The 54,967-nt window shown below is 63.3% G+C and carries 59 protein-coding genes and 1 pseudogene (1 of these 60 cut by a window edge); 33 read left to right on the top strand and 27 right to left on the bottom strand.

Features of this window, described 5'->3' with window-relative positions:
- Positions 1-388 carry the 5' portion of a transglycosylase SLT domain-containing protein gene (locus DQ230_RS04970; protein ID WP_113911402.1) on the bottom strand. The gene continues 200 nt to the left of window position 1, outside the view, so 388 of the gene's 588 nt are visible here — the first part of the coding sequence; it begins with the start codon at positions 386-388; its stop codon lies off the left edge, out of view.
- Between the two features lie 365 nt (positions 389-753).
- On the opposite strand from DQ230_RS04970, the gene hspQ reads away from it, so the two are divergent.
- Entirely contained in the window at positions 754-1,080 is a 327-nt protein-coding gene (gene hspQ / locus DQ230_RS04965; protein ID WP_113911401.1) for a heat shock protein HspQ, read from the top strand.
- Positions 1,081-1,393: 313 nt separating this feature from the next.
- On the opposite strand, the gene DQ230_RS04960 is transcribed toward hspQ, so the two are convergent.
- A complete protein-coding gene (locus tag DQ230_RS04960; protein WP_113911400.1) occupies positions 1,394-1,903 on the bottom strand; it encodes an ATP-binding protein in 510 nt (169 codons plus the stop codon).
- Positions 1,903-2,241, bottom strand: a complete 339-nt coding sequence (locus tag DQ230_RS04955) for an STAS domain-containing protein (protein WP_113911399.1) — start codon at positions 2,239-2,241, stop codon at positions 1,903-1,905. Before DQ230_RS04955 ends, DQ230_RS04960 begins: the two co-directional genes overlap by 1 nt.
- Positions 2,242-2,430: 189 nt before the next feature.
- Between DQ230_RS04955 and DQ230_RS04950 the strand changes: the two genes are divergently transcribed.
- From DQ230_RS04950 to DQ230_RS04925, 6 genes are all read left to right on the top strand, one after another.
- The gene (locus DQ230_RS04950; protein ID WP_113911398.1) at positions 2,431-2,898 is read left to right on the top strand and encodes a GAF domain-containing protein; all 468 of its coding nucleotides are present in this window, start codon (positions 2,431-2,433) and stop codon (positions 2,896-2,898) included.
- A 94-nt stretch (positions 2,899-2,992) separates the two neighbouring features.
- The gene (locus tag DQ230_RS04945; protein ID WP_113911557.1) at positions 2,993-3,544 is read left to right on the top strand and encodes a helix-turn-helix domain-containing protein; all 552 of its coding nucleotides are present in this window, start codon (positions 2,993-2,995) and stop codon (positions 3,542-3,544) included.
- Between the two features lie 21 nt (positions 3,545-3,565).
- Positions 3,566-6,007 (top strand): GcvT family protein, encoded by a 2,442-nt coding sequence (locus DQ230_RS04940; RefSeq protein WP_113911397.1) that lies wholly within the window; start codon positions 3,566-3,568, stop codon positions 6,005-6,007.
- The gene (locus DQ230_RS04935) at positions 6,007-6,462 is read left to right on the top strand and encodes a pyridoxamine 5'-phosphate oxidase family protein (protein ID WP_113911396.1); all 456 of its coding nucleotides are present in this window, start codon (positions 6,007-6,009) and stop codon (positions 6,460-6,462) included. Before DQ230_RS04940 ends, DQ230_RS04935 begins: the two co-directional genes overlap by 1 nt.
- Positions 6,463-6,489: 27 nt before the next feature.
- On the top strand, positions 6,490-8,937 hold the full coding sequence (locus DQ230_RS04930; protein WP_113911395.1) for a GcvT family protein: 2,448 nt from the start codon (positions 6,490-6,492) through the stop codon (positions 8,935-8,937).
- 104 nt (positions 8,938-9,041) lie between these two features.
- Entirely contained in the window at positions 9,042-9,683 is a 642-nt protein-coding gene (locus tag DQ230_RS04925) for an RluA family pseudouridine synthase (RefSeq protein ID WP_113911394.1), read from the top strand.
- Here DQ230_RS04925 and DQ230_RS04920 read toward each other — a convergent pair.
- The 5 genes from DQ230_RS04920 to DQ230_RS04900 are packed head-to-tail and all read right to left on the bottom strand — an operon-like array spanning position 9,680 to position 14,575.
- Positions 9,680-10,717 carry a serine/threonine protein kinase gene (locus DQ230_RS04920; RefSeq protein WP_113911393.1) on the bottom strand — a complete coding sequence of 346 codons (1,038 nt, stop codon included), beginning with the start codon at positions 10,715-10,717 and terminating at the stop codon, positions 9,680-9,682. The two genes, DQ230_RS04925 and DQ230_RS04920, sit on opposite strands and share 4 nt — an antisense overlap.
- Before the next feature lie 50 nt (positions 10,718-10,767).
- Positions 10,768-11,652, bottom strand: coding sequence for a glycosyltransferase family 2 protein (locus tag DQ230_RS04915; RefSeq protein ID WP_162497366.1), 885 nt, complete (start codon positions 11,650-11,652; stop codon positions 10,768-10,770).
- Complete coding sequence (locus DQ230_RS04910) at positions 11,652-12,374, bottom strand: glycosyltransferase family 32 protein (protein ID WP_162497365.1); 723 nt, start codon at positions 12,372-12,374, stop codon at positions 11,652-11,654. Before DQ230_RS04910 ends, DQ230_RS04915 begins: the two co-directional genes overlap by 1 nt.
- A gap of 31 nt (positions 12,375-12,405) precedes the next feature.
- Entirely contained in the window at positions 12,406-13,113 is a 708-nt protein-coding gene (locus tag DQ230_RS04905; RefSeq protein ID WP_238987435.1) for a glycosyltransferase family 25 protein, read from the bottom strand.
- A gap of 19 nt (positions 13,114-13,132) precedes the next feature.
- Positions 13,133-14,575: an aldehyde dehydrogenase family protein gene (locus DQ230_RS04900; RefSeq protein ID WP_113911390.1), complete on the bottom strand. Its 1,443-nt coding sequence runs from the start codon at positions 14,573-14,575 to the stop codon at positions 13,133-13,135.
- A gap of 215 nt (positions 14,576-14,790) precedes the next feature.
- Between DQ230_RS04900 and DQ230_RS04895 the strand changes: the two genes are divergently transcribed.
- Both DQ230_RS04895 and DQ230_RS04890 read left to right on the top strand, forming a co-directional pair.
- Positions 14,791-15,444: a peroxiredoxin gene (locus DQ230_RS04895; protein ID WP_113911389.1), complete on the top strand. Its 654-nt coding sequence runs from the start codon at positions 14,791-14,793 to the stop codon at positions 15,442-15,444.
- 255 nt (positions 15,445-15,699) lie between these two features.
- The gene (locus tag DQ230_RS04890; protein WP_203227997.1) at positions 15,700-16,197 is read left to right on the top strand and encodes a lytic transglycosylase domain-containing protein; all 498 of its coding nucleotides are present in this window, start codon (positions 15,700-15,702) and stop codon (positions 16,195-16,197) included.
- A gap of 289 nt (positions 16,198-16,486) precedes the next feature.
- Here DQ230_RS04890 and DQ230_RS04885 read toward each other — a convergent pair whose 3' ends face one another.
- The 4 genes from DQ230_RS04885 to tsaD all read right to left on the bottom strand — a co-directional run bounded on the left by DQ230_RS04885 (position 16,487) and on the right by tsaD (position 18,991).
- Positions 16,487-17,014: a hypothetical protein gene (locus DQ230_RS04885; protein ID WP_113911388.1), complete on the bottom strand. Its 528-nt coding sequence runs from the start codon at positions 17,012-17,014 to the stop codon at positions 16,487-16,489.
- A gap of 121 nt (positions 17,015-17,135) precedes the next feature.
- Complete coding sequence (locus DQ230_RS04880; protein WP_113911387.1) at positions 17,136-17,558, bottom strand: EVE domain-containing protein; 423 nt, start codon at positions 17,556-17,558, stop codon at positions 17,136-17,138.
- 5 nt (positions 17,559-17,563) lie between these two features.
- Positions 17,564-17,833 carry a YciI family protein gene (locus DQ230_RS04875; protein ID WP_113911386.1) on the bottom strand — a complete coding sequence of 90 codons (270 nt, stop codon included), beginning with the start codon at positions 17,831-17,833 and terminating at the stop codon, positions 17,564-17,566.
- Positions 17,834-17,908: 75 nt separating this feature from the next.
- A complete protein-coding gene (gene tsaD, locus DQ230_RS04870) occupies positions 17,909-18,991 on the bottom strand; it encodes a tRNA (adenosine(37)-N6)-threonylcarbamoyltransferase complex transferase subunit TsaD (RefSeq protein WP_113911385.1) in 1,083 nt (360 codons plus the stop codon).
- Between the two features lie 91 nt (positions 18,992-19,082).
- Here tsaD and DQ230_RS04865 point away from each other — a divergent pair, with 91 nt between their 5' ends.
- On the top strand, positions 19,083-19,814 hold the full coding sequence (locus DQ230_RS04865; RefSeq protein ID WP_162497364.1) for a uroporphyrinogen-III synthase: 732 nt from the start codon (positions 19,083-19,085) through the stop codon (positions 19,812-19,814).
- Positions 19,815-20,205: 391 nt separating this feature from the next.
- Here the strand turns inward: DQ230_RS04865 and DQ230_RS17040 are convergent, their stop codons facing one another.
- Entirely contained in the window at positions 20,206-20,526 is a 321-nt protein-coding gene (locus tag DQ230_RS17040; protein ID WP_162497363.1) for a hypothetical protein, read from the bottom strand.
- Between DQ230_RS17040 and DQ230_RS17035 the strand changes: the two genes are divergently transcribed.
- Positions 20,513-21,490 (top strand): COG4223 family protein, encoded by a 978-nt coding sequence (locus DQ230_RS17035; RefSeq protein ID WP_162497362.1) that lies wholly within the window; start codon positions 20,513-20,515, stop codon positions 21,488-21,490. The genes DQ230_RS17040 and DQ230_RS17035 overlap by 14 nt on opposite strands.
- Positions 21,491-21,510: 20 nt before the next feature.
- Positions 21,511-22,992, top strand: a complete 1,482-nt coding sequence (locus DQ230_RS04855) for a heme biosynthesis protein HemY (RefSeq protein ID WP_113911383.1) — start codon at positions 21,511-21,513, stop codon at positions 22,990-22,992.
- Between the two features lie 44 nt (positions 22,993-23,036).
- Here DQ230_RS04855 and DQ230_RS04850 read toward each other — a convergent pair whose 3' ends face one another.
- On the bottom strand, positions 23,037-24,050 hold the full coding sequence (locus tag DQ230_RS04850; RefSeq protein ID WP_203227996.1) for a phosphotransferase enzyme family protein: 1,014 nt from the start codon (positions 24,048-24,050) through the stop codon (positions 23,037-23,039).
- Between the two features lie 367 nt (positions 24,051-24,417).
- Here DQ230_RS04850 and DQ230_RS04845 point away from each other — a divergent pair, with 367 nt between their 5' ends.
- On the top strand, positions 24,418-25,683 hold the full coding sequence (locus DQ230_RS04845) for a D-amino acid dehydrogenase (protein ID WP_113911382.1): 1,266 nt from the start codon (positions 24,418-24,420) through the stop codon (positions 25,681-25,683).
- 176 nt (positions 25,684-25,859) lie between these two features.
- On the top strand, positions 25,860-26,960 hold the full coding sequence (locus DQ230_RS04840; protein WP_113911381.1) for an AI-2E family transporter: 1,101 nt from the start codon (positions 25,860-25,862) through the stop codon (positions 26,958-26,960).
- Here the strand turns inward: DQ230_RS04840 and DQ230_RS04835 are convergent.
- From DQ230_RS04835 to DQ230_RS04820, 4 genes are all read right to left on the bottom strand, one after another.
- Positions 26,934-27,413, bottom strand: coding sequence for a CIA30 family protein (locus tag DQ230_RS04835; protein WP_238987428.1), 480 nt, complete (start codon positions 27,411-27,413; stop codon positions 26,934-26,936). The genes DQ230_RS04840 and DQ230_RS04835 overlap by 27 nt on opposite strands.
- A gap of 96 nt (positions 27,414-27,509) precedes the next feature.
- Positions 27,510-27,890, bottom strand: a complete 381-nt coding sequence (locus tag DQ230_RS04830; RefSeq protein WP_113911380.1) for a thiol-disulfide oxidoreductase DCC family protein — start codon at positions 27,888-27,890, stop codon at positions 27,510-27,512.
- A complete protein-coding gene (locus tag DQ230_RS04825; protein WP_113911379.1) occupies positions 27,887-28,408 on the bottom strand; it encodes a glutathione peroxidase in 522 nt (173 codons plus the stop codon). The genes DQ230_RS04830 and DQ230_RS04825 overlap by 4 nt, the downstream gene beginning before the upstream one ends.
- 69 nt (positions 28,409-28,477) lie before the next feature.
- On the bottom strand, positions 28,478-28,906 hold the full coding sequence (locus DQ230_RS04820; protein ID WP_113911378.1) for an RrF2 family transcriptional regulator: 429 nt from the start codon (positions 28,904-28,906) through the stop codon (positions 28,478-28,480).
- 81 nt (positions 28,907-28,987) lie between these two features.
- On the opposite strand from DQ230_RS04820, the gene DQ230_RS17225 reads away from it, so the two are divergent.
- From DQ230_RS17225 to DQ230_RS04805, 4 genes are read left to right on the top strand one after another with little or no spacing between them, the layout of a single operon-like run.
- Entirely contained in the window at positions 28,988-29,143 is a 156-nt protein-coding gene (locus tag DQ230_RS17225; RefSeq protein ID WP_203227995.1) for a hypothetical protein, read from the top strand.
- Entirely contained in the window at positions 29,140-29,580 is a 441-nt protein-coding gene (locus DQ230_RS04815; protein ID WP_238987427.1) for a group III truncated hemoglobin, read from the top strand. Before DQ230_RS17225 ends, DQ230_RS04815 begins: the two co-directional genes overlap by 4 nt.
- Before the next feature lie 5 nt (positions 29,581-29,585).
- Positions 29,586-30,794, top strand: a complete 1,209-nt coding sequence (locus DQ230_RS04810) for an NnrS family protein (protein ID WP_113911377.1) — start codon at positions 29,586-29,588, stop codon at positions 30,792-30,794.
- Positions 30,794-31,456: an NnrU family protein gene (locus DQ230_RS04805; protein WP_203228006.1), complete on the top strand. Its 663-nt coding sequence runs from the start codon at positions 30,794-30,796 to the stop codon at positions 31,454-31,456. Before DQ230_RS04810 ends, DQ230_RS04805 begins: the two co-directional genes overlap by 1 nt.
- Positions 31,457-31,473: 17 nt before the next feature.
- Here the strand turns inward: DQ230_RS04805 and DQ230_RS04800 are convergent, their stop codons facing one another.
- The 3 genes from DQ230_RS04800 to DQ230_RS04790 form a co-directional block, all read right to left on the bottom strand.
- Positions 31,474-32,232, bottom strand: coding sequence for an SUMF1/EgtB/PvdO family nonheme iron enzyme (locus DQ230_RS04800; RefSeq protein ID WP_238987426.1), 759 nt, complete (start codon positions 32,230-32,232; stop codon positions 31,474-31,476).
- A gap of 32 nt (positions 32,233-32,264) precedes the next feature.
- Positions 32,265-33,485, bottom strand: a complete 1,221-nt coding sequence (gene nirK, locus DQ230_RS04795) for a copper-containing nitrite reductase (RefSeq protein ID WP_113911375.1) — start codon at positions 33,483-33,485, stop codon at positions 32,265-32,267.
- A gap of 72 nt (positions 33,486-33,557) precedes the next feature.
- Positions 33,558-33,992: a pseudoazurin gene (locus DQ230_RS04790; RefSeq protein ID WP_238987425.1), complete on the bottom strand. Its 435-nt coding sequence runs from the start codon at positions 33,990-33,992 to the stop codon at positions 33,558-33,560.
- A 180-nt stretch (positions 33,993-34,172) separates the two neighbouring features.
- On the opposite strand from DQ230_RS04790, the gene DQ230_RS04785 reads away from it, so the two are divergent.
- Positions 34,173-34,874 (top strand): Crp/Fnr family transcriptional regulator, encoded by a 702-nt coding sequence (locus DQ230_RS04785; RefSeq protein WP_113911374.1) that lies wholly within the window; start codon positions 34,173-34,175, stop codon positions 34,872-34,874.
- On the opposite strand, the gene DQ230_RS04780 is transcribed toward DQ230_RS04785, so the two are convergent.
- Positions 34,843-35,049, bottom strand: coding sequence for a DUF1858 domain-containing protein (locus DQ230_RS04780; protein WP_113911373.1), 207 nt, complete (start codon positions 35,047-35,049; stop codon positions 34,843-34,845). The two genes, DQ230_RS04785 and DQ230_RS04780, sit on opposite strands and share 32 nt — an antisense overlap.
- Positions 35,050-35,221: 172 nt before the next feature.
- Here DQ230_RS04780 and DQ230_RS04775 point away from each other — a divergent pair, with 172 nt between their 5' ends.
- From DQ230_RS04775 to DQ230_RS04755, 6 genes are read left to right on the top strand one after another with little or no spacing between them, the layout of a single operon-like run.
- Complete coding sequence (locus tag DQ230_RS04775; protein WP_113911372.1) at positions 35,222-35,674, top strand: c-type cytochrome; 453 nt, start codon at positions 35,222-35,224, stop codon at positions 35,672-35,674.
- 13 nt (positions 35,675-35,687) lie between these two features.
- On the top strand, positions 35,688-37,058 hold the full coding sequence (locus tag DQ230_RS04770) for a cbb3-type cytochrome c oxidase subunit I (RefSeq protein ID WP_113911371.1): 1,371 nt from the start codon (positions 35,688-35,690) through the stop codon (positions 37,056-37,058).
- Positions 37,059-37,060: 2 nt separating this feature from the next.
- Positions 37,061-37,861, top strand: coding sequence for a CbbQ/NirQ/NorQ/GpvN family protein (locus tag DQ230_RS04765; protein WP_113911370.1), 801 nt, complete (start codon positions 37,061-37,063; stop codon positions 37,859-37,861).
- 5 nt (positions 37,862-37,866) lie between these two features.
- On the top strand, positions 37,867-39,765 hold the full coding sequence (locus DQ230_RS04760; RefSeq protein ID WP_113911369.1) for a nitric oxide reductase activation protein NorD: 1,899 nt from the start codon (positions 37,867-37,869) through the stop codon (positions 39,763-39,765).
- A 1-nt stretch (position 39,766) separates the two neighbouring features.
- Positions 39,767-39,943 (top strand): hypothetical protein, encoded by a 177-nt coding sequence (locus tag DQ230_RS17220; RefSeq protein ID WP_203227994.1) that lies wholly within the window; start codon positions 39,767-39,769, stop codon positions 39,941-39,943.
- Positions 39,940-40,194, top strand: a complete 255-nt coding sequence (locus DQ230_RS04755; protein WP_162497361.1) for an NnrT protein — start codon at positions 39,940-39,942, stop codon at positions 40,192-40,194. Before DQ230_RS17220 ends, DQ230_RS04755 begins: the two co-directional genes overlap by 4 nt.
- Before the next feature lie 4 nt (positions 40,195-40,198).
- On the opposite strand, the gene DQ230_RS04750 is transcribed toward DQ230_RS04755, so the two are convergent.
- Positions 40,199-41,743 carry a phospholipase D family protein gene (locus tag DQ230_RS04750; protein WP_238987424.1) on the bottom strand — a complete coding sequence of 515 codons (1,545 nt, stop codon included), beginning with the start codon at positions 41,741-41,743 and terminating at the stop codon, positions 40,199-40,201.
- An 82-nt stretch (positions 41,744-41,825) separates the two neighbouring features.
- Entirely contained in the window at positions 41,826-42,977 is a 1,152-nt protein-coding gene (locus DQ230_RS04745) for an MFS transporter (RefSeq protein ID WP_113911368.1), read from the bottom strand.
- Positions 42,978-43,152: 175 nt separating this feature from the next.
- Here DQ230_RS04745 and DQ230_RS04740 point away from each other — a divergent pair, with 175 nt between their 5' ends.
- Positions 43,153-44,790, top strand: a complete 1,638-nt coding sequence (locus tag DQ230_RS04740) for a serine hydrolase (RefSeq protein WP_113911367.1) — start codon at positions 43,153-43,155, stop codon at positions 44,788-44,790.
- A gap of 87 nt (positions 44,791-44,877) precedes the next feature.
- A complete protein-coding gene (locus DQ230_RS04735) occupies positions 44,878-45,372 on the top strand; it encodes a flavin reductase family protein (protein WP_113911366.1) in 495 nt (164 codons plus the stop codon).
- A 21-nt stretch (positions 45,373-45,393) separates the two neighbouring features.
- Here the strand turns inward: DQ230_RS04735 and DQ230_RS04730 are convergent, their stop codons facing one another.
- The 3 genes from DQ230_RS04730 to DQ230_RS04720 all read right to left on the bottom strand — a co-directional run bounded on the left by DQ230_RS04730 (position 45,394) and on the right by DQ230_RS04720 (position 48,097).
- Positions 45,394-46,764: a glutamate--cysteine ligase gene (locus DQ230_RS04730; RefSeq protein WP_113911365.1), complete on the bottom strand. Its 1,371-nt coding sequence runs from the start codon at positions 46,762-46,764 to the stop codon at positions 45,394-45,396.
- A gap of 71 nt (positions 46,765-46,835) precedes the next feature.
- Positions 46,836-47,354: a hypothetical protein gene (locus tag DQ230_RS04725; protein WP_338050497.1), complete on the bottom strand. Its 519-nt coding sequence runs from the start codon at positions 47,352-47,354 to the stop codon at positions 46,836-46,838.
- Positions 47,355-47,359: 5 nt separating this feature from the next.
- Complete coding sequence (locus DQ230_RS04720) at positions 47,360-48,097, bottom strand: 16S rRNA (uracil(1498)-N(3))-methyltransferase (RefSeq protein ID WP_113911363.1); 738 nt, start codon at positions 48,095-48,097, stop codon at positions 47,360-47,362.
- Between the two features lie 11 nt (positions 48,098-48,108).
- Here DQ230_RS04720 and ubiA point away from each other — a divergent pair, with 11 nt between their 5' ends.
- The 6 genes and pseudogenes from ubiA to DQ230_RS04690 form a co-directional block, all read left to right on the top strand.
- A complete protein-coding gene (ubiA, locus tag DQ230_RS04715; RefSeq protein ID WP_113911362.1) occupies positions 48,109-49,071 on the top strand; it encodes a 4-hydroxybenzoate octaprenyltransferase in 963 nt (320 codons plus the stop codon).
- 60 nt (positions 49,072-49,131) lie between these two features.
- A complete protein-coding gene (locus DQ230_RS04710) occupies positions 49,132-51,051 on the top strand; it encodes an OmpA family protein (protein ID WP_113911361.1) in 1,920 nt (639 codons plus the stop codon).
- Positions 51,038-51,364 (top strand): hypothetical protein, encoded by a 327-nt coding sequence (locus tag DQ230_RS04705; protein WP_113911360.1) that lies wholly within the window; start codon positions 51,038-51,040, stop codon positions 51,362-51,364. The genes DQ230_RS04710 and DQ230_RS04705 overlap by 14 nt, the downstream gene beginning before the upstream one ends.
- A 181-nt stretch (positions 51,365-51,545) precedes the next feature.
- Positions 51,546-53,192 (top strand): peptidoglycan-binding domain-containing protein, encoded by a 1,647-nt coding sequence (locus tag DQ230_RS04700; protein ID WP_162497360.1) that lies wholly within the window; start codon positions 51,546-51,548, stop codon positions 53,190-53,192.
- 108 nt (positions 53,193-53,300) lie between these two features.
- A complete protein-coding gene (locus tag DQ230_RS04695; RefSeq protein ID WP_113911539.1) occupies positions 53,301-54,140 on the top strand; it encodes a flagellar motor protein MotB in 840 nt (279 codons plus the stop codon).
- A gap of 121 nt (positions 54,141-54,261) precedes the next feature.
- Positions 54,262-54,843, top strand: a pseudogene (locus tag DQ230_RS04690) (flagellar hook-basal body complex protein); the annotation flags it as partial.
- Between the last annotated feature and the right edge of the window lie 124 nt (positions 54,844-54,967).

Genomic DNA, 54,967 nt, shown 5'->3' with positions numbered 1-54,967 from the left:
CCATGAAATCGGTCGCATCGTGGATATTGTCGCGCCGCGCCCGGCGCGATCCGGTCTGGGCTACATATTCGTCCCAGGTACCGTCCAGCGCCTGACTGTATCCGAAGGCCGAGCTTTGGCGGCCCATCGGAATAATCCCCAGAGTGTAACGGTAGGGGGTGCGCGCGTCGCTGTCGAACTTGCTTTCCTGATAGATGGTGGCCATCTGCACATGGGTGGGAACGCCCCAGCGCCGCTCGGCGGCGCGGAAGGCACGGGAATATTGCGGTCGTTCCTTGAGAATGGCGCAGGCATCGTCCATCTGTCTTGGGGATTCGCCATAGCCGCCACCGCGCCCGCAGGCTGCGACCAATACCATCAAAAGGACCGCGCGAAGCTGTCTGCTCATTACTGCCTCTGCTCTTGTTATCGGGGCAGTCTGCGCTGCCTCCGTTTTTCGTTTAAGGCCAAGTGTATCCAATTTCGGCCCAATGGGAAATCACGATTTCACCGCAACGGCCCGATGTGGCGGGATAGCACTGATGCAGATGCGGCAAGAGTGCCCGCGGCGCCAGCCACAGACTGTTTCCACATCAGGCGCGATCAGCGTTGGACAAAGCCCACTTGAAACATTTATCCTTATACCCTAAAGCGTTTCGACGTTTGGCAACCACTGCGAAAGGTCAGGACGCCCGCAACGATCGACCGTTGCACGCGTTTTGAATTCAAGTTGCGGCGCAACTTTAACTCGAAACGCTATAGGGGCTGCATCATATGCTGAAATCGCGTGCGAAATATCATCTGGGCCAGATCGTCCGCCACAAGAAACATCCGTTTCGCGGTGTGGTTTTCGACGTGGACCCGGAATTTGCCAATACCGAGGAATGGTACGCATCGATCCCCGAAGACAGCCGCCCGGTAAAGGATCAGCCATTCTATCACCTTTTGGCTGAAAATGATCAAAGCTACTACGTTGCCTATGTCAGCGAGCAGAACCTGATCGCCGACTATTCTGGCGAACCGGTGGAGCATCCCGACATTGAGGATTTGTTCGGACCGTTCGAGGACGGACAGTATCCGCTGCACTTCCAACTGAATTGAAGCCAGGTCGAAATGGACCACGATCTGCCTTTGATCGCTAACCCTGCGGGGGAGGCGTATGGCGACGCGCGTCCTGCGCCACGTTCCAACTACCGGCTTTAAAATCCTCGGCGCCGCGCACTGGGTGGGGGCTGTTAAACGCGGCGCCGAGGGAAGCTGTTGAAGCTACAGAAAAAAGCGTAGCGCGCCAGTCTGGCGTCAATGAGAAAAGACAACGGCAAGTTTGCGGCAAGGAGTCTTCCGCTATCCCTGAACAGGCGCGCATGCTCTCGTGATCGTCTGAGGCTGGTCCCCGGCCATGCCGGATCACACTTCACTCTACTGGGGTTGCGACCGCGGCCGTCCTGGCAAAGGAAATGCGCAGGCACAGATGATTCTCTCCAGCGTGGCGGGTGTAGCTCAAACAGTCGGTCAGCTTGCGAATCAGATACCAGCCAAAGCCCCCTTCGGGCAGTGAGTGCGCGCTTCCGCCCAAGGGCGGCAACTGGCCAACCGGCGGCGACAGACCCGGAAGGGCGGTGCCCGTGTCGACGATTTCGGCCGTCAAGCCGCCTTGCCGTGTGGTCAGGGTGACGCGAATCGTAGCGCCCAGCGCGGCGACAAGGGCATGTTCGGCGATGTTGTTCAGTGCTTCCGCTAGCACGATTTCCGCCGTCCCGCAAAAATCCGCGTCCAGCCCCCTTGCGCTTAGAAACCCTCTCATTTCCGCCAGCCCGGCCCGGACGCCTTTTTCAGTTGCCTGAATGGCAAACACCCTTCGGCGCGCTGAGACTGCGTCGCGCGCGGTTTTGGCGGGGGCACCCTGATCTGCGGCCCAGTCCATTATCCGGCCTGCCGGGTCGCCAGATCCTCCAGCGATGGATGGATGGCAAAGATGGTGTCCATGCGTGTCAATCGGAATACCTTGGCCACGTCCGGCGTCAGGCAGGCCAGATCCATCCGGCGGCCCGGACCCAGCAGCTTGAACGCCGCAACAATCGCGCCCAGCCCGCTGGAATCGATGAATTGCACCTGCCCCAGATCCAGCACAACGGGATCCGTCGCATCCGCCGTGGCGGCGCGCATGGCGTCCTTGAATGCGATGGCCTGCGCGGCATCGATTCGGGGGGCATTCACCGTAATCAGGTGGTGCTGGCCGATGTGACTGGTTTCAAGGTTCATATATACTCCGCTGTTTTATGACGCCTGCATGCAGGTTAGGGGCTAAACCTTACCAATCGGTGTGCGCCGCCAGAAAAAGCGTTTGCGCGGCCCTTGCCCTGCTGCGTGGGCTGTGTTTCTGCGGTGCGAAAACCGGCGCCGCGCGGTATGAGCGCGCGTGGCCGCATAGTGCAAAAGGACAGATCAAAGATGCGAATCGACTATGAGGACAAGGCGAAAACGCTCGCCGCGCTGACCGCGGGAGAACGCGATCAAATCGCGCTGATGGCGACGATGGTCTGCGAGCTGCACCATGCCGATGACAGGTTCGACTGGACGGGATTTTACCGCGTGACCCAGCCTGAAATATTGCGAATCGGGCCATATCAGGGCGGGCATGGCTGCCTTGTCATCCCGTTTTCGCGCGGTGTCTGCGGTGCGGCGGCGCGCACCGGGCAGGTGCAGCTGGTTGATGACGTGAATGCGTTTGAGGGGCATATCGCCTGCGCCAGTTCGACCCGCTCCGAGATCGTGTTGCCGGTCTACGGTGCGGATGGTGCGCTGATCGGGGTTCTGGACATCGACAGCGATCAGCCTTCAGCCTTTGATCAGCGCGATGTGGACGGATTGACCCGGCTCTTGCAACAGGTGTTCGGCGGGTCAAGCGACAAGGCGTGAAATTTTCGTTGCTTTTTTCATCAAGGCGCGGCAGCGTGAAAATGTAACGTCCGTTTTCACCAGGCGAGCTGCCGTGACCGCACTTCTGAGCACGATGCACCACAAAGTTGGCGCCGATCTGCGCGCCCTGCGCAAGGCGCGGGGCGTCACGCTGGCCGCATTGGCACAGCAGCTGGGCCGGTCCGTCGGCTGGCTGAGCCAGGTCGAGCGGGATCTGTCTTCGCCATCGGTTGCCGACATGCGCAGCATTTCAGCGGCGCTGAATGTGCCGCTGTCGCTGCTGCTCGACCATTCGGGCGCGGCCGAGGATGAGGCGGGCTATATCGTGCGCAGTGATGCCCGGCGCGCCATAGGCAAGCACATTCCCGGCCTGACCGAAGAATTGCTTTCGCCCGATCTGACCGATGATTTCGAGGTGGTGCATTCCACCTTTGCCCCCGCCGCCCGCGCTGCGGCGCCTCAGACGCGCGCCACGCAAGAGGTGGGTTACATGCTGTCTGGCCGGCTGGATCTGACGATCGCGGGCCGCCGCTTTACCGTGGGTGTCGGTGACAGTTTCCGCATCCGGAACGACCCGTTTGAATGGCACAACCCGTATGATGTTCCCGCCGTCGCGATCTGGGTGATCGCACCGCCTGTTTATTAACCCGATAAGGAGACGCAGCAGATGAGCAATTTTCCCAGCACGGCCCGCGTGGTCATCATCGGCGGCGGCGCCGTGGGCGCGTCCGGCCTTTACCATCTGGCACGCGCGGGCTGGACCGATTGCGTTCTGCTGGAAAAGAACGAGCTGACGGCGGGCAGCACATGGCACGCGGCGGGCAACTGCCCGACGTTTTCCACCTCATGGGCCGTGATGAACATGCAGCGCTATTCGACCGAGCTCTATCGCGGGCTGGCCGAGGCGGTGGATTACCCGATGAACTACCACGTCACCGGGTCCATCCGTTTGGGCCATTCGGACGAGCGCGTGCAGGAATTCCAGCGTGCCTGCGGCATGGGCCGCTATCAGGGCATGGACATGGAGATGCTGACGCCCGAGGAGGCGAAGGCGCGCTATCCTTTCATGGAAACGCATGATCTGAAGGGTGTGCTCTATGATCCCAATGACGGCGATATCGACCCCAGCCAGCTGACGCAGGCATTGGCAAAGGGCGCGCGCGATCTGGGCGCGCGGATTGAACGGTTTTGCCCCGCGACCGGGATCAGCCGTGAGAATGGCGAATGGGTGGTGCATACCCACAAGGGCGATATCCGCTGCGAATTCGTCGTGAACGCGGCCGGCTATTACGCGCAAAAGGTCGGCGAATGGTTCAAGCCCTATGGCGGGCGCACCGTGCCGATGATGGTGATGAGCCACCAGTATCTGCTGACCGATGAAATCCCGGAGATTGCCGAATATACCGCAAACCATGGCAAGCTGCCGCTGATGCGCGACGTCGACAGCTCTTACTACCTGCGGCAGGAAAAGACCGGCCTGAACCTTGGCCCGTATGAGCGGAACTGCAAGGCGCACTGGATCACGCCGGATGATCCTTTCCCCGAGGATTTCAGCTTCCAACTTTACCCCGACGATCTGGAGCGGCTGGAATGGTATATCGAGGATGCGATGGCCCGCGTCCCCCTGCTGGGCAAGGTCGGCATCAACAAGGTGATCAACGGACCCATCCCCTATGCACCTGACGGCCTGCCGCTGCTTGGCCCGATGCCGGGCGTGCCGAACGCGTTCGAGGCGTGCGTTTTCACCTTCGGCATCTCTCAGGCCGGCGGCGCGGGCAAGGTTCTGGCCGAGTGGATCACCGAGGGCGCGACGGAATGGGACATGTGGGCCACCGATCCGCGCCGCTACACCGATTACACCGACAACGATTACTGCATCCAGAAGGGGATGGAGGTTTACGGCCATGAATATGCCATGCATTTCCCTTGGCATGAATGGCCAGCGGGCCGCGACAAGAAGCTGGGACCGAACGACGATATCGTGCGCGAGCAGGGCGGCGTCATGGGCGCCTATAACGGGTGGGAGCGCGCCAACTGGTTCGCGCAGCCCGGCGATGACACCAGCGAAGAGGCCACGCAGACGTGGAACCGGGGCGGCCCGTGGGCCAATCGCATCGCCGAGGAATGCGCCGCCGTGCACAACCATTGCGGCGTGCTGGACCTGCCCGGATTTTCCCGCTTCTGGGTGCGGGGGCAGGGCGCGGATGACTGGCTGCGCGGGTTTGTCACCGGTAGCTTGCCACGCGTCGGGCGGATGAACCTTGTCTATGTGGCCGACAAGCGGGGCCGGATCCTGACGGAATGGTCCTGCATCCGGCAGGCCGAGGACAGCTTCATCCTGATCACCGCCGCCACGGCGCAATGGCATGATGGCGAGCTGATCCGCGCGGGCGTGCCGGAGGGTGTGACGGTCAATGAGACCACGACCGAGCGCTCCGCCCTGATCGTCACGGGGCCGCAAAGCCGCGCGATCCTTGGCCCGCTGACCGATGGCGATCTGACGCTGCCATGGCTTAGCCACCAGCATTGCACGGTGGCGGGTAAAATGGCGCATCTGATCCGCGTGTCCTTTGCCGGGGAACTGGGCTGGGAAGTGCATGCCGCGAACGAGGATATGCCCGATATCTACCGCGCCATTCTGGACGCGGGCGCCAAGCCATTTGGCATGTATGCGCTGAACAGCTTGCGGATTGAGAAGGGCTATCGCGCGTGGAAGGGCGACCTCAGCACCGATTATTCGATGTTCGAGGGCGGGCTGGACCGGTTCGTCAAGCTGGACAAACCGCAGGATTTCCCCGGCAAGGCGGCGCTGATGGCCGAGAAACAGCAGGGCAGCGCCAAGCGGTTCGTCACGCTGATCGTCGACGCCGGGGATGCCGATGCACCCTATATGTCAACGATCTGGCATGACGGCAAAGTAGTGGGCGAGACGACCAGCGGCGCATGGGGCTACCGCGTGGGCGCGTCAATCGCCTTGGGCATGGTGCGCGCCGATCTGGCGGTGCCGGGCACCGAGCTGGAGGTGGAAATCTACGGCGAACGGTTCCGCGCGGTGGTGCAGCCTGACGCGCCGCTCTGGGATCCGGAAAACGAAAGGATACGCGCCTGATGCTGACCCAATCTGACGAAGATCTGATCGCCAACTTTCCGCTGGGGTTTGTCGCCACCATCACGCCGGGCGGCCTGCCGGCCGTCAGCCCAAAGGGCACGTTTCTGGTGCTGGATCACCTGACCGTCGGCTTTGGCAATATCCGCTCGCCCGGCACGCTGGCCAACCTGCGGCACAATCCCTACGCCGAGGTGAATTTCATCGACCAATGGACGCGCAAGGGCCTGCGCCTGCGCGGCCCCGCCCGCATCGCCGAAGAAGGGACATCGGAATTCATCGCGCTGATCGGCCTGTGGCAGGAAGTCTGGGGCGATCTGGCGGATCGCATCACCGATCTGGTCCTGATCGACGTGGAAGCGACCGGCGAGCTGACAACGCCGCCCTATGACGACGGCGTTACCGAGGACGAGATGATCGCCGCCTACAAACTCAAATTTGCCAAGATTTATCCCTGACATCAGGGGCGCTTAGGAGTGCAATACATGGATCTGCCCACAAAGGCCCGCGTGGTCATCATCGGCGGCGGCGTCGTCGGCTGTTCGGTCGCCTATCATCTGGCGAAACTCGGCTGGTCCGACGTGGTGCTGCTGGAGCGCAAGGCGCTGACATCGGGCACCACTTGGCACGCGGCCGGCCTGATCGGCCAGCTGCGCGCGTCCAGCAACATGACCAAGCTGGCGCGCTATTCGGCGGAATTATACGCCGGGCTTGAGGCCGAAACCGGGGTCGCCACGGGCTTTCGTCAGGTCGGATCGGTCTCGGCGGCGCTGACGGGCGAGCGGCTGGAGGAACTGCACCGCTCTGCCGCCATGGCGCGCGCCTTTGGCGTCCCGGTCGAGGAGCTGTCGCCGGCGCAGGTGAAAGAGCGCTATCCGCATCTGAACATGGACAGCGTCACCGGCGGTGTCTGGCTGCCGACCGACGGGCAGGCCGACCCGGCGAATATCGCGCTGGCGCTGGCCAAGGGCGCGCGGCAGCGCGGCGCGAAGGTGCAGGAGCGGGTGCGCGTGACCGGCATCGCGAAACAGGGCCGCCGCGTGACCGGCGTCGACTGGATCAGCGATGATGGCAAGGAGAGCGGCCATATCGAGGCCGAGATGATCGTCAACTGCGCGGGCATGTGGGGGCACGAAGTGGGCCGCATGGCGGGCATCAACGTGCCGCTGCACGCTTGCGAGCATTTCTACATCGTGACCGAGCCGATTTCGGGCCTGTCCCAGATGCCGGTGCTGCGCGTGCCGGACGAATGCACCTATTACAAGGAGGACGCGGGCAAGATGCTGGTCGGCGCGTTCGAGTCTGTGTCCAAACCCTGGGGCATGGACGGCATCCCCGCCAGTTTCGAGTTCGACCAGCTGCCCGAGGATTTCGATCATTTCGAGCCGATCCTCGAGGCCGCCTGCAACCGCCTGCCGATGCTGGCGGAGGCGGGGATACATACCTTCTTCAACGGGCCGGAATCCTTCACGCCCGATGACGCCTATCATCTGGGCCTCAGCCCCCAGATGGATAACGTCTGGGTCGCCGCCGGTTTCAACTCCATCGGTATCCAGTCGGCGGGCGGGGCGGGCCATGCGCTGAGCCTGTGGATGGACAGCGGCGAGAAGCCGTTTGATCTGGGCGATGTGGATATCGCGCGGATGCAGCCCTTTCAGGGCAACAAGACCTATCTGTTCGAGCGTTCGAAGGAGACGCTTGGCCTGCTTTATGCCGACCATTTCCCCTATCGCCAGAAGGCGACGGCGCGCGGCATCAGGCGCACGCCGTTTCATGCGCAACTTCTGGAACAAGGCGCGGTGATGGGTGAGGCCGCGGGCTGGGAGCGGGCCAACTGGTTTGCCGCGCCGGGGCAGGAGCCGGAATATCGCTATAGCTGGAAGCGGCAGAACTGGTTTGACAATGCCGCCGCCGAGCATCGCGCGATCCGCGAGGGTGTGGGCATGTATGACATGTCGTCCTTCGGCAAGATCCGCGTCGAAGGGCCGGATGCCGAAGGCTTTCTGAACCATATCGGTGGCGGTGATTTTTCGGTGCCGGTGGGGCGCATCGTCTATACGCAATTCCTGAACGCGCGCGCCGGGATCGAGGCGGATGTCACCGTCACCCGCCTGTCCGAGACGGCCTATCTGGTCGTCACCCCCGCCGCCACCCGGCTGGCCGACCAGACGCGGATGGAGCGTTTGCGCGGTGATTACAGGGTCGTGATCACCGACGTGACAGCGGGCGAGGGCGTGCTGGCCGTCATGGGGCCGAAGGCGCGCGAGGTGATGCAGGCAGTGTCGCCGGGGGATTTCTCGAACGAGGTAAATCCCTTCGGCACGGCGCAGGAGATCGAGCTGGGCATGGGATTGGCACGCGCGCACCGCGTCAGCTATGTGGGCGAGCTGGGCTGGGAGGTCTATGTCAGCGCCGACATGGCCGGCCATGCGTTCGAGGTGTTGACGGAGGCGGGCCGCGCGCACGGCATGAAGCTGTGCGGGATGCATGCGATGGACAGTTGCCGGATCGAAAAGGGATTTCGCCATTTCGGGCATGACATCACCTGCGAGGATCACGTGCTGGAGGCTGGGCTGGGATTCGCCGTCAAGACGGACAAGCCCGATTTCATCGGGCGCGATGCGGTTCTGCGCAAGCGCGACGCGGGCCTTGAGGCGCGCATGGTGCAGTTCCGCCTGATGGACCCCGAACCGTTGCTTTATCATAACGAGCCGGTGCTGCGCGACGGGCAGATCGTCGGCTATCTCAGCTCTGGCGCCTACGGGCATCATCTGGGCGGGGCGATTGGCATGGGCTATGTTCCGTGCCCCGGTGAAAGCGCGGCGGATGTATTGGCGTCCAGCTATGAGATTGACGTCGCCGGAAGACGTGTGCGTGCCGACGCCAGCCTGAAGCCGATGTATGACCCCGCGGGTGCGCGCGCCAAGGCATAGGACGGTTGCTTCGCGGTGGCGGCGCGTGCAAATGAGTATTTGGGCCAAGATGAAGAGCGGGCAGCGTTCTGGACGCTGACGTTGCGGCGCTGTATGGCGGGGGCATGCAATCTGAATACATGCCCCCCGATACGCCGCTGGCCGTTCTGCACGAAGATCACGAGGTGCTGGCCGTGGACAAGCCCGATGGGCTGTTGTCGGTTCCCGGCAAGGGCGCGCATTTGGCGGATTGTTTGTTGAGCCGTGTGCAGGCGGCCTTTCCCACCGCGCTGTTGGTTCACCGGCTGGATCGGGACACGTCGGGCGTGATGGTCTTTGCGCTGACGCCGCATGCGCAGCGGTTCTTGTCCAGGGAATTCGAGGAGCGGCGCGCACGCAAGACCTATGTGGCGCGTGTGGCGGGACAGCTGGAGCCGAAGGCGGGCGAGGTGGATCTGCCGCTGATCGTGGATTGGCCGAACCGGCCGCGCCAGATGGTCTGCCACGGGACGGGCAAGCCATCGCTGACGGAGTATAGGGTTCTGAAGGCCGGGGCGTCGGAAAGCCGCGTCCGCCTGTGGCCGCGCACGGGGCGCACGCATCAGCTGCGCGTGCATATGCTGGCGCTGGGGCATCCGATCCTGGGCGATCCGCTGTATGCGCCGGACCCGGCGTTCGGGCGGATGATGCTGCATGCCGAGGAGTTGCGCGTTAACCATCCTGAGAGTGGGCGGGGGTTGTCGTTTCGCGCCAAGTCACCGTTTTAGGGTTTCAGCACACGGTCGGTCAGGTTCAGGCGGGTGGCGATGATGGGTTTGAGTGTCTCGGCCAGCTTTGGGTCATTCTGTTGCAGCAGGGCCAGCTCGTCCAGCCGGTTTGCCGCGATAAGGTGCAGCGCGTCCATGCGCGCTGTGCCGTCGGCGTGGCGCGGGAGATGCGCGACGGGTTGGATCATCTCGGGGCGCGGCGCTGGCGCGAGCCTCTCCAGTGTCTGGGCATCCAGCGATGTTTCGACAAAGGCGTAGAGGCCGACGCCCTTGGCCGGTAGGGCATAGGTGCTGAGCGCGACATCCGTTACCTGCGGATGGGCCAGCAATGCGGCCGTCAGGGCGGGGCCGTCGCGGTCAATGCGGTCTTCGGTGCCTTCGCCGTCGGACCAGTTCATCAGGCGGCGGGTGATGAAATTGTAGGCGCGCTTGCCGGTGGCCATCCAGATGCGTGACGGCAGCGCCTTTTGCGCCAGCATGTTGCGCTCGGACGGGGTCAGCAGGTGGGGCGCATAGGCGCGTTTTTGTTTCAGCAGGTGGCGCAGATCCTCGCGCGCCATCACGCGATAGAGGCGGCCGCGGCGGCGGTGGACCGAGGCCAGCTGAAAGTCGATCACGGCGGCGCGGCCACCCGGTGTCATCAGCCAGTTCTGCGGCTTGGCGATGTCGTTATGCGTGACCCCGGCGCGACGCATCTGGCGCAAGAGGCGCTTGGCGTCGCGATACCATTCCGCGCTGGCCGGTTTGGCCAGTTGCAGCGGCGTGCCGCTGGTCCAGCTGCGCAGCAGGCCGGTTCGGTCGACACGCACCAGCGCGGGGCAACCTTCGATCCCCTGCACGGCGCGCAGGCCGCGAATTTCCTTGCGCGCCAGTGCCCAGGCGAGCGGGCGGGCGTAGAACGGGACCGTGTCCAGCTTGCGCAGCACGACCGGGTAATCGGCCACGCCTTCGAGGTGGCCGGAAATCGTTTCGGAAAAGATGTCGCGCTTGTGGACCGTTTCCGGCACAAATCGGGCGTTTGTGTCAATGCTCATACTAGCAGTCATATTGCAAATCTTCAAATGGCGCGAGCATGATATCGCGGCTAATGTGGCGCGCGAGGCTTGGTGAAGGAGGCGTGAAGCACGCCTTTTAAAAATGCCACACTATGGCTGCGACGCAGTCCGGAATACAAAAGCTTGACCGAGAGAACCTTTTTCAGCGCGTGTGCGACTGTTCGGGTTCGGGCGAATGGTCTTGCGTGCTTTCCCATCGTGTATATTTTCGAGCGCCCCTTGTGCCAGGCTTTGAATGCTTCGCTTTTTTCGCTGCTTTTGCCGGATGACGCGCCTTCGATATGTTTGACCAGGGCCGCGCGGCAGAACATCAACGGCCCGCACTGGCGTTTGAGGCGAAGCGATAGGTCATCGTCTTCGTAATACAGGAATATGTTTTCATCGAAGCCGTTAACTTTCACAAAATCGGAGCGCCTTATAAAAAGTGCGGCGCCGGATAAGATGACTGTCTCGCAGTCCTGGGAGGGCCAGCCGCGATTCATCCGCCTTGACCGTGGGAGCAGGTCGCTTTTGTAGTTAAATGCTTCCAAGCCGTCCTGGCGCTGAATTCTGGGATTGAAGGCGCTGGCTTCTGCGTATTTGTCTGCTGCGGTGACCAGATGCTGTATTGTATCGGGCATGAGTTGCGCATCCGGGTTCAGAAATAATATGAACTCTGCGCTTGAGGCCGACGCGCCCTGATTGCATGCAGCGCCAAAGCCTTTGTTTGCTTTGTTCAGGATAAGCCCAGTGTTGTATTTTTTCGCAAGATTTGCAATTTCGCCCGTGTCTGCTGACGCGTTATCAACCAGAATGATTTCCGCATCGCGTGGGCATGTCTCCAGCATTGACGCGAGGACGGGCGCGCTATTGTGGCAGACACTTACGATTGCGACTCTTTTTTCGCTGGCGGCGCGCGCTTCACAGCTTTCCATTACTTGAGGTCTTTTCTCTTGAACAGGCGCCGCATGACTGCGCCACGAATTTTTCCTGTCATCAGTCTGGCTTTGGTGCCGGCGGAGACGCTGCCATATGCATCGGTCGTGCTGCCAAATAATTGTTTGGCGAAAACCTGATCGGGGCCAGTGTATTTTTCGCCGCTGAAATGCTCGGGTATGAAATAGTGAGATGGGAAGATGGTGATCTGTGGATCGTATTTCTGAATCATGCTTGCAACAAAGCGGTTTCCGGTCGTCTTCCATGGTTGTCCCAACTCGCGCGGGCGAAGCGTGGACAGCTCATCAATCAACTGACCGACGAATTTATTTCCCGGCGGGCAGGCAAGAATGGGGGACACCATTCCGGGGCGCGCTTTTTCGTTTTCATAGACTGTATAGGCGCAATCGTGTTCAAACAGATGGTCGGTATTGGCAAGACAGACGGAGTCTGCCTCGGGCAGGAAGCCGCCAAAATCATATAGGATTTCGTAGCGCATCAAATCGGCAGCGCCGGCGAACTGCGATCTTTTCAAATATTCTGTGATCAGTGATTTATTGCGGAACGGGTATGTTGCGGCGAATGAATTGTCATAAAGCGTATAAGACCAATCAGGATGATAGTCCTGCCATGTTTGCATCCAGTCAACCGGGGGGCGATATGGCCCTATCCAGATATGCCCGAGATTTTTGGGAATTCCCAGTTTGGAAAGTTTGGTCACCAGTTGTCCAATCAGCCGTTATTGATTTGCTCTACCGCGATGACAGTTTCTTGACAGCGTAGCGATATCTGGCGCGGCGCAGTTCACGCGACATCAATTCCAGGATGCCTTCATCCTTGCCTTGAATGGTGCTGCCTGCCAATTCAACATCTATATGCTCTACACCGGACGGGTAAACGGTAGATGGCGCAAGGCCGGTGAACCAGTGGCTTTGTATAAATGTATCGACGGGGCGATCAAATGTCTTGCTGTGCTTCAGCAACTGTAAGGCGCCGTTGCGGCTGACGCATTGCGCCGTTGCGCCAAGTCCCGGATTGTCGCCGGTCACCAGCGTGGCGCCGTCACGCTGCTGAACAATGCGCACCCGGCCTTTGGGAGGGGTGGCGCGCATTTTTATGTATCCGAGCGTGCCGACATGTTGCAAAGCCAGATCTCGGGCGCTGGCGAATGTCGGCTGCGAGAGCGCCACATCATCTTCCAGAATCAAGGCAGCATCCAGATTGCGGCGGACGATTTCGGACCATATCTGTCTATGGCTGAGAAAGCAGCCAATTTCACCGGGCCGTAGCTTGAATGGATATGAAGGGCGGAACAGGCCCGGCTGATAAACGGCGGTCACATCCGCCGCGGACAACGCCGTGCCGTCGACTGCGGGCCAGATTTCTCCTTCCAGCCCGCAGGTATCCAGCAGCGCCTCTGCATTCTCGCGCCGCGCCGTGGCGCGGGCGAGGTGCAGCACGAAAGCGCCGATTTTCACGTCAGGCCGCCGGATCGTAGCCCGAGATCGACTTGACCTCGATGAAGTCCTCGATACCCCAGGTGCCGCCCTCGCGGCCATTGCCCGATTGCTTCATCCCGCCAAAGGGCGCGCCCTTGCCGCGGCTCTGGCCGTTGATCTCGACCATGCCGGCGCGCAGGGCGCGGGCGACGCGGGCGGCGCGGGCCGGGTCCTGCGTCTGGACGTAATCGGTCAGGCCGTAGGGCGTGTTATTGGCGATAAAGATGCCTTCTTCCTCTTCGTCGAAGGGGATGATCGACAGGACCGGGCCAAAGATTTCCTCGCGCGCGACGATCATGGCGTTGTTCACATCCGCAAAGACCGTCGGCTTGACGTAAAAGCCACGGTTCAGCCCGTCCGGGCGGCCCACACCGCCGGCGACAAGGCGCGCGCCCTCGTCAATGCCCTTCTGGATCAGGTCCTGAATCTTGTTGAATTGCGTTTCGTTCACCACGGGGCCGATGTGATCGCCGTCCTCGCTGGCCGGGCCGACCCGGATGGAATTGGCGACCTTGACGGCGGTTTCAACGGCTTGATCATAGACCTCGCGCTGCACGATCATGCGTGTCGGTGCGTTGCAGGACTGGCCGGAGTTGTTCATGCAGTGGCGCACACCGCGTTCGACCGCGTCTGCATCGGCATCGGCGAACACAAGGTTCGCGCCCTTGCCGCCCAGTTCAAGGCTGACGCGTTTCAGCGTATCGGCGGCGGCCTTGGATATCAGGATGCCCGCGCGGGAAGAGCCGGTAAAGCTGATCATGTCCACATCGGCATGTTCGGTCAGCAGGGTGCCGACACCGGCGCCATCGCCATTGATCAGGTTGAACACGCCGGGGGGGAATCCGGCCTCGTCCATCATTTCGGCAAAGACCATGGCCGACAGCGGCGATTCCTCGGATGGCTTCAGCACCATGGTGCAGCCGGCAACAGCAGCGGCCACAACCTTGAGCGTGACCTGATTCATCGGCCAGTTCCACGGCGTGATCAGCGCGGCAACGCCGATCGGCTCGTTGCGGATATAGCTGCCGGGGGTGTCGGGGTCGTGGGGATGCTCGAACTTGAAATCCCTGGCGGCGTCAAGAAAGGCCGCGATGTGTCCGGCGCCTGCGGCGGTCTGCTGTTCGCGGGCCAGCTCGATGGGGGCGCCCATCTCGAGGCTGATGGCCTGCGCCATATTCTCGGCGCGGGATTCGTAGACTTCGGCCAGTTTTTCAACCAGCGCGATCCGCTCCTCCACCGGGGTATTCATCCAGTCGGGAAACGCATTTTTTGCAGCGGCGACAGCGGCATCGACATCGCCATCACAGCCCAGCGTGATGATCGCGCACTGTTCTTCCGTCGAGGGGTTGATGACCGGGTGATCGCGCTCCTGCGCAGGGTCTGACCAGTTGCCGTTGATATAGAACTGACGTTTCTCGATCATGTCGGATCTCCCTTTGAGTTGTTGTAAGCAGCCGGGTCCGGGATCATTGGCATGTCCTGTCCGCAGCTTTGACGTCAGACATAGTACCCGCGCCGGCGCGCTGCAAGGCAAGTGGCGCGCGGCCCTGCCAATGATGAAGCTGGGGGGGTGCAAATCCCGGCGCGGGTGCCTATCTTGCGGCCAAAGACAAACCGCAACATTGAAAGGACCGCTAAATGTCATTGCGCATCAACGATACTGTTCCCAATTTCACCGCCGATACGGATCACGGCCAGATCCAGTTTCACGATTTCATCGGTGACAACTGGACGATCATGTTCTCGCACCCCAAGGATTTCACCCCGGTCTGCACCACGGAATTCGGCGCAGTCGCCCGTCTGGCGGATGAGTGGGAAAAGCGCGACACAAAGGTGATCGGCGTGTCCGTCGACGACGTGGAAGAGCACAAGCAATGGAAAGGCGACATTGAAAAGGTCGCCGGCACCAAGGCCGGTTTCCCCATCATCGCCGATGAGGATCTGGAAGTGTCCAAGGCGTTCGATATGCTGCTCGCCGAAGCCTACATGCCCGATGGCCGCACCCCCAATGACAGCGCCACCGTGCGCGCCGTGTTCATCATTGGTCCCGACAAGAAACTGAAGCTGTCGATGACCTACCCGATGAACGTGGGCCGCAACTTTGCCGAGGTGCTGCGGGCGCTCGATGCGCTTCAGACAGCTGCGAAAAACAGCATTGCCACCCCTGCCGATTGGCAGGTGGGCGAGGATGTGGTGATTCCCACATCCGTCAGCGATGAGGACGCACGCGCGAAATACGGCGACTTCAACACCGTGCTGCCCTATCTGCGCATGACGCAGCTGAAAGACTGAATCCAAGCGCCCGATATATCGCGCAGGCCCCGGCAGACCGCCGGGGCCTTTTTTATAAGCGTTTGAATTGCCGTTTTAATGCGACGTTCTTCTCGCGAAAGCTGCCAATTTTGCGACCCTGCCGATGCGCGGCGCATTGCCCACGCGCGGGTATTGGCGGCGAAATCCTGCCTGCTGCGTGCGCGGGAAACTTGCCAATCTGCCCCAACCTCTGGCTTTAAGGCGGTACAGATTCCCTAAGAAAGCCATCGGACCATGATCCTACGCGCCCTGATCGCCGCCTCGCTGCTGTTCACCGCTGCCTGTGCAGGCACGATGCCGAAGACATCGCCGACCGTCTCAACCAGCTCTGCCATGCAGCTTCACCCCGGTGAAACGCCGCAAATTCGCAAGCTGGTGAACAAATACGCCGATCATTATCAAGTGCCGCGCCCGCTGGTGCACAAGGTCATCCAGCGCGAAAGCGATTACCGCCCCGGCGCCCGTAACGGCCCCTACATGGGGATGATGCAGATCCTGCCCGCCACCGCCCGCGGCATGGGTTTTTCCGGGCGCGACACCGATCTGCTGGATGCGGAAACCAACCTGCATTTCGCCGTGAAATACCTGCGCGGTGCATGGCTGGTATCGGACGGCGATCTGGACGAGGCGGTGATGTGGTACGCCCGCGGCTATTACTACGAGGCAAAAAACCGCTGCCTGCTCGTGGAAACCGAGCTGAAGCAGCGCGAACTGGCCAAGCATTGCCGCTAAGCGCGGTTTAAGGCAAATGCGAGATACTTGATGTTTGATCGGATTGCGCAGGTGCGGTAGCGTAGTCTTGTCGGGTCAGAATGGCCGGAACTTTATGCAGATACACGTGTGGTGCAATGGGAGCACGTGGGGTGGCGAAGGGTTTCGGTTATTTGGATCGGAACCCTTCGTTTAATTTCGCCGCCGAATCCAGTCGTCAGGCCCTTGCCGTGACGATTGGCATCCTGGCACAGAAAAAGCCCCGCGAAGGGGGCTTTTCCGTTGGTTTGACGTCGTAGCAAAGTGCGGCTTACTTCGATTTCAGCTCGGTTGTGCATTTGCGGACTTCGTAGACGGCATTCTTTGCGCCGGTCATGTCGACCACATAGGAATGGGGCATGTCAGGAAATGCGACCAGTTCCTGACCGATTTCGATGTCCTTCACGAATTCGGGGTTGTTGACCAGAATATATCCGCCCTCATACCCGTCCTCGATGCTGGGGCCCATTCCGGTCGCCTCGCCGACGTAAAGGTTGCCATTCGCCAGAACAGCGATTTCCTGAGTGGCTTCCACTTCGGGTGCGCGCTGCGAAAAGAGGCCCAGATAGCCTGCGCTTTCGTCTTCGACGAAGCCGAACTGCACGATTGCGCCCGATTTGCTCTTGTACGAGGCAAAGCAGGTTTCACGCGTCTCGTTCTTGCGAACGTGCCAGGCACCGGCGCTGCGGAATTCCGAGATCTTGTCGCCGCGCGTGGGCAAAACGTCCTGCGCGGCAGCGGCCATAGGGGCGGCGCAAGCAAGAGCGATGGCGGTCAGTGCAGGGGTCAGCTTCATCATGTCAAATACTCCAGTTTAATCTTGAAACGTGTGCGTTTCCGCACACTCAGCCCGCGCAGTGCAGCGCCGACCTTCGATAAGACAACCGCAGGTTTGACGATAAGTTCCCCGGAGTAAGGAATTATGTGTTGGTCATGCCGCCCATGATGCAGATGATTTGCCACGCATCGGCGGTGACAGGCTGAACCGACAGACGCGGCTGGCGCACCAGCGCCATGTCTGCCAGCGCCGGATTTGCCTTGATCGCGTATAGCGTGACAGGCTTGGACAGCGGGGCCGCTGCGCGGACGGTGACGCATTCCCAGCGTGGATCATCGGTGCCGGGATCGGGGCGGGCCTCGGCGCAGATTTGAACGATGCCGACGACGGCCTTTTGATCTTCGGTATGATAGAAAAAGCCGCGATCCCCCACCGCCATTTCCCGCATGAAATTGCGCGCCTGATAATTGCGCACGCCATCCCATGGCTCGCCCGCGTCGCCGCGGCGAACCTGATCGTGCCAGCCCCAGACGGACGGCTCGGATTTGAACAGCCAGTAGCGCAAGCGCGTCAGATCACCTTGTTCCAGTGGATCAACTCGACGCTGCCGAACAGCCCGGCCTTGCCATATGGATCTTGCGCGGCCCATGCTTCGGCTTCGGCCATGTCCGTCACGTCCAGCACCACCAGCGAGCCGGACATCTGCCCGGCATCGTCCAGCAGCGGCCCGGCCTGCGTTACCGCGCCCGAAGATTTCAGATAGGCGACATGCGCGTCGCGGTTGTCCAGCCGGGTCTGTAGCGCGCCGGGTTTGTCCCGGCCGATGAGGGCGATCAGCATAAAGTCTCCTGCGTGTGAATGAATGCGTCGGCGGCCAATCTAGTGTGCCCGCCTGCCATGCGCAATTTGCATTGCTCAGGCCTTGGCGCCCTTGCGCCCCGATCCCAACATCGCCGGACTGCTGGAATCCAGCGGCCAGCGGGGGCGCGCGGCCAGCGTCATATCGTCGCGCTGGCCAAGGCGGAACAGCTCGGCGCCCGCATAGGCGATCATCGCGGCATTGTCGGTACACAGCGCCAGCGGCGGCGCAAGGAACCGCGCGCCCGCATCATGCGCTACCTGCATCAACCCGTCCCGTATCGCCTGATTGGCCGCAACCCCGCCAGCCACGGCCAGCAGTCGCAGATCGGGATGGGCCGCCAGCGCGCGGCGGGTTTTTTCGGCCAGCACGTCGCGCACCGCCGCCTGAAACCCGGCGCACAGATCGGCGCGGTCCTGCACCGTCAGCCCGCCGCGGTCCTGCATTGCCGCATCGCGCGTGCGCAGCAGCGCCGTCTTCAACCCGGAGAAGGACATATCGCAACCGGGCCGGTCCAGCAGCGGGCGCGGGAAGGCATAGCGCGCCGGATCGCCCAGCTTTGCCTCGGCCTCTACCGCCGGGCCGCCGGGCTGGGGCAGGCCCAGCAGGCGGGCGGTCTTGTCGAATGCCTCGCCGGGGGCATCGTCGATGGTGCCGCCCAGCCGGGTGAACTGCTGCGCGCCATCAACGCGCAGGAACTGGCAATGCCCGCCCGACACCAGCAGCATCAGATAGAGGTAGTCCGCCCCGTCTGTCAGGCGCGGGGTCAGCGCATGCCCCGCCAGATGGTTCACCCCGATCAGCGGCAGGCCCGCGCCCGCCGCCAGCCCCTTGGCGCACATCACGCCGGATATGACGCCGCCAATCAGCCCCGGACCGGCGGTGACGGCGATCGCGTCCATATCGCGCAAGCCAAGGCCACTGGCGCGCAGAACCTCGGCCACGCACAGATCCAGCTTTTCGGCGTGGGCGCGTGCGGCAATTTCAGGCACCACGCCGCCGAATGCCGCGTGAAGCTGGCCCTGACCCTGCACCGTCTGCGCCAGGATCCGCGCCGGGCCGTCGCCCACGCGCACGATTGCGGCAGCGGTGTCGTCGCAGCTGCTTTCCAGTCCGAGGATGGTCAGGGTATCGGTCATGGTGTCGCTTTCGGTCCCGCCCGTTGCGCGCTTGTGCCGGGGCAGCTATCACTTGGCATGCGATCCCACAAGCATCGGAGCGGCCCTGACCTTGCCCCCTATCATTCTGATCACCCGGCCCGAACCCGGCGCCACACGCTTTGTCGCCGCGCTGAAGGATCTGCCGGGCGATGATCTGTCTGTCGTGCTGTCGCCGGTTCTGGCCATCGCGCCGCAGGGCAGCCTGCCGGATCTGACCGGGGTGCGCTGGCTGATCTTTACATCGCAGCACGGCGTTTTTCGCTTTGCCGAGCTGAGCGCACGGCGCGACATCCCCGCCTATTGCGTCGGTGACACCACCGCCGAGGCGGCGGAGCAGGCCGGCATTACGGCCATATCCGCCGGCGGTGATGCGCGCGATCTGCTGGCGCGTATCGCGGCGGACGGCGCGGCAGGCCCGATGCTGCATCTGCGCGGCGCCCATGCGGCGGCCGATGTGGCCGGCGCGCTGACAACCGCCGGCGTTCCGGCCGGCGATGCGGTGCTGTATGCGCAGCACAAGGTGCCGCTGAACGATGCGGCGCGCGCCTGCCTGTCCGGCACGGCGCCGGTGATCGCGCCGGTATTTTCACCGCGCAGCGCCGCCGCTTTGTTCGAGGGCGTAGATGTCACCGCGCCGCTGGTTGTGCTTGCAATCAGCCGCGCCGCAGCAGACCGTGTGCCAGAGGGCGCGGCGCAGGCGTGCCTTGTCGCGGATCGTCCCGATGGTGCCGGAATGCTGCGGGCGTGGCCCGAAGCGCTGGCACGGGCCTATCGCCTTGAGGGAACAAACCGTGCGCAGTAAGGTTACCCGGTTCAGGGTATTGAACAGATTCGGAAGGAATGGCTGACGTGGCGGATAAAAAGGCACCTTCAGGACGCAAGAGCGCTGGCGCATCTGGCGGCAAAACGGCCAAGGCTGACGGTTCTGCGTCCGGGAAGGATAAAACCGACACATCCGGGGCGGTCGCTCCTGAAAGCAAGGATGCCGGCAAGGCCGCTGAAAAAACGCCAGCCGCTGCAAAGGATGACAAACAGGCCAAGCCTGAGACGTCAAAGACAGTCGGCAGCGGGGCAACCTCTTCGGCGGTTGGTGCGAAGCCTGATGATGCCACGCCTGCTGACAAAACCGATCCCGACGTGACGGCGCGCAGTTCGATACCGCCCAGCGGAAGCAAATCGGCAGCTGCCAAGGGTCAGACTGACAAGCCCCAGACCAGCAGCACGGCGGCGACCTCATCCACCGGCGCCGCTGCTTCGGATACCGGCACGGATAAGGCAAAGCTGGTCGATACCGGCAAAACGGCGTCCGCGCCTGCGGGCGCTGCCGCTGTTCCGGCAGCCTCTGGCACAGATTCGGCGGCCGAGACTTCAACCAAACCGTCAACAGACAAGCCGTCCGAGCCGAAATCGACTTCCTCAACCCCCTTCGGGTCGAGCGGAACCCCACCCGCTGACAAACCTTCGGCGGCGACCGCCACATCGCAGGACACATCGCCAAAGATGCAGCAGTCCAAGCCAGCGCCAGCCGGCCAGCCCCAGCCGCGCAAGGGCGGCTTCGTTGGTCTGCTTCTGGGCGGTGTCTGCGCTGCGGCCATCGGCTTTGGCGCGGCCTATTACATATTCCCCCAGTTGGGCATCATGGCGCCAGTTGATACGGCGGCAACCGATGTGCAGGCGGATCTGGCGCAGCAGTCTGAGCGGATCAGCGCGCTGGATGCACGCATCGACGCGATCCCCGGCGCGCCGGACACCAGCGGCATCGAGGCGGGACAGGCCGATCTGGAGGCAAAGCTGGCCGAGATGTCCGACCGGATCAACAGCCTGTCGGGGCGCATTGATGAGCTTGAAGCGCAGCCAACCGGGCCGGGTGACGATGGGGTGACAATCGGCCAGCTGAACGATCTGCGCCGCACGATCAAGGCGCAGGGCGAGCAGGTGCAAGCCCTCGTCGCGCAAGCGGACGAGCGCGCGGAGGCCGCGCAGGCCGCAGCCCAACAGGATCTGCGCCGCGATGCCCTGTCGCGCATTCGTGCCGCACTGGACAGCGGCGCACCCTTCGCCGCCGCGCTGGGCGATCTGGAGCGTGCGGGCATGTCGGCGCCAGATCCGCTTCAGGATGTGGCCGAGGCTGGTGTGCCGACGCGTTCGGCCTTGCAGCAATCCTTTGCGCCCGCCGCGCGGGAGGCGCTGGCAAGGGCGCGCAGGTCCGGTGACGAGGGGACGGGCGGCGATTTCTGGTCCTTTGTTTCGGGCCAGCTGGGTGCCCGGTCGCTGGAGCGGCGCGAGGGCAGCAGCACAGACGCCATTTTGTCCCGCGCCGAAGACGATCTGCGCCAGGGCAACCTGGCCGCAGCCCTGACCGAGGTGGACACGCTGACCGGCCCCGCCGCCGCCGAGCTGGCCGATTGGGCGGCCAGCGCGCGCACCCGGATGCAGGCCACAGACGCCTACGACGCGCTTGCCGCGAAATTGAACTGAACCGAAAGGGCACGCCTCACATGCTGTGGTCAATTATCAAGATCGTCGTTTTTCTGGCCCTCGTGGTGGTGGTCACGTTCGGCGTGTCCCACTTGCTGGAGCTGGACGGCGGTGTGCGCATCGTCATGGCCGGGGTCGAGCTGAACCTGACACCGCTCAAGGCGGTGATGGCGCTGGCGCTGATCATTGCGGCGCTGTGGCTGCTGATGAAGCTGGCCGCGCTGCTGATCGCGGTGCTGCGGTTCATCAATGGCGACGAAACCGCGATTTCCCGCTATTTTGACCGGAACCGTCAGGAAAAAGGGTATCGCGCCCTGTCCGAAGGGATGCTTGCCCTTGCCTCGGGCGAGGGGGACGTGGCCATGGCCCGCGCCGCCCGCGCCGATCGGTATTTGAAAAAACCCGCCCTGACCAATCTGGTGATTGCGCAGGCTGCCGAAATGCAGGGCAACCGCGCCAAGGCGGAGGAGGTGTACAAGCGCCTGCTGAAGGATGATCGCACCCGCTTTGTCGGCGTGCGCGGTATCCTGCGCCAGAAGATTGCCGATGGCGATACCGACACGGCGCTGAAACTGGCGCAGACGGCCTTTGGGTTGAAACCGGGCCATGGCGAAATTCAGGATACCCTGCTCAAACTGCAAACCGGGCAGGAGGATTGGGCCGGCGCACGCTCGACCCTGAATGCAAAGCTGAAATTCGGCAATATCCCGCGTGATGTTCACAAACGCCGCGATGCGGTTCTGGCGCTGTCTGCGGCGCGCGACATTGCCGTCGAGGGCAAAACCGTCGAGGCGCGTGAGGCCGCGATTGAGGCGAACAAGTTGTCTCCGCATCTGATCCCTGCTGCCGTTATGGCCGCGCGCAGCTACATCGCCCAAGGCGCGCCGCGCTATGCCGCCCGCGTCATTCGCAAGGCATGGGACCAGCAGCCGCACCCCGATCTGGCCGCCGCCTTTGCCGCCATCGCGCCGGACGAGACGCCACAGCAACGCCTGAAACGCTTTGCCAAGCTGTTCACCGCGCGCCCCGATCACCGCGAGTCAAAGCTGGTCGAGGCCGAGCTGAACCTTGCCGCCGAAGATTTCCCCGCCGCGCGCCGCGCCCTGGGCGGTCTGGTCGAAACCGATCCTGACGCCCGCGTTCTGACAATCATGGCCGCAATCGAGCGGGGCGAGGGTGCGCCTGATCGGGTGGTCAAGGGCTGGCTGGCCCGTGCCATGTCGGCGCCGCGCGGCCCGCAGTGGATTTGCAACAACTGCCAGCACATTCACGGCGAATGGGTGCCCGCCTGCGAAAACTGCGGCGCGTTCGATACGCTTGCGTGGAAAACACCGCCGCAGGGCGACGTTACGTCCCCCACCGGAATCGAAATGCTGCCGCTGATCATGGGCGATATGGACGACCAGAAAGCGACAGATATCGCCAGCGTGGTCGATGCCGAAATCGTCGATACAGGCCCCGAACCAAGCGAGCCGGTAGAAGAGCCCAAGACCGAAAAGTAACCCTGGCAGTCTGGCGGCGGCATCAATCATGCCGCCGCCACGTGTCAGCCGCGGTTTGCCGTTTGCGCCAGCCATTCCGCGCCCAGCCGTGCCGTCACGCGGGCGAAATCGGGGGCCATTGCCTGCGGTTCGGGCGCCTCGATATGGCTGCCGATCCACGCCAGCAGGGCCATCCGGCGCAGCAAGATGAAGGTGTCCATCTCGGCCAGCTCATCGCCGCTTAGTGCGCGCACCTTGTTGTAGCCGCGCACCCATGCCGCCTTGAGCGCGGGAACGCGCGGATCATCCTCCATAAAGCTGATCCCGGCGGCAAAATCGTACAGAAACCAGCCAAAGCCGCAATCGTCGAAATCTATCAAACGCGTGCCTTGCGGGCCGGTCAGCAGGTTGGCCAGCCGCATATCCGCATGGATCAGCCCATAGCGATCCGGGACATTGCCAAACGCCTTGAGCCGCGCGCAGACGCGCGCCTCGACCGCATCCAGCACGGCGGCAATGTCTTGCGTGACATTCGGCGCGTCGCGCCAGTTGCCCCAGGTGGGGGCGGGGCCAAACACGGTGTCTGTATTCCAGACGAGCCGCTGGAAATCGGCGGGGCGTTGCCATGATTTTGAATGTTCGTGCGTCAGCGCGGCAATTTCGCCCAATTCTTCGAACGGGCGTTCCAGATCACCTGCCTCATCGGGGTGGGTGCCTTCGATATATTGAAACAGCACCATGAAACGGGGCGCATCCAACCCGTCAATACGGCCTTCCTGAATGACCTGGCCGTTTTTCCCAACATAGCTGTCGGGGGTGACAACGGCGCGCGCCTGTTTCAGCGCGGCAATCCATGCCAGTTCGCATTCGATCGCGCGGCGGGTGTGATACTGTTCGCGGTGGATGCGCAGAATGGCCCTGTAGCCGCTGCCATCCTCGACCAGATAGGTCGCGTTTTCCGCCACATTGATCAGATGCGCCCGCGCGCCCGGCGGAATATCCCACAGCCGCAGCGAGTGCTGCGCAAGCCGGTCCAGATGCGTCAGAAGCTCTGCCAGTGGCATATCGGGCTGCGCCATACCGCGTCCTTCGTTCGAGTTTCCTGACTGTGCCGTTCTGCGAAGTGACCAAGCGGCCTGCCTGCCCCCCGGCCTGTTTCGCCGTCAGGGTCGGGACTTGCACGGTTTATCACGCGCTACATGCTTCGCCACCTGAAAACGATATTGCAACGCGACAGTCGCGCACAAATGCGTCGAAAGGGGCGATTTTGATGGGCGTCTGTCCGGCTGCCAAGGTCTATTGCGTAATAATCCACCGCCAATTCGCCTATGATGCGTAGAATATTCGATACAGCCTGTCCTGCACTCTGAAATCCAATGGAAAATTCACCGCATCTTGGTGTTTTTGTGGCCATCAGGCGATAGCGCGTTGGCAAGGGAGTGAGCTATGAAAATCGTTGTTCTTGGGGGCGGTGTTATCGGCGTCACGTCCGCGTGGTATCTGGCCAAAGACGGGCATGAGGTGACGGTCATCGACCGCAACGCCGCCGTCGGCGAGGATACGACATTTGCCAATGCGGGCCAGATTTCGCCCGGATATTCAGCGCCCTGGGCGGCGCCGGGGATTCCGCTGAAAGCACTGAAATGGCTTTTTCAGCGCCACGCACCGCTGATCGTGCAGCCGCAGATGGACTGGCGCAAGCTGAGCTGGATGGCGCGGATGCTGCGCAACTGTACCGAGGCGCGCTATGAGGTGAACAAGGGTCGCATGGTCCGGCTGGCCGAATACAGCCGCGATTGTTTGACCGAGATCCGCGACGAGACGGGAATTGACTTTGACAACCGCCAGCAGGGCACGCTGCAACTGTTCCGCACGCAAAAGCAGGTGGATGGCGCGGCCAAGGATATCAAGGTTCTGGAAAAGGGCGGCGTGCGCTACGAGGTGCTGGATGCGGCCGGTTGCGTCCGGGCCGAGCCGGGGCTGGCGGGCGCGCGCGATCTGATTGCAGGCGGTCTGCGCCTGCCGGGGGACGAAACCGGCGATTGCCATATGTTCACGACCAAACTGGCCCAGATGATGGCCAGCGATCTGGGCGTCAGCTTTCGGGCCGGTGTGGAAATCCGCGCGCTGATCCAGGGGCCAAGCGGCATCGAGGCGGTCGAGACGTCCGAGGGGCGTGTCACGGCGGATGCGTTCGTGGTGGCGATGGGCAACCATTCGCCCGATCTGGTGCGCCCGTTGGGGCTGAAGCTGCCGATTTACCCGGTCAAGGGCTACTCGATCACCGCGCCGATCGTTGCGCCCGATCTGGCGCCGCAATCGACCGTGATGGACGAGACATACAAGATTGCAATCACCCGTCTGGGCGACCGTATCCGCGTGGGCGGCATGGCGGAACTGGCCGGAATGGACCGCAGCCTGAGCACCAAGCGGCAGGAAACGCTGACCATGTCCGTCGAGTCGCTGTTCAAGGGGGCCGCCGATCAAAGCCGCGCCGTGCTGTGGACCGGCCTGCGCCCGATGACGCCGGATGGAACACCGATCATCGGCCAATCCGGCGCGCCGAACCTGTATCTGAACACCGGCCACGGCACGCTGGGCTGGACCATGGCCGCAGGCTCGGCGCGGGTTCTCAGCGATCTTGTGGCAGGCCGCGCGTCCGATATCGAAACGGCGGATCTGAACTATGACCGGTATGTCGCCGCGCGTTAAGACGCGTTTACCTGCGGCAACAGGGCCCGCGATGGCAATCAGGCGGTGGCATTTGGCAAAAACTACGGCATAACGGTGGGGACGCCTGCCGTTGCGGGCCTGACCCGCCCACCCCGTAGGAGCCGCGCCCATATGCCATCTGTTGCCACCCGTGATCCGCAAAGGCAGCAGCGCCTGTGATCGTTCCCCCGTCACAACTGGCGCTGCCGGTCAACGCGGCCTTGCTGGCCGTGCTGGCGGGTTTTCTGATCTTTATCGGCAAGCCTGTGCTGCTGCCCATTCTGGCAGCGGTGATCGCGGTTTACGTGCTGATCAGCGTGTCAGAGGCGATGCGCGCTGTGCCGCTTGTCGGGCTGCTTTCGGCTCCCATGCGGCGGCTGCTGGTGCTGGTGGCCTTCACGCTGGTCGTGCTGTTGCTGCTGGGGGTGGTTGTCGATACGATCAGCCGCATCCTGCGCGAGGCGCCCACCTATCAGGCCAATATCGAGCGGCTGGTCGCGCAGGGCGCCGACATGCTGGGCGTGGACGAACGGCCCGATTGGAAAACCATACGCGATGCCACATTTGGCCGCCTGTCCGTGCAGACACTGATCAACACGGCGCTGTATAATATCACCGGCATCGGCACCTCTGTGTTTCTGGTGATCGTCTATTCCGCCTTCTTGCTGTCCGAGCGTGCCGGTTTCGCGGTCAAACTGTCTGCCGCCATGCGCGACGCCGAAGGCGCCGCCAAGACCGAGGCGATGATCCGCGACATCAACGACCGGATCGGCGACTATCTGGCAATCAAGACGCTGATCAACGCGATGCTGGGCACTGTGTCCTTTGTCGTGTTGTGGGCGCTGGACGTGGATTTTGCCATATTCTGGGCGCTTGTGATCGCCTTGCTGAACTATATCCCCTATTTCGGCTCGCTGGTTGGGGTGGCGTTTCCGGTCAGCCTGTCCATCGTGCAATTCGGTGATTTGTGGTGGACGATGCTGTTGGCCATCCTGCTGACGGCGGCGCAGATGATCGTTGGCAATATCGTGGAGCCGCGGCTGATCGGGCGGCGCGTCAATCTCAGCCCGTTTGTGGTGCTGGTATCGCTCGCTGTGTGGAGCGCGCTTTGGGGGTTGGCCGGCGCCCTGCTGGCGGTGCCGCTGACGTCGATCCTGTCGATCGTGTTCTCCTCGTTCGAGCCGACGCGCCCGCTGGCGATTCTGATGGCCGACCGGATCGATCTTACGGTGCCATCCGTCGCGGGGCCGTCAATAAAACGCGATGTCGGCTACTGAAATATCCGCCGTGTGATCCCGCCCATAGGCGACGATTGCCAGGCTTTTGATGCTATCGGCGGCCAAGGTATCGCGTAGCAACATGCCTTGCGCCTCGAACCGCGCGAACGGGATGCGCAGCACTTGCCAGTCGCCGGAGGTGTCAAATGGCGCCTGATAGAAATTCCACGGCAGCACCGTGCCGCCGGTGCGCGCGTGGATATAATAGGTCTGCCCGTTGCCTTTGACCTTTATTTCCAGCCCTTTGGCGCCTTCGGGCAATCGGGTGGGCAGTTTCAGCCGGGCCTGAATGAAGCCGCCGTTTTTGGCGGTGCTGACAGATCCGGACAGATGCAAAACAGTTTGCCCCTGCTCCTGCCGCAAGGCGACTTGCCCGGTGGATCTGCCGCCCATCACCCGGTCGCTGATAAATTCCCACCTTGTTTCAGGCGCGCCGCTGAAATCCTCAATCATCTGCCTGCCCTCCTGCGCAATGACTGCGGTGGCGAAAGCTGGGCAAAAGACCGCGCCCAACGCAAGCGATCTGGCACAATGGCGCAAAGCGGGCATTTATTGCGCCTTCCTGCGGCGCAGCGCCACGAACAGCCGGACGATACCTGGCCGAAGCCGCAAAAACCCGCGATATGCCAGCTCCAGCATGGGCATCACGCCGGGGAAATGCGCGACCCGCGCGGCCACACCCCAGCCCGGCACCTGCCGCCATACCTCTGCAAAGGCGGCGGCGCCCGACAGCAGGCTGCCACCCGCCGATTGCACATGAAACCGCGCCTTGGCATCGTTTGCGTCCAACCCGTCCGGCAGGTCCGCGCCGGGCTGCGATACATCGACCAGATCCAGCCGGCCGTCGCGGTCCCGCTTGGCGTAATACCCGATCTCGCTGCGGCAAAGCGGGCAGGCGCCATCGTAATAGACGGTTGTGCAGCCCGTCATCGCAGCATCGCCTCAATCGGGCCGGTGATCTTGGCCGACAGGGGATCAACCGGCGATCCGAATGTGCCTGCCACCTGTCCATCAGGGGCAATCAGCACCTTGTTGAAATTCCAGCCGGGTGCGAACCCCGTCTTATCCCGCAGGGTGCGGAAAAAAGGGTGCGCATTGCTGCCCGTGACGTGGGTGATGCCGGTCATCGGCATGTCGATGCCGTATTGCAATTCGCAAAATTCCTTGACCTCGGCATTGGTTGCCAGTTCCTGCCGGAAATCATCCGACGGGACGGCCAGCACGATCAGGCCGCGATCGCGATATGTGTCATAAAGATCCTGAAGCCCGCGATATTGCCGGGTGAAGGCGCATTGCGACGCGGTATTCACCACCAGAACCGGCTGCCCGGCCCAGTCGCTCAGTGCCAAGGTTCCGCCGTCGATTGACGCAAAGGGCGCTTTCAGGTCCACCGCGGCGGCAGGGGCGGCGATGAAAATGGATATGATCAGGGCAAGTGTGCGAAACATGGCGATCCTCCGGCTGCTGTATGATCTACGGCCCGGCGGCCCGATTGGATCACCCCAGCGCCGCGCCCGTCATGTGGCCAGCAAATCGCCCAGTGCGCGCCGCGCCTGCGCCGCATGGGCCAGCGTATAGCCGTCCAGCGTGGCAAAGAATGCCTCCTGCGCCTCGGCCAGTGGGCCGCGCAGGCCGCAGGCGGGCAGGATCAGGCACGATTTGTCGGGACCGAAACATTCGACCACCGGCTGGCCGCGCTTCATCGCGCGCACGACAGCGCCGAGCGTGATCTCGGCAGCCGGGCGCGCCAGTGTCAGACCGCCATTGCGGCCCCGCTCGGCAATCACGAACCCCTCGCGCACCAGCTGAGTCGCAACCTTGGACAGGTGATTCTCGGACAGGCCGAAGATGCCCGCAATTTCAGAGGTCGGCACCCGCGCGGGCGCCTTGACCGCCAAGGTTATCAAAACGCGCAAGGCGTAATCGGTGAACTTGTCCAACTGCATGGGGTGATATTTAGCATTTACAATGCGCAATAAGAAGGGCTATATATTAGGCACTGGAAATACCTATTAAAGGGACGCGCCATGAAAATCGCCGATGCTATTCTATGGCCGGGAACCAAGGTTTGCGAGCGGATGGGGGTCGACCCCGAATCCGATGGCGGATTGCTGCGCTGGATGATCAACACGTTGTTTTATCTGGCTGTTTGCCTCATCATTGTCTGGATCATCGTGGTATGACACTGCCGCCGCGTATTCCCGTCACCGAAGAGCAGATCGACCGCGTTGTGGCACATTTCTACACCCGCGTCCGCGCCCATCCGGCGCTGGGTCCGGTGTTTGCCGCGCATGTCACGGACTGGCCCGCCCATGAGGAAAAGATCGGCCGGTTCTGGCGTAACGCGCTGCTGTTCCAGCGCGAATATGACGGCAACCCGATGCAGATTCACAAGGCGGCGGGCAATGTTCGCGCCGCCCATTTTCCGGTCTGGCTGTCGCTGTTCGAGGATGTATTATCCAAGGAACTGCCCGGACCGCTGGCGCATGGATGGGCGGCGCTGGCGCACAGGATCGGGCGCGGGCTAAGCTACGGGTTGCCCCCCGAAGGCGGCGCGGACGTGCCGATACTCACGCCCCACGGTATAGGCCCCGATGCGGGCAGGACCTCCAAAGGATAACGGATATGACGACCAGTACAGCGGGCCGGATGCGCGAATGGCAGGGGCCGACCCTTTTGACATACGGGTTTCGCCCGTTTTTTCTGGGCGGGGCGGCTTGGGCGGCCATTGCCATGATGATCTGGATCCTGACCCTGACCGGCGCGCTGGGCATGGATCTGGCGTTCGATCCGGTCTCGTGGCACGCGCATGAATTCCTGTTTGGAACGCTGGGCGCGATCATCGGCGGATTTCTATTGACGGCGGTCCCGAACTGGACCGGACGCCTGCCGGTAACGGGCTGGTCGCTGGGGGCGCTGGCGCTGATATGGCTGGCGGGTCGGCTGGCGGTGACGCTGCCGCTGGGCGCGCATTGGGCGGCTGTTGCGGTGATCGACCTCAGCTTTACCGTTGCGCTGGGCGCGATGATCCTGCGCGAGATTGTGGCGGGCAAGAATTGGCGCAACCTGCCGATCCTGGCTCTGCTGGTGGTGTTTGCGCTGGCAAACGGGCTGTTTCACCTCGATGCGGCCCAGGGCGGATTTGCGGCGCAGGGGATCGGTCTGCGGCTGGGGCTGGGGGCGGTCATTCTGATGATCGCGTTGATTGGCGGGCGCGTGGTGCCCAGCTTCACCCGCAACTGGCTGGTCAAGCGCGGCGATCCGGCGCGCCCTGCCGCGCCCATGCAGCGGTTTGACAAGGCGGTTTTGATCGTCACCGTTCTGACGCTGGCCTTGTGGGTGGCCCGCCCGGCGGATGCGGCGACAGGCGCGGCGCTGATCGTGATTGGCGCGCTGCATGCCGTGCGGCTGTCGCGCTGGTGCGGTTTGCGCACCGGGGCCGATCCGCTGGTTGCGGTGCTGCATGTCGGATACGCGTTCGTGCCGCTGGGTGCGCTGGCGCTGGGAGCGGCGGCGCTGTGGCCGGGTGCGCTACCGCTGGCGGCGGCGCAGCATTTGTGGATGGCCGGAGCAATCGGGATGATGACGCTGGCTGTCATGACGCGCGCCACTTTGGGCCATACCGGCCGCGCGCTGCACGCGGGCCGGGGCACGGTGGCGCTGTACATTTTGATGGCGATGTCGGTTCTGGCGCGGCTGCTGGCGGATCTGCTGCCGGGATTGCCCCTGGCCGAGCTGGCGGCGCTGGCGTGGATCGGGACATATGGCGGCTTTGCGCTGCTCTATGGGCCGATGCTACTGACCGACAAGCCGGGCAAGGCGGCGCGGGCGTGATGGGCTGGGCCAATTTCGCCGCTGCCTTTGCCGCCTTTTTCCTAAGCCACAGCATCCCGCTGCGCCCGCCGGTCAAGGCGCGGCTGGTTGAGGTGCTGGGGCGGGGCGGTTTTACGCTGGCCTATTCGGTACTGTCGCTGGGCGTGTTGACATGGCTGATCGTGGCGGCGGGCAATGCACCTTATGTCGGGCTTTGGCCGCGCGCGGCATGGCAGAACTGGGTGCCGCTGATCGCAATGGGCGCGGCCTGCGCCCTGCTGTGTCTTGGCGTGGCGCGGCCCAATCCGCTGTCGTTTGGGGGCGCGCGGAATGACCGCTTTGATCCAGAGCGTCCCGGCATTGTTGCCTGGGTGCGGCACCCGCTGCTGGTGGCGGCGGCGCTGTGGGCCGGGGCGCATCTGGTGCCGAATGGCGATCTGGCGCATGTGATCCTGTTCGGGGTGTTTGCATTCTTTGCGCTGATGGGCATGCGGCTGGTGGACCGGCGCAAACGGCGCGAGCTGGGGGCCGCCAAGTGGCAGGCCCTGACGACGCAGATTGCGCCGGTGCCGCGCCCGGTATCATGGACCGGGGCGGCGCTGCGTCTGGGGATTGCGGTGCTGCTTTATGCGGCGCTTCTGGGGCTGCATCCCGTGGTGCTGGGCGTGTCGCCCCTGCCGTGAGGGACGCGGGCAGCGCGTTACGAGAGTGGCGCGCTGTCCGTGACCAGCCGCATGCCCAGATGGGCGGGCGGGGTGCCAACGGCGCAGCCGCCGCGCGCCGGGTCACGCTCCAGATAGGACATTGCGGCCATGTGGATGCCAGCCACCCAGAACGCCGGGCAGCGATCCGGCCGGGGCGGGGCGCCGCTGCCGGCATAGCAATCGTCGGTCCATTCCCAGACGGACCCATCCAGATCGGCAATGCCATCCTCGGTGGTGGAGAAGCTGCCAGAGGGGCGCAGGGCGCGCGGCAGCTCCGCCTCCAGCATATAGGCCGAGGCCCAGCTGAGCGCGGGATCGGTGAACAGCGGGTCAGGTTCGTCCGGCATGACGGATTCGGCCATGGCGGTCCATTCCACGACGCGCGGCAGACGGAAATCATGGCCTGTGGCGTCATTCAGCCAGGCGACATATTGCTGCGTATCGGGATAGCTGAGGCCGGTGGCGGGGGTTGTCGCGGGGTCCTGATCGGGACGCGCGACCAGCCACAAGGCGCATCCGCCCGCATTATGGCAGGCGTTGAATTCGGCAATCGTTACCTCGTGGCGCTGCACCCAGATCGGGGCGTCGTCGCCGACGGGGCCAACCATGTCGGGGATAAGCTGCGGGTTTGAGGCCGCCGACAGTTGCGGGCCGGGGCCGCGTGTCATCCACGCGGCCCCCCCGATGATCGCGCCGGCCGCCACGGCCAAGGCTGCTGTTGATATCAAGATCGTTGCAAGGCTTGGGCGTTTCATGGCGGTCCGGCTCCTTTATTTTCGTTGGCGGGTCATGTTTCCATCTGGCGCGGTGCTGCCACCTGCTCCATCAGGGCGTTGTCCCATTCGCCGTCCACCACGAAGTGGGCGGTTGCGCCCAGAAGGGCGGCTTCGATCAGGTTGTGGTTCACGTAGGCGTAAACGCCCGGCTGCTCGAATTTGTACATTGCTGCCACCGCGCTGCCGCCGCGGACAAACCATGTTTCCATGTTGGTCAGTGGTGGATCGCTGAACGAGCTTTCCCAGACGTAGTCGCCATGTCCGCCAATCAGGTGGGGGCGGCTGTCGCGGTTGGACTGGTTATGCACCATCAGGATATTCTCGCCCACCTTGGCCCGCAATGCGCGGGATCCGGTCAACGCCCCGACCGCACCGTTGAAGACCGAGTGTGTCGGCACAAGAGTGCGCATGGCCTCCAGCGCGTCGGCATAGTCGTCGCCGGCGTTGGCATAGGTCTTGTAGGTGCCGTCCGCGTTCTTGGGCAGGTAGTAGTCCTGCTCGCCCAGGTAGGCGATGTCGTCATAGGTCAGCTGGTTGCCTTCGGCATCCTTCAGCCCGTCGCGGGGCAGGACCATGACGGCGCCGTTCATGCCGTGGCAGACGTGGTAGGGGATCATCGCACCGCCGGGGGCGCAGTGATAGGTAAAGCAGCCCGGCTTGGTCGCCTTCCAGCGCAGCACGCATTCCTCGCCCGGATAGATGTGGGTCAGGCCACCGCCGCCAAGGGCGCCGGTCGATGCGTGGAAGTCGATGTTATGCTCCAGCTGGTTCTTGCCAAGGCTTTTCAGCGTCACTTCGACGTAATCGCCCTCGTGGCAGATGATCAGCGGACCGGGAACCGACCCGTTATAGGTCATCGCCCAGATCGACGCGCCGGTGTCTTCGTCGACCACCATCAGGCGTTCGTCAACGACCAGCTCGACCTCGATGATCTTGGGGCCGCCGGTTGCGACCTGCTCGTGCTTGGGGGCGAAGGGCGGGCGGACCATTTTTTGCTGCACACGCTCGTAGCCCGATACGTCATGCGGCTCGGCGGCCTGCATTTCGCGCAACTGCGCCTCGATTGCCTCGCCGCCGGGCATGGTGATGCGCGGGGGCGCCATGGGGCGGCGCACGGTGGCGGCGGCCATTGCCATACCGCCGGTCAGCGCCGCGGCGCCGGCCAGTGCGGTGCCGCGCAGAACGTTGCGGCGGCCCGGTGATTGCGGTGTGTCTTGGTCAAACTGTTTCATGTCTTACTCCATCCTGGATTGTGTCGGCGCTGGCGGGCCGGCCCGTTCGGGCCGGTCCCTGGCTGGCCGAAATCAGAGATTTTCGAGCTGCTCTTCAAAGCGTTTCTTGGCGTTGCGCGGCAGGCGGCCTTCGAGATAATCGGCCGGTACTTCGACGTTTTCACCGACGGCGATTGTCATGACCATGCCCATCGCAAAGTGGGGCAGGCACTTGACGCCATACAGACCCTCGACATCGAACGTCACGTCGATTTCCTCGTTGATCTTGCCTTTGAAGGGCTCGGCGCCTTCGGGCATCATTTCTTCCATGCTCTCGGCGTTGTGGCTTTTGTCGGTGGGGACGAATTTTACGGTATCGCCGGGGGCGATCTGAACGAATGCGGGCTCGAATACCATTGTGCCGGCTTCGCCGCGGTTCAACATCTTCACTTCGACTGTTTCGGCCCATGCGGCGCCTGACAGAAGCATTGCGGCGGCTGCGAGTGTCGCTGTGGTTTTGTAGAACATCTTGTTTCCTTTTGTTTGCAGGTTGGCTTGACCCCTACCTATGTGCGGTGCGGCGCCGTGACCTTGAGCCAGCGCAAACTTCCGCACGGTTTTCCGATTGGCGCGATCAGAGCGAAAATCACCTCTCGGAATTCGTGCAAGGACAGGCTATTGGGGGGCAGATCAAAGGAATGACGTGTTGTGCCCAAACTAAATGAAAGCCTGCTGAGCCAACTTGACCCCTTCAAAGGGTTGGAGCGTGCGCAGATTCGCAGCATTCTGGACATGGCGACGACACATCGCTTCGATACCGGTGAGGCCGTGTTTCACGAAGGGGCTGACGCAAACCGGTTCTATTGCCTGCTGGACGGCTATATCCGCGTTGTGCGTGTCACGGCCGAAGGCGAACATGTGACGGTCACCCATATCCCGGCCGGTCAGTTGTTCGGAATCGCGCAGGCGCTGGGGCATACACATTTCCCCGCCACTGCCTTTGCCGCGTCCGAGGCGATCGTTCTGTCATGGCCGCAGCGGCAATGGCCGAGTTTTTCCAGCAATTACCCCGGATTTTCGGTTGCCGCCTATCGAACGATCGGCGAACGGATGAGGGAAATGCATGATCAGGTGGTCGAAATGGCGACCCAGCAGGTCGAACAGCGCGTGGCCAACGCCCTGCTGCGGCTGATCACGCAGATGGGGCGCCGCAACGAAAACGGCATCGAGGTGGATTTTCCCATCACCCGGCAGGATCTGTCAGAAATGACCGGCACCACGTTGCACACGGTCAGCCGCCTGCTGAGCGCGTGGGAAAAGCGCGGCATTGTCGAAAGCCGGCGCAAGCATATTCTGGTGCGCAATCCGCACCAGCTGGTTATTCTGGCCGAGCCTTCGGCGAAGCATTGATCGCGCATTCCAGTTCGCGGCGAAATTCCGCCTCGTCCAGATCGTATTCCATGCAGGCGTCCTCGATCGTGTGAAAGGGGCCGACGCGGCAACCGACGCAATGCATGCCATGGCGCAGGAAGACCTGCACCGTCTGCGGCCACTTGCTCATTATTTCTGATAAAGTTTGTTCCATTTTCCGACCTGTTGGTGAAGCTTTCTTTCGCCGTCTGCGTAATGCCGTGACGCGGCGTCGATTTTCTCAAAATGCCACGCCGGATCGCCTCAAACTTTGTGTTTGCGCAAACTGGTGAAGTGCGAGACAGGTTAAGGACCGATTGACTGCAACCAGAAAGGGAGGCCCGCGCATGGCCGAATTCCTGACAAAGTCGCGGGCACGCAATATCTTTTACGGCGGATCAATATTCTTCGTCGTAATTTTTCTTGTGCTGGTCGTGCAAAGCCACCACTACGTGGTAACCAAATCCACCGCCGGAATGGAACTCAGCCCCGCTGTGGCCCATGGCAAGGAAGTGTGGGAAAAAAACAGCTGCATCAACTGTCATACGCTGCACGGCGAGGGCGCGTATTTCGCCCCCGAAGTGGGCAACGTGATGGCCCGCTGGGGCGTCGCCGATGACCCCGAGGGCGCGTTCGAGATCCTGGACGCCTGGATCGAGGCGCAGCCCAGCGGCATCGAAGGCCGCCGCCAGATGCCCTATTTCGAGATGACCGAAGAGGACAAGCGCGGGCTGGCTGAATTCCTGCGCTGGGCCAATCAGACCGATCTGCAGGGCTGGCCGCCCAACGATGCGGGCTAAGGAGTAGAAACAGATGAAATATCAATCACAACAGATCGCCTACGCCTATTTTGCCTGCGCAATGGCCCTTTTTGCCGTGCAGGTTCTGGGCGGGCTGACGATTGGCTGGGTCTATGTCCAGCCCAATTTTCTGGCTGAAACCTTTCCATTCCATATCCTGCGGATGATTCACACCAACGCACTGGTTGTCTGGCTGCTGCTGGGCTTCTTCGGGGCGGCCTATTTCATGATCCCCGAAGAAGCGGAGCGTGAAATCTGGTCTACCAAGCTGGCCTATATTCAGCTGGCGCTGATGATGATCGGCACGCTGGGCGCTGTCATCGGCTACCTGTTCGGCATCCACGAGGGCCGCGAATTTCTGGAGCAACCGCTCTGGGTCAAGTTCGGGATTCTGGTGGCGGCTGTCATATTCCTGATCAACATCTCGATGACGGTGCTTGCCGGTCGCAAGACGGCCATCACCGGGGTGCTGCTGATGGGGCTGTGGCTGCTGTCGCTTCTGTGGATCTTTGCCTTCATCAACCCCGTCAACCTGAGCCTGGACAAGATGTACTGGTGGTTCGTCATCCACCTGTGGGTCGAAGGCACATGGGAACTGGTGATGGCGTCGATCCTGGCCTTCCTGCTGCTCAAGCTGACAGGCGTGGACCGCGAAGTGATCGAAAAATGGCTTTATGTCATTGTCGCCACCGCGCTGTTCACGGGTATCCTGGGCACCGGACACCACTATTTCTGGATCGGCCTGCCGGGGTATTGGCAGTGGATCGGCAGCATCTTTGGCGCGCTTGAGATCATTCCGTTCTTCCTGATGATGTCCTTTGCCTTTGTCATGGTCTGGAAGGGTCGTCGCAACCACCCCAACAAGGCCGCCTTGCTGTGGTCGCTGGGCTCGGCCACTGTCGCGTTCTTTGGCGCGGGTGTCTGGGGCGTCCTGCACAACATGCACGGCGTGAACTTCTACAGCCACGGCACACAGATCACCGCCGCGCACGGGCACCTTGCCTTTTACGGCGCCTATGTGGCGATCAACCTGGCGATCATCAGCTATGCCATGCCCCTGCTGAAAGGGCGCGAGCCTTACAATCAGGTGCTGAACATGGCGTCCTTCTGGCTGATGACCGGCGGCATGGCGTTCATGACCTTCACGCTGACTTTTGCGGGCGTCATCCAGACGCATATGCAGCGGGTGCTGGGCAACTACTTCATGGAAGTACAGGACGAACTGGCGCTGTTCTTCGTGATGCGCTTCATCTCGGGCACGGCGGTGGTGCTGGGTGCGCTGCTGTTCATCTACTCGATCCTCGTGGTGCGCCGCCGCGAAGTGCTCAAGCCCGGTTCGGCGAACCCGGCCCACGCCAAATCTGATCCAGTACCGGGAGAGTGACCATGAACGCCCATGCAGGCGCGCCGAAAGGCGCGCCATACTATGCCGAGACAGGCAATGAATGTGCCCTGTTCGAGGCTGCTCACAAAAACGGTTTGCCCCTTCTTCTGAAGGGGCCGACCGGCTGCGGCAAGACCCGCTTTGTCGAACACATGGCCGCGCGGACAGGCCGGCGGCTCTACACCGTGGCCTGCCACGATGACCTGACCGCCGCGGACCTGATCGGGCGCTATCTGCTGCGCGGCGGCGATACCGAATGGGTCGATGGCCCGCTGACCCGCGCGGTGCGCGAGGGCGCGATCTGCTACCTCGATGAGGTGGTCGAGGCGCGCAAGGACGTGGCCGTGGTGCTGCACCCGCTCACCGACAACCGCCGCACCCTGATGATCGACCGCACCGGCGAAGAGCTGGTGGCGCCCCCCGGTTTCATGCTGGTGGCCAGCTACAACCCCGGCTACCAGAACGTGCTGAAACGGATGAAGCCGTCAACACGCCAGCGGTTTTTGTCGATCACCTTCGATTTCCCCGATCCCGAGACGGAAACAGCCGTTATCGCCGAGGAAAGCGGGCTGGACACAGCGCGCGTCGCGCCGCTGGTGCGTCTGGGCGGACATATCCGCAACCTGTCCGGCATGGATCTGGAAGAGGGCGTATCAACCCGCCTGCTGATCTATGCGGCCACCCTGATGGCGGGCGGCATGGGCGTGGAAAAAGCGCTGGAGGCGGCGGTGATCGAACCGCTGACCGACGACGATGACATCCAGGGCGCACTGCGCGATCTGGTCTCTAACGTGTACGGGTAAATAGCATGGCACTGCATCCCCTTGATCTGATGGACCCCGAAGAGGCGGTCGGAAATCTGTGGCACGATTACGCCGTGGGGATCGGTGCGGCGCGAACCTATCCCGACGAGGCCGCAACGCTGGATGCGGTCCGTCCCAGCCTGACCATGATGTTCCGCGCGCTTGGCGGCCCGGCGGGGGTGGAGCTGTCCGAGGTGGCGGCCACCGTCGCCGCCCATCGCCGCCCGGCGGTACGCAAGCTGGCGACCGAGCGGGACAAGATCCACGCCGCCGCCTTTGACGGCGAGCGTTTGCGCCTGCCGCCGCAGATTGAGGTCTTTCCCGACCATGCGCTGAACCGCGCCGCCTATTTCTGGCTGACCGCCATGGCGGCGCTGGCCGGCCCCGACGCGCTGGAGGCGGGCGATCTGACCGGCGCGGCGCGCGACCGGGCGCAGATCGCCGCAAATATCGCTGCTGGCGCGCAGGTGTTGGCTGCCTGTCCCGGCCTGCGCGGCAAACATGCCGCGATGGTCGCACATATTCTGGCCACAAGGCCGACGACAAATCTGCCCGGCGCAGAAAAGGCTGTGGAAGACGCTGTTCGCACCGCGCTGGCGGGCGGCGCGCTGCCGGGTGATGGCGGGTTCGAGATGCCGCGCACCTATATGACATTCGCGCATGTGCCGATCTGGCTGACCTTCACCCCCGCTGGCCAGGGCGCGGCGGCGGATGACCACGCCGATACACCCGGCGAGGCGCCCGACGCCGCCCAGATGACCAAGCGCAAGCTGGGCATTCGCAAGGATCAGGAACAGGCCAACCGCAAGGACAGTTTCATCCTGCACCGGTTCGAGGCGATCCTGTCCTGGGTCGAATCAATGAACCTGAATCGCTCGATCCACGATGATGACGACGAAAACGCGCAAAAGGCCGCCGAGGATCAGGACAACATCACCCTGTCCAAGAACGACAAGCGCGCAGCGACGCGCCTGCGCCTGCATCTGGATCTGTCGCCGTCGGACGCCGATCACGAAAGACTGGCCGAGCCGGTCACATACCCCGAATGGAATCACCGCTCGCGCAGCTACATGCCCGATCATTGCTGCGTGCTGGAGGCGGATGCGGTGCCGGACCCCACCGATGCCTTCGTGCCCAATACCAAGCGGATGGAGGAAGTGCGCCGCCAGTTTGAAATGCTCCGCCCGCGCCGCATCCTGCAACCGCGCCAGATCGACGGGTCCGAGCTGGATCTGGACGCCGCCATTGCCGCGCAGATCGACCTGCGCGCCACCGGGCGCTGCGATGACCGGGTGTTCATGGCCTCGCGCCAGACCTCGCGCGATCTGGTGGTGGCGTTCTTGATCGACACGTCCCGCTCGACCGAATCGGTGGTGGATGACACATCCGTCATCGACGTGGCGCGCGATGCGCTGGCGGCGCTGGCGGGCGGCATTGATGCGGCGGGCGACAGGCTGGGCATCTGGGGGTTCTCCTCGCTCAAGCGTAATCGCGTGTTCCTGACCCGCTGCAAGCGGTTCGACCAGAAGATGACCCAGGAAGTGACGGATAACATCTGTTCGCTGAAGCCCGGCCATTACACCCGCCTTGGCGCCGCGATCCGTCACGTCAGCGCCCGGCTGGCCGAGGAAACAGCGGCGCGCAAGCTGCTGATCGTGCTGACCGATGGCAAGCCGAACGATCTGGACCACTATGAGGGCACCCACGGCATCGAGGACAGCCATATGGCCGTGGCCGAGGCGCGCCGCGCCGGGCAGGCGGTGCATGGCGTGGTCGTGGATGCGGACGGGCAGGACTGGTTCGCCCGCATCTTTGGCCGCGGCGGATTTCATTTGCTGCCGCGCCCCGAACGCCTGACCCGCGTTTTGCCCGACATTTACCGAACACTCACGCAGGAGACCTGACATGATCCGTATTTTCGCCCTTTTGGCCGTCATCCTTCCCTCTGGCGCGCTGGCCGAAGCGTTCCAGCGGCCCATTCCACAACCGCAGACCGCGACCGCCGAGGTCTGGTTCTTCATGGCGTCCGTGGGGCTGCTGCTGTCGCTGCTGGCCGTGCATATGCTGGTACGTCGCCGGTGACCCAAGGGGTGCAGCGCGGCTGGGGTGTGGGGCTGCTGACGCTGGTGCTGTATCCGTTCGGCGCCGGCGCGATGATGATCAACCTTTATTTCGCGGCGCTGATCGCCTCGTGGCTGGACATCGTGGTGATGGACCCGATGACGGCGGTGATCGGCGGCGCCGTGCTGGGCGTACCCGCGACATGGGCGTTCGCGCGCCATATACGCGCGCTGATGGACCGCGCCGACGCCGAGGCGGACGCCGGCGAGTAGCCGGTCAGAGCAACCATTCGATCGGCAGCCAGCCGATCACGGTCAGCGCGACGGTGCGCATCAGGCTGCCGCCCGGCTCTACCTTCAGCGGGGCGTCACCGGGTGCGGTCGGGTCGACCCAGACCAGATTGCCATCGCGTTTTTCCACCTCCCACGCCAGCCCGCCCATGCCGTTGTCAAACGCCTGATGCAGGCGGGTGGCCATCTGTGTGCTGTCGATCAGCAGGCCCATTTCGGTGTTGAGCGTGATCGAGCGGGGATCGAAGTTGAACGATCCGACAAAGATGCGCTTGCCGTCCACCGCGAATGTCTTGGCGTGGAGGCTGGAGCCGGACGATCCGAACGGGCCCATACGGTCGGCCGACATCTCCAGCGTGCCGGTACGGCGCAGCTCGAACAGGCGGGTGCCGCCCTTGAGCATATCCTTGCGGTATTTGGTATAACCGGCATGAACCGGCAAAACGTCCGTCGCCTCAAGCGAATTGGTCAGCATGCGCACCTGCACGCCCCGCTTCTCCAGCGCGGCAAAGTTGCGCATCCCCAACTTGCCCGGCACGAAATAGGGCGAGATGCCGTCAAACCGCTCGTTCACCTGGCCCACCGCATCCAGCAGCCGCGTCACCAGCAGATCCTTGCGCCGGACCAGCCCCTGACCCTTGGTCGGTTTGTCGCTGACCAAGAGCGCGGTGGTCCATTCCAGCGGCAGGCGCCCGCCGGTCAGGTCGGCCACGGTATCCGACGATTGCAGGATCGACCGATAGGTTTGCATCTGGCCGGTGCCCTGATGGCGGGCCAGCAGGGCGGCGATATCATCGCGGCCGGTGGCGGCGCCGACAATCGGGGTGGCCGGGTGGACCGGTTCGCTGTTCCAATAGGTATCGAAATCCGCCGACACCTGCGGCACGATATCCCCCACCACTATCACATCCAGATCGACATAAAGCGCGATTTCGCCGGTGCCGAAATATTCGTCGCCCACATTGCGCCCGCCAAGGATGGTGGCGTGATTGTCGACGGTAAAGGATTTGTTATGCATCCGCCGGTTCAGGCGGAAAAAATCGAAGGTATAGGACAGCAGCTTGAACCGGCGCAGGTTGAACGGGTTGTACAGCCGCACCTCGGCCATCGGATGCGCGTCCAGCTGCGCCAGCTGCGGATCGAGGCCGGACGTGCCGTTGTCATCCAGCAGCAGCCGCACGCGCACGCCGCGATCCGCCGCCCGTTTCAGCGCATCCAGCAATAGCGCGCCGGTCAGGTCGTCATGCCAGATATAGTATTGTGCGTCGATCGACGACACGGCCGCATCGGCCAGTATCATCCGCGCGGCAAACGCATCCGCCCCGTTTTGCAGCTGTGCGATACCCGACAGGCCGGGATGGTCCGCCACCTTGCGCGTCAGCGCGTCTGCCAGCGGTCCGGTATCTGCGGGGGCCAGCGCCTTGCCCGGTGCGCCGTCATTGGCGGGCAGGGGAAACAGCATACGCGCAATCACGATGGCAATGCCGATGAAAGCCAGTGCCAGCACCAGATATTTCGCAAAGGTCAGCAAGGGGGTGTCTCCTGTCGGGCGCGGGCAGTTTCATTTATGCCCAACCGTAACCGGCTGCGACCCCGCTGGCGAGGCGATTATCCTAAGGCGCATCGCGCTCGGGCAGGCGGGGCATGGTCGCCACCAGCGGCACGGCCAGCAGCAAAAGGCCCAGATGCAGCGCCCAGACCGCCGCAAACCCGCCTGACTTCGCCATGACCAGCGCGGCAATCAGCGGCGCGGCGGCGTTCAGGATAAACCCGCCACCCTGCACGGCCGCCATCAGGCGCACCGCGGCGCCCCTGTCTTCCGTGCAATCCACAATCGCCACGATCATCAGCGAGAATGTCCCGCCCAGCCCGATCCCCATGATCGACACGGTGACCAAGGGCGGCGCGCTACCCAGTATCAGCAGGACAAATCCCGCCATCTGCAAGGCGACCGACAGGAGGATCGCCCCCCGGCGCCGGTGCGGCGCTGTCAAGAGCGGCGGCAGCACCAGCGCCGATGCGGCCTGCCAGATGGACATCACGCCAATCAGAAACCCCACCTGCGCGGGCGCCACCCCGCGCAGCTCAAACTGGGGGCCAAGCCATGTGATGACCGTGGCGTAGCTGGCATTCAGCGCGCCAAAGCACGCAATCAGGTGCCAGGTGCGCTGCTGCGCCATGGACGGCCCCGGTGCCGTGCCGGGCGTCATGTCCAGCGTTCTCGCCGCCAGCGTCACCGCCATTGCCAGCAGCGCGGGCAGCGCCATGCTGGCCAGCCCCACATTCCAGCCGGTCCCGGCGGCGATCAGCGGCACCGTCTGGGCGCCCAGCGCGCCGCCAGCCAGCAGGCAGGCCGCATAAAGGCTGGTCACCAGCCCATAGCGCCGGGTGAACCGCTCGCGGATCAGCGCGGGCATCACCGCCTGAATCAGCGCAACGCCCAGACCGCAAATTGCCGCAGTCACGATGACAACCGCCGCCGTGGGGATCAGCCGCGCCGCCGATCCGGCCAGGATGCAAAACAGCGCAATCAGAACCGCCCGCCGCGCGCCAATCTGCGCCTGAATGCGCGGCGCCAGAAACGCGCCGACCCCGATCAGTGCCAGCGGCCCCAGCGTCAGCAGTGACAAACCGGCAGGCCCCAGCCCGGTGTCCGCGCCGATCCGCGTCAGAACCGGCCCCGGCCCGGCCAGAAACGGGCGCAAATTCAGTGCGATCAGGGCCACGGCGCCGATGGCGAGAATTGTTTCAATTGATTTATGCATGAGATCGGCCTTTCCTGACGGCGCGGGGCAGAACGGCCTTGCCCTTCTGGTTCTGCCGTTTCATGGAACACTTGGCAGGATTCAAGCCCGTTCTGACGTCTGCGGCGCGGCGCGCGCAAATCGGGCTGGGCAGGGGCCGCCAACAAGATACTGAGGCAGTGGTAAGGAGAGACGCATGAAGCGCATGATCGCAATGGCAATGGCCGCAACTCTGGGATGCAGTGGTGCGGCAGTGGCGCAGGACGCGCCCGCAAGCGAACCTGCGCAGGCGCCACAGGTGACGGGCTGGATGCAGGGCTTCCCTCCGCCCGAGGACAAGACGATCCGCATCACCGATCCCGATTTCTTTGCCCCGCCCAAACTGGGCTGGACCGTCTGCAATTTCCGCCAGCTGATGCCGAATGTCGCGGTCGACAGCGGCGCGATGGCCGCGCGCCCCCTGCCAGAGGCGCCAAGGCCGGCGCTGGGGGACATCACCTTTACGCCGCTGGGCGGCGGCGATGCGATGACCTGGGACGCCGCGTTTGAGGCCAACCATACCGATGGCATCATCGTGCTGCACCATGGCCGCATCGTGTACGAACGCTATGACGGCTGCCTGACGCCCGACGGCCTGCATGGTGCGATGTCGGTGACCAAATCGCTGACCGGGCTGCTGGCGCAGATCCTCGTCGCCGAAGGCACGCTGGACGAGGCCGCGCGCGTCGGCACGCTGATCCCCGAACTGGAGGGCAGCGGATTTGGCGATGCCAGCGTCCGGCAGGTCATGGACATGACCACCGGGCTGGCCTTTTCCGAGGATTACGCGGACCCGGATGCCGAAATCTGGGCCTTTTCCGAGGCCGGCAGCGCGCTGCCCAAACCCGATGGGTATGACGGGCCGCGCGGTTATTTTGAGTATTTGCAGACCGTCCGCAAAAAGGGCGATCATGGTGCGGCGTTCGCCTATCGCACCGTCAATGCCGATGCGCTGGGCTGGTTGATTTCGCGCGCGACCGGCATGTCGGTCGCGGATCTGCTGGCTGACCGGATCTGGAGCAAGATCGGCACCCGGCGCGAGGCGTTTTATACCGTCGATTCTGCCGGCACGCCCTTTGCCGGTGGAGGTTTCAACGCCGCGCTGCGTGATATGGCGCGGCTGGGCCAGATGATGCTGGAGGAGGGGCGCGTCGGCTCCGATCAGATCGTGCCGCCCGCTGCCATTGCCGCAATCGCGCAGGGCGGCAACAGCGAGGCGTTTGCCAAGGCCGGTTTCGACCTGCTGAAGGGGTGGAGCTATCGGTCGATGTGGTGGGCGACGGGCGACGATCACGGCGCCTATGCGGCGCGCGGCGTGCATGGGCAGACGCTGTGGATTGATCCGGCGGCCGATATGGTGATCGCGCGCTTTGCCTCGCATCCTGTGGCGCCGAATGCGGCCAGCGATCCGACATCGCTGCCCGCGTTCCGGGCGGTGGCCGATTACCTGATGAACAATGACGACATGCCGCTGGTGGGCCGCGAATGGCGGATCGAGGATGTCGAGGGGATGGGCGTGATTGATTTCAGCCACGCCACGCTGGACTTTGGCCCGGACGGGTCGCTGTCGGGCAGCGCCACTTGCAACCGGCTGATCGGCAGCTACGAGACTGACGGCGATGCGATCACCATCACCCCGGCGGGGGCCACGATGATGGCCTGCCCCGAGGCGCTGATGATGCAGGAACAGCGCATTCTGGACCTCTTGCCCAGGATCGAGCGTTTTGTCATCGACGAGACGGGCGCGCTGATCCTGATCGCCGCAGACGGGCGCACCATCGCCGCGCGCCGCTGATGCGCGGCGCGGGCTTTCACGGGGTGCATTACCCGGCCGGGTACTATAGAGGGTCGTGAAACCTTTTTTGACTGCTCCGGAGCGCCCATGTCAGATCCAGATCACCGTGCCCTGCGGGATGCCTTTGGCCGGTTTGCCACAGGCGTTACCGTCGTAACCACCCGTGACGCGGGCGGCGGCGCGCCGCGCGGCTTTACCGCGAATTCCTTCAGCTCGGTGTCGCTGGATCCGCCGCTGGCGCTGATCTGCATCGGCAGCAACGTCTACAGCGCCCCGGCGTTCAAGGCCGCACCGCATTTCGGGATCAATATCCTGTGCGCCGATCAAAAGGACGTTTCGGCGATTTTCGCGTCACATGCGGATGACAAATTCGAGCAGACCGATTGGTATGAGGGCGCCCATGGCGTGCCGCTGTTGCCGGGATCGCTGGCCACGCTGGTCTGTGCGCAGCACCGGTTGGTCGAGGCGGGCGATCACGTGATCCTGATCGGCGAGGTTTTGGAAACCCAGACGCGCGACGCCCCGCCCCTGGCGTATCACCGCGGCAAATATGTTTCGATCGCGCCGCGGCAGGCCGATTAGAGCAGGCGCGGCGCGATCGGTTTAGTAGGAGTATTCGGCATAAATCTTGCTCAGGTCGCCGTTCCAGTCACCGTGATAGCGTGCCAGCAATTCGTCTGCCGGGGTCTGGCCTGATTCGATGCTTTCGCGCAGGGCGTTCAGGAAATGCGTCTCGTCCGGGATCAATCCATCTGCGCCGGGACGCGCGCGGGCGCGCAGGCCGGCCTCGGAAATGTCCAGCACCTTGCGTGCCAGATCGTGCATGTTGATGCCATCGACCTTTGCCTGCAAGCCATCGACACTGGCCGCAACGCGCAGCGCCTCGCGCTGCTCGGCCGTCCAGCCCTTGACCAGATCCCACGCGGCATCAAGGCTGCTGCTGTCATAGAGGATGCCGGTCCAGAACGCGGGCAGGGCGCACAGGCGCCGCCACGGGCCGCCATCGGCGCCGCGCATTTCCATGAACTTCTTGATCCGCGCCTCGGGGAAGATCGTGGTCAGGTGATCGGCCCAGTCGGATAGCGTGGCCACCTCGCCCGGCAGTGCGGGCAATTCGCCTTTCAGGAAATCGCGGAAGGACATGCCAAGCGCGTCGATATATTTGCCATCGCGGTAAACGAAATACATCGGCACATCCAGCGCGTAGTCGACATAGCGTTCAAACCCCATGCCGTCCTCGAAAACAAAGGGCAGCATGCCGGTGCGGTCGGCATCCAGATCGCGCCAGACGCGCGCGCGCCACGATTTGTGGCCGTTTACCTTGCCCTCGAAAAAGGGCGAGTTGGCGAAAAGCGCGGTCGCAACCGGCTGCAAGGCCAGCGCGACGCGGAATTTCCGGACCATGTCGGCCTCACTGCTGAAGTCCAGATTGACCTGAACGGTGCAGGTGCGCCGCATCATCACCCGGCCCATCGTGCCGACCTTCTGCATGTAGCTGTCCATCAGCTGATAGCGGCCCTTGGGCATCAGAGGCATTTCGTCATGCGTCCATTCGGGCGCCGCGCCCAGCCCGATAAATCCGACGCCGACGCGGTCGGCCACATCCTTGACCTCGCGCAGATGCACGTTGACCTCGTCGCAGGTGCCGTGGATCGTCTCAAGCGGGGCGCCCGACAGCTCCAGCTGGCCGCCGGGTTCGAGCGACACGTTGGCGCCGCCCTTTTCCAGACCGATCAGGTTGCCATCCTCGGTGACGGGGGACCAGCCATGCGCATCGCGCAGGCCCTCCAGCACGGCCAGAACACTGCGCGTCCCGTGATAGGGGATGGGCTGATGCGTGTCCTTGCAATAGCCGAATTTCTCATGCTCGGTGCCGATGCGCCAGTCTGCCTTGGGCTTGTTGCCGTCTTCAAGGTATTCAGCCAACTGGCTGTGATGCTCGATCGGCCCGCCGCCGGATTGGGGAATGGACATGGCTTGGCCTCCGCTAAATTGAATTTCAGTAGGTGGCGCGGGGGCAGGGGGCTGTCAACCCGCGAATGGTATCAGGTCAGGCGCAGATGCGCGGCTTTGGCTCCGGGTTTTTGCCACAAAACGATGCGCCCCGGCGCCGTGCGGTGCATTTCGGCCAGCATCCGTTCGGTGCGTATGCCGGGCAGCGCGGCGAACACGTCAAACAGGGCATCGGCGCCACTGGCGGTCAGTGGGATCATCACATCGTCCTGACCCGGCTGGCTGATGGCCCAATGCGCGGGTTTGCCGGTGCGGTCCAGCGCCAGCGCGGTCATTTCCGACCGCGCAACGACGCCGCCGCCCAGCGGGCCGAAATAGCCGATGGCGCCCTCGTCAATGTCAACCACGCCGGGACCGCCGGCGCCTGCGGCAAAGCGCATCCGCTGCAAGGCCGCGACGAGGGAAATGACACCTGCCAGTGCGATAAAACCGCCCAGCCAGAAGGTGATGCCAAAGCTGCGCCACGCGATCAGCACGCCGATGGCCAGCACCCCAAGGCTGATCAGTGCGCCTTGCCAGCGTTTCAGCGTCGCCGCCGCTTCGGGCCTCATAAAGCTCACTGCCAGTCCCCCAGCCGGGTCTGCCACAGGGTCAGCGCCGCAACCGCCGCCGTATCGGCGCGCAGGATGCGCGGGCCGAGGCGGGTGGCGTGGGCATGAGGAAGGGCGGCAAGGCGCGCGCGTTCAGCCGGGGAAAACCCGCCTTCGGGGCCGATCAGGATCGCCCATGGGCCGGGCATGTCGGGCAGCGCGCCAGCAGGGCCATCCGCCAGCGCCTCGTCGCAGAACAGGATCTGGCGAGCGGGGTTCCAGCCATCCAGCAGCGCGCCCAGCTTTTGCAGATCGTCCACGGGGGGTACATAGGTGCCGCCGCATTGCTCGGCGGCCTCGACTGCGTGCGCTTGCAGGCGGTCCTGGCGGATCCGCTCGGAATTGGTGAAATCGGTTTGCACCGGGCAGATGCGCGCGGCGCCCATTTCGGCGGCCTTTTCAACGATGAAATCGGTGCGCGCCTTCTTGATCGGGGCAAAGAGCAGCCACAGGTCGGGCGGCATCTGCTGGGGCCGGGCTAGCGACAGACAGGCCAGCGTGCCGCCCTTCTTGCCCGCCTCTGTCACTTCGGCCAGCCATTCGCCATCCGTGCCGTTGAACAGCAGCACCTGCGCGCCCACGGTCTGCCGCATCACCCCGAAAAGGTAATGCGCCTGCGGAGCGGGCAGAGGAACCGTTTGCCCCTGCCCCAAGGGCTGCTCTACATACAATCTGATTTTGGCGGTATTCGCGGCGTTTTTCATGGGGGCATCATATGAGTGGCAGCGGGCAGAGACCAGAGGCCGGCAGTGTGGCCGACGCCTATAGCGGCAACTGGGTGGACCGGTATGCGCCCGGCGCGTGGCGTCCCTACCTGCGGCTGAGCCGCGCGGACCGGCCCATCGGGACGTGGCTGCTGCTGCTGCCCTGCTGGTGGGGCTTGCTGCTGGCGATGCTGCATGACGGGCAGGCGCGGTGGTTTGATCTGTGGATCTTTGCGGGCTGCGGCGCGGGCGCGTTCCTGATGCGCGGGGCGGGCTGCACATGGAACGACATCACCGACCGGCATATCGACGGCAGCGTGGCGCGCACCGCGTCGCGGCCCATCCCGTCGGGGCAGGTCAGCGTCAAAGGCGCATTGGCGTGGCTGGTGGCGCAGGCGCTGGTGGCGTTCCTGATCCTGCTGACCTTTCCGGGCGCGGCGATTGGCCTGGGTATCCTCGCGCTGGCGCCGGTGGCCGTGTACCCGTTCGCCAAGCGGTTTACGTGGTGGCCGCAGGTGTTTCTGGGGATCGCGTTCAACTGGGGCGCGCTGCTGGCATGGACGGCGCATACCGGGGGGCTGGAATGGCCGGCGGTGGTGCTGTATCTGGCTGGCATCGCCTGGACGCTGTTTTACGATACCATCTACGCCCATCAGGACGCCGAGGATGACGCGCTGATCGGGGTGAAATCCACGGCGCGCCTCTTTGGCGACCAATCGCCGCAATGGCTGCGCTGGTTTTTGGTCATCACGGTGGTTCTGATGACCGCCGCGGTGATTCTGGCGATGCGGGGGGCGGACCCGATGGCACTGCTGATCGCGCTTTTGGGACCTTGGGCGCTGGGGCTGCACCTGTTTTGGCAGCTGACAAGGCTCAAGCTGCACGACACCGCGACGCTGCTGGCGCTGTTCCGGTCGAACCGCAACGCGGGGCTGCTGCCCTTGCCGTTTTTCGCCATGGCGCTGCTGGTGTGATTGAACTTGGGGGGCTGGGGGCATAAACAAGGCCCAGCCCCAACAACATCTGGCCCCCCTATGCGCCTCTCCATGATCCTCGCCATTGCCGGAACCTTCTTCCTGGCGGCGCTATTGTGCCTTGTGACCGCCGGCTTCGCGGTCACGGTGATCGAGGATAACGCGCGCAGTTCCGTGCTGCGCGAGATGGACAAGGAGGGCATGACCTGGACCGAGGTGGATGCCGACGGATTGCAGGTTTTCCTGGCCGGTGTCGCCCCAAGCGAGGCCAAAAGGTTCAAGGCGCTGTCGGTCGCCGGGCGCATTGTCGATGCGGCCCGCGTCATAGACCAGATGCAGGTCGAGGATACCGCCGACATCGCGCCGCCGCGCTTTTCCGTCGAGATTTTGCGTAATGACAGCGGGATTTCCCTGATCGGGCTGATTCCCGCTTCAATGGACCGGGAGGCCCTGCTGGAGCAGATGCAGCGCGCGGCGGGCACGGGGGACGTGACGGATTTGCTGGAAGCGGCTGACTATCCGGTTGGCGACAGCTGGGATGTGGCGATTGATTATGCGCTGCGCGCCCTGAACCAGATGCCGCGCGCGAAAATCTCGATCGAGGCGGGGCGCGTGGCGATCATCACCATGGCCGACAGCCCCGCCGAAAAGCGCAAGCTGGAGGACTCGCTGAAGCGCCGCGTGCCGTCGAACCTGCGCATTTCCGTCGATGTATCGGCGCCCCGGCCGGTGATCACGCCCTTTACCTTGCGCTTTTTGATCGAGGATGGCGTGGCGCGGTTCGACGCCTGCTCGGCCGATACGCCGCAGGCGCAGCGCACGATTCTGGCCGCCGCCCGCGCCGCCGGGCTGGAAGGGCCCGCCGATTGCACCATCGGCCTAGGCGTGCCGACGCCCGATTGGGGCAAGGCGGCCGCGCTGGGCATCGCCGCCGTGGCCGATCTGGGCGGCGGCAGCGTGACATTTGCGGATGCCGACGTGTCCCTGATCGCCGCCCAAGGCACCGCAGAGAGCCGCTTTGACGATATCGTCGGCGGGTTGGAGGGCGATCTGCCCGACGTTTTTGCCCTGCATTCGGTCCTGCCGCCCCCCGAGGTGGAGGGCGCGCCGACCACCCCCGAATTCATCGCAACCCTGTCGCCCGAGGGTCTGGTGCAGCTGCGCGGCAGGGTCGGCAGCCAGCGGCTGCGCGATACGGTCGACAGCTTTGCCAAGGCGCGGTTCCGCTCGGCCAGCGTCAACAACCGCGCGCGGGTTGCCGACGGGTTGCCGCAGGACTGGCCGGTGCGCGTGCTGACCGGGCTGGAGGCGCTGGGATTTCTGGCCAATGGCGCGGTCGTCGTCACGCCGGATGAGCTGACGATCAGCGGCCTGACCGGCCGGCAGGAGGCCAGCGCGCAGATCGCCGGCCTTCTGGCGGCCAAGCTGGGCGAGGGCGCGCAGTTTGATATTGATGTGACCTACAAGGTCGCGCTCGATCCGGTGGCGGGCCTGCCCACGCCCGAAGAATGCATCGCGCAGATTTCCGAAATACAGGAAACCCGCAAAATCAACTTCGAGCCGGGATCGCCCAATTTCGACGCCAATGGCGCGTCGATCATGAATGACATCGCTGACGTGCTGGCAAAATGCGGCGAGATCCAGATCGAAATCGGCGGTCATACCGATAGCCAAGGCCGTGAGACAATGAACGAAGAGCTGAGCCAGAGCCGGGCAAATGCGGTTCTGGATGCCTTGCGCGCGCGCCGGGTTCTGACGTCCAGCTACACCGCCAAGGGCTATGGCGAAGCCCAGCCCATTGCCGGAAACGACACCGAAGAGGGGCGCGAGGCGAACCGCAGGATCGAATTCAACCTGATCCCGCCCGCCGAACCTGCGCCAGATCCGGATGCATCGGGGCTTGAAAGCGACGCGCAAGAGGGGCAGGAAGACACGGCAGAGGGCGAAGCGGCAGAGGGCGCAGCAGATGAACAGGACTGAATTCATCATCGCAACGGCGATCATCCTCTTTGTCGCCTTTGCGCTGGGATGGTTTGCCAACTGGCTGGTGCATCGTTTTATTCGCGTGTCGTCGTCTGATGTGGGCGAGCTGGACCGCATGGCGCAGGAATTGCACGAGGCCGAAGAAACCCGCGATCAGGCCATTACCTATCTGCAACAACGTGAGGCCGAGCTGACCAACCAGCTGAGCCAGAGCGAAGCCGAGGTGCGCGCCACCATGGATGGTCTGCGCGAAGCGCGCCAGGAGGCCGAGCAGATGCGCGCCTATATCGACCGCATGGAAAAGACCTGAGGCACAGCGCAGGGTTGCGTGGCGGACGACGTTTTTCGCGAAAAACGTCCGGCGCCCGGCGCTGAGCGGCGCGCGCTGGATCGGCGGGATTTGGATTGTTTCCAACGCCGGGCTTTCAAATTTTTCAAATTTGGTCAAAACTTCGCAATGGGCAGAGCGCCCCTGCGCAGGAGGATGGCTGATGCGACACGTGTACTCCCTTGGACTGGCGGTGCTTCTGCTGCTTCCTGCGCTGGTGGCGCGAGCGGATAATGTGGCGCTGATATATGGCGATAGCGGTCAATCCCCCTTCTTTCAAAGTGGCGACAGCGTGGCGCCCGGCGCGTTTTCCGAACCATTGATCGACGCAGGCTTTACGGTGATCGAACCCAGCCGCCGTGACGCTGCCGCCATGCGCCGCGCCGCGCAGCAGGTGCAAAAGATGCTGGACGACGATCAGGTGGAGCGTCTGCTGATCGTGGTCTATGGCCCGTTCGCCAGCAATGCGCGCGATAACTGGGCGCTTTCAAATGATGCCGTATCGGCCAGCAACATCACGATAGGCGCCACCGGCATTTCAGTTAACGCCCTGTCGGACATGGCCGACAGGTCGGGGCGCGGCGTTGTCATGCTGGCGCCGGGGCGCCTGCCTACATCGCTGGGGTCTGGCCTGGTGCCTGGGCTGGGCGATATCACGTCGGTCGGCAATGTCACCTACCTCACCGGCAGCACCGAGGCGCTGGCGGCGGTGGTCACGGATGGCTTGCTCGAGGCCGGGCGCAGTTATGCAGCGCTCGCTGCCGCGCTGCCCTCCGGGGTGCGCATGACGGGATATGTCCCCGCAGACACCGGCTTCATGGGTGAGGCAGCCGCCGAGGGCGGCGAGCAGATGCGACAGGCCGGCTATTGGCAGGCGATCCGCGATGTCGATACCATCGAGGCATATCGGTTGTATCTGCGCGCCTATCCCGGCGCCGCCAATCGTGCGGTTGCGCAGGAGCGCATCACCTTTTTGCAAGGCGCCCCTGAACGCATGGCGCGCGCCGCCGAAGATGCGCTGAACCTCAGCGACGCCGCGCGCAGGGGAATTCAGCGCGACCTCAAGACCCTGGATCTTTACAAGTTCGGAATCGATGGCCGGTTTGGCAAGGGCAGTCGCAGCGCGATCGCCGCCTGGCAGCGCGGTCAGGGGTTTGATGAAACGGGGTATCTGTCCGGCAACCAGCTGATTGCCCTGCGCAGCGATGCCAAGGAGCGCGGCGCGCAGATCGCCCGCCAAGAAGCGGAGGCCAAAGAGAAGCAGGAGCGCGAGGATCGCGCGTATTGGCAGCAGTCTGGAAAGGACGGCACCGAGGCGGGCCTGCGCGCCTATCTGGGCCGCTATCCGGCCGGCGCATTCGCCGCCGAGGCGCGCGCCAGCCTGGCCGCGATCGAGGATGCCCGCAAAGAAGAAGACACCGACGAGGCAGAAAAGGCCGAGCGCCGCGCCTGGCAGGCCGCGAAGGCCGGCGATACGCCCGGTGATTATATCGACTATCTCAACACCTATCCCAAGGGGCGATACGCGGCGCGCGCCCGCCAGCAGCTGGATGCGTTTCAGGGCGAGCCGGATGGCGCCGATGCAATCGCGCGTGCGCAATCAGAGGAGGGCGAGATTACCGGTTCCGGTATCAGCCGGTTTTTGATAGAAAAACGGCTGGAACAGGCCGGCGCGCAGCCCGGCCCCGTCGATGGGCGCTTTGATGCGCAGACGCGCGAGGCGATCCGCTGGTACCAGGACTCGCGCGCGCTTCCCGTAACAGGATATCTGTCGCGGGCGACGATGCTGCGCCTTATGGCAGGGCGTTGATCCTGCCCTGCCGGCCCGCCTAAAACCGCTACAAATTGAAGTGTTAACGCAGCCGTAACACCTGACCTGCTACCCATGAGCTCGGGTGAGTTAAACAAGGTGATGGAGATGGGCGCGCAAGGAAACGCGGCGCCAGTCATCATCAAGAAGAAGAAAGTAATCGTCGCTGGCGGTCACCATGGAGGTGCGTGGAAGGTCGCTTATGCGGACTTTGTGACAGCGATGATGGCTTTTTTCCTGTTGATGTGGCTGCTGAACGCGACAACGGAAAAACAACGCAAAGGTCTGGCGGATTATTTCAGCCCGACGGTGCCGATTAGCCGCATGTCCAGCGGCGGCGAGGGGAACTTTGGCGGCGACAGTGTCTTTGCCGAGGATACGCTGTCCAATGAGGGAACGGGCGCCTCCAAGCGCTTTGCGACAGAGGCACGCCAAGGGCGCGGAGAGACCGGCGTTGATGCGCAGGACGAGCAGGAGTTGCAGAAACTCCAGCAGGCAATCGACAGCGCCCTGCGCGGCACAAACGGCGAAAGCATACTGGACCCAGAGCTTGAGAAGCATATCCTCTCCCGCGTCACGGACGAAGGCGTGGTAATCGAGTTGTTCGATACTCCGGACGCTGCGCTGTTCGAAAGCGGGCGGGATCAGCCGGCGAACCTGTTGCTCCAACTGGCCAAGGCGCTGGGCGAGGCTGCGAAAACCAATAAAAACAACATAGCGGTCGAGGCGCATGTCGCGGCGGTGCCGATCATCCTCAGGAACGATCCGGCATGGGATCTGACGGCTGCGCGTGCGCAACAGATGCGTATTTTGATGTCTCAAAATGGGCTTGATGCCAGCCGAATCAGCCGCGTTACCGGCCATGCGGATCGCGAGCCTGCGGTGAAGGATCCTATGTCCGTCAGGAACAACCGGCTTGAGATTATCTTTTTACGCAAAGGCAGATAACCGGGCTGGCCGCTGCGTCGCACGCTTTTGAGTTGCGCGTAGGTCGGGAATTTGGGTCGGATTTGATTTGTTAGGCTGATGTTAAAGGATCGTGCGTAAGTCTGGTGTCAGACGACAGTCGATGCAGCAGAAAGGCGTATCAATGACAATCTCTTCTTCGCTTAATGCCGGTGTGGCGGCGCTTAGTGCGAATGCGTCGCGCTTGGCGTCCATATCGGACAATATCGCGAACTCGGCAACCTATGGGTACAAACGTGTCGAAACCGATTTCCAGTCAATGGTCATCAGCGGCAACGGTGGAAGCTACTCCGCCGGCGGTGTGCGCTCCTCCACCCAGCGACTGGTCGATCAGGGCGGATCGCTGACGACGACCTCCAATGCCACCGATCTGGCAGTGCGCGGTCGGGGTATGCTGCCGGTTGCCCGCTCCAGCGAGGTTGACGTGGGCAATGGTAGCAATCAGATGCTGCTGACGACAACAGGCTCGTTTCGTACAGATGCCGATGGCGTGTTGAAAACGCAAAGCGGTCTCGTTTTGCTGGGGTGGCCTGCAAACCCCGACGGAACAATCCCTGAATTTCCGCGTGACACCGCGGATGGGTTGGAGCCTGTTCGGATCAACGTGAACCAGCTGACCGGCGAGCCGACGACATCCATCGACCTGGGCGTGAACCTGCCTGCCACAGAAACCAATGTAACGGGTGCGGATTTCAAAAATACCGGACAGCGATTACGCTAATTCCCGGACAGCCGTTTCAGTAATTCCCGGACAGCTCGGGCACGGCTGATCATCTGCCTGCGATCATGTTTCGGTTCGGATAGTTTCG

This window comes from Roseovarius dicentrarchi (assembly GCF_003316635.1).
In the GTDB taxonomy this organism is placed as follows: Bacteria; Pseudomonadota; Alphaproteobacteria; order Rhodobacterales; family Rhodobacteraceae; genus Roseovarius; species Roseovarius dicentrarchi.
This window is presented reverse-complemented; position numbering and strand designations above follow the sequence as displayed.

Excerpts from the sequence above, each read along its gene's own strand:
- hspQ (WP_113911401.1), top strand. The coding sequence starts at position 754 with ATGCTGAAATCGCGTGCGAAATATCATCTGGGCCAGATCGTCCGCCAC.
- DQ230_RS04960 (WP_113911400.1), bottom strand. The coding sequence starts at position 1,903 with ATGGACTGGGCCGCAGATCAGGGTGCCCCCGCCAAAACCGCGCGCGAC.
- DQ230_RS04955 (WP_113911399.1), bottom strand. The coding sequence starts at position 2,241 with ATGAACCTTGAAACCAGTCACATCGGCCAGCACCACCTGATTACGGTG.
- DQ230_RS04950 (WP_113911398.1), top strand. The coding sequence starts at position 2,431 with ATGCGAATCGACTATGAGGACAAGGCGAAAACGCTCGCCGCGCTGACC.
- DQ230_RS04945 (WP_113911557.1), top strand. The coding sequence starts at position 2,993 with ATGCACCACAAAGTTGGCGCCGATCTGCGCGCCCTGCGCAAGGCGCGG.
- DQ230_RS04940 (WP_113911397.1), top strand. The coding sequence starts at position 3,566 with ATGAGCAATTTTCCCAGCACGGCCCGCGTGGTCATCATCGGCGGCGGC.
- DQ230_RS04935 (WP_113911396.1), top strand. The coding sequence starts at position 6,007 with ATGCTGACCCAATCTGACGAAGATCTGATCGCCAACTTTCCGCTGGGG.
- DQ230_RS04930 (WP_113911395.1), top strand. The coding sequence starts at position 6,490 with ATGGATCTGCCCACAAAGGCCCGCGTGGTCATCATCGGCGGCGGCGTC.
- DQ230_RS04925 (WP_113911394.1), top strand. The coding sequence starts at position 9,042 with ATGCAATCTGAATACATGCCCCCCGATACGCCGCTGGCCGTTCTGCAC.
- DQ230_RS04920 (WP_113911393.1), bottom strand. The coding sequence starts at position 10,717 with ATGAGCATTGACACAAACGCCCGATTTGTGCCGGAAACGGTCCACAAG.
- DQ230_RS04915 (WP_162497366.1), bottom strand. The coding sequence starts at position 11,652 with ATGGAAAGCTGTGAAGCGCGCGCCGCCAGCGAAAAAAGAGTCGCAATC.
- DQ230_RS04900 (WP_113911390.1), bottom strand. The coding sequence starts at position 14,575 with ATGATCGAGAAACGTCAGTTCTATATCAACGGCAACTGGTCAGACCCT.
- DQ230_RS04895 (WP_113911389.1), top strand. The coding sequence starts at position 14,791 with ATGTCATTGCGCATCAACGATACTGTTCCCAATTTCACCGCCGATACG.
- DQ230_RS04890 (WP_203227997.1), top strand. The coding sequence starts at position 15,700 with ATGATCCTACGCGCCCTGATCGCCGCCTCGCTGCTGTTCACCGCTGCC.
- DQ230_RS04885 (WP_113911388.1), bottom strand. The coding sequence starts at position 17,014 with ATGATGAAGCTGACCCCTGCACTGACCGCCATCGCTCTTGCTTGCGCC.
- DQ230_RS04875 (WP_113911386.1), bottom strand. The coding sequence starts at position 17,833 with ATGCTGATCGCCCTCATCGGCCGGGACAAACCCGGCGCGCTACAGACC.
- tsaD (WP_113911385.1), bottom strand. The coding sequence starts at position 18,991 with ATGACCGATACCCTGACCATCCTCGGACTGGAAAGCAGCTGCGACGAC.
- DQ230_RS17035 (WP_162497362.1), top strand. The coding sequence starts at position 20,513 with ATGCAGCAGTCCAAGCCAGCGCCAGCCGGCCAGCCCCAGCCGCGCAAG.
- DQ230_RS04855 (WP_113911383.1), top strand. The coding sequence starts at position 21,511 with ATGCTGTGGTCAATTATCAAGATCGTCGTTTTTCTGGCCCTCGTGGTG.
- DQ230_RS04850 (WP_203227996.1), bottom strand. The coding sequence starts at position 24,050 with ATGGCGCAGCCCGATATGCCACTGGCAGAGCTTCTGACGCATCTGGAC.
- DQ230_RS04845 (WP_113911382.1), top strand. The coding sequence starts at position 24,418 with ATGAAAATCGTTGTTCTTGGGGGCGGTGTTATCGGCGTCACGTCCGCG.
- DQ230_RS04835 (WP_238987428.1), bottom strand. The coding sequence starts at position 27,413 with ATGATTGAGGATTTCAGCGGCGCGCCTGAAACAAGGTGGGAATTTATC.
- DQ230_RS04830 (WP_113911380.1), bottom strand. The coding sequence starts at position 27,890 with ATGACGGGCTGCACAACCGTCTATTACGATGGCGCCTGCCCGCTTTGC.
- DQ230_RS04825 (WP_113911379.1), bottom strand. The coding sequence starts at position 28,408 with ATGTTTCGCACACTTGCCCTGATCATATCCATTTTCATCGCCGCCCCT.
- DQ230_RS04820 (WP_113911378.1), bottom strand. The coding sequence starts at position 28,906 with ATGCAGTTGGACAAGTTCACCGATTACGCCTTGCGCGTTTTGATAACC.
- DQ230_RS17225 (WP_203227995.1), top strand. The coding sequence starts at position 28,988 with ATGAAAATCGCCGATGCTATTCTATGGCCGGGAACCAAGGTTTGCGAG.
- DQ230_RS04815 (WP_238987427.1), top strand. The coding sequence starts at position 29,140 with ATGACACTGCCGCCGCGTATTCCCGTCACCGAAGAGCAGATCGACCGC.
- DQ230_RS04810 (WP_113911377.1), top strand. The coding sequence starts at position 29,586 with ATGACGACCAGTACAGCGGGCCGGATGCGCGAATGGCAGGGGCCGACC.
- DQ230_RS04805 (WP_203228006.1), top strand. The coding sequence starts at position 30,794 with ATGGGCTGGGCCAATTTCGCCGCTGCCTTTGCCGCCTTTTTCCTAAGC.
- DQ230_RS04800 (WP_238987426.1), bottom strand. The coding sequence starts at position 32,232 with ATGAAACGCCCAAGCCTTGCAACGATCTTGATATCAACAGCAGCCTTG.
- nirK (WP_113911375.1), bottom strand. The coding sequence starts at position 33,485 with ATGAAACAGTTTGACCAAGACACACCGCAATCACCGGGCCGCCGCAAC.
- DQ230_RS04790 (WP_238987425.1), bottom strand. The coding sequence starts at position 33,992 with ATGTTCTACAAAACCACAGCGACACTCGCAGCCGCCGCAATGCTTCTG.
- DQ230_RS04780 (WP_113911373.1), bottom strand. The coding sequence starts at position 35,049 with ATGGAACAAACTTTATCAGAAATAATGAGCAAGTGGCCGCAGACGGTG.
- DQ230_RS04775 (WP_113911372.1), top strand. The coding sequence starts at position 35,222 with ATGGCCGAATTCCTGACAAAGTCGCGGGCACGCAATATCTTTTACGGC.
- DQ230_RS04770 (WP_113911371.1), top strand. The coding sequence starts at position 35,688 with ATGAAATATCAATCACAACAGATCGCCTACGCCTATTTTGCCTGCGCA.
- DQ230_RS04765 (WP_113911370.1), top strand. The coding sequence starts at position 37,061 with ATGAACGCCCATGCAGGCGCGCCGAAAGGCGCGCCATACTATGCCGAG.
- DQ230_RS04760 (WP_113911369.1), top strand. The coding sequence starts at position 37,867 with ATGGCACTGCATCCCCTTGATCTGATGGACCCCGAAGAGGCGGTCGGA.
- DQ230_RS17220 (WP_203227994.1), top strand. The coding sequence starts at position 39,767 with ATGATCCGTATTTTCGCCCTTTTGGCCGTCATCCTTCCCTCTGGCGCG.
- DQ230_RS04745 (WP_113911368.1), bottom strand. The coding sequence starts at position 42,977 with ATGCATAAATCAATTGAAACAATTCTCGCCATCGGCGCCGTGGCCCTG.
- DQ230_RS04740 (WP_113911367.1), top strand. The coding sequence starts at position 43,153 with ATGAAGCGCATGATCGCAATGGCAATGGCCGCAACTCTGGGATGCAGT.
- DQ230_RS04735 (WP_113911366.1), top strand. The coding sequence starts at position 44,878 with ATGTCAGATCCAGATCACCGTGCCCTGCGGGATGCCTTTGGCCGGTTT.
- DQ230_RS04730 (WP_113911365.1), bottom strand. The coding sequence starts at position 46,764 with ATGTCCATTCCCCAATCCGGCGGCGGGCCGATCGAGCATCACAGCCAG.
- DQ230_RS04725 (WP_338050497.1), bottom strand. The coding sequence starts at position 47,354 with ATGAGGCCCGAAGCGGCGGCGACGCTGAAACGCTGGCAAGGCGCACTG.
- DQ230_RS04720 (WP_113911363.1), bottom strand. The coding sequence starts at position 48,097 with ATGAAAAACGCCGCGAATACCGCCAAAATCAGATTGTATGTAGAGCAG.
- ubiA (WP_113911362.1), top strand. The coding sequence starts at position 48,109 with ATGAGTGGCAGCGGGCAGAGACCAGAGGCCGGCAGTGTGGCCGACGCC.
- DQ230_RS04710 (WP_113911361.1), top strand. The coding sequence starts at position 49,132 with ATGCGCCTCTCCATGATCCTCGCCATTGCCGGAACCTTCTTCCTGGCG.
- DQ230_RS04705 (WP_113911360.1), top strand. The coding sequence starts at position 51,038 with ATGAACAGGACTGAATTCATCATCGCAACGGCGATCATCCTCTTTGTC.
- DQ230_RS04700 (WP_162497360.1), top strand. The coding sequence starts at position 51,546 with ATGCGACACGTGTACTCCCTTGGACTGGCGGTGCTTCTGCTGCTTCCT.
- DQ230_RS04695 (WP_113911539.1), top strand. The coding sequence starts at position 53,301 with ATGGGCGCGCAAGGAAACGCGGCGCCAGTCATCATCAAGAAGAAGAAA.